Below are 57,671 nucleotides of genomic sequence, written 5' to 3' on the forward strand. Positions count from 1 at the left end.
TGGGCGCGATGGCGCAGAACCGACCTGAAGCCCTACGGAAAAGATGCAAACTTCACCGGCGAGTGCATCACCTGCCACATGCCCGTCCGCAGCAATGATTACGTCTACACGATGCCCATTCAGGGGCCTATCAAAGCGCAGGGAGGCCAGCAATGAGCGCACGCACAAATGCCGCGATTCTTTTCTGTACAACGCTGCTGGCAGGCATTCTCGGCTGCTCCAGTCAGAATCCACGCGTCGCCACAAAGCTCAATCAGGATGCCGCTCTGACAGCCGCGCTTCCCTTCAATCCCCTGCAGCAGAAAGTCATCACCTCCTGGATTGACAAGCAGAACTCCACCATGTCGACCCTCTACGGCAACGACATCGCCGTGCAATACGCGCGAACAAATTCACAGCATGATTACCCGACCGGCTCAGTCCTCTCGCTCGTCATCTGGAACCAGCAGGAAGACCCGCGCTGGTTTGGCGGAAACATCCCGGCTGCTCCCCAATCCGTCGAATTCGTCACGGTAAAGGCCGGCCAGTACCAGAAACCATCATTCTCTTACCAACAATTCGAAGGAACACCGCTGAAGCAGACCGCAGCCGTCGAAGGCCCTGCACCAAACAACCGCGCAGCCTGGCTTCTCGCACAGCGCGCCGCAGTCATGCCCTGAGAAGGAATTCTGTGCAACGGGCTTTAGCCCCTGAGGTTCAGTACTCGTTTCACGCTTTCAATCATCGGATGCGATATCCTTCTTAGTTTGGCTTATTTCGCAATCTCTGAAGGCAGATTCCATGTCCACAAAGCTCTACAAAAATCTGATCGGCGGTGAATGGGTCCCGGCAAAAACCGGCAAGACCTTCCTGAACATCAATCCCGCAAACAAGAACGACGTAGTCGGCGAATTCCAGTCCTCAGGCGCGGAAGACATCGATGCAGCCGTCAAGGCCGCCGAGCAGGCCTTCAAGACCTGGCGCCTCGTCCCTGCGCCGAAGCGCGCCGAAATCCTCTACCGCACCGGCCAGCTTCTCGAACAGCGCAAAGAGCAATACGCCAAGGACATGACCCGCGAAATGGGCAAGGTGCTCGCCGAAACGCGCGGCGACGTGCAGGAGGCCATCGACACCGCCTACTACATGGCCGGCGAAGGCCGCCGCCTCTTCGGCCAGACCACGCCCTCCGAGCTGCGGGATAAGTTCGCCATGTCCGTGCGCATGCCCGTCGGCGTCTGCGGCATGATCGCGCCCTGGAACTTCCCCATGGCCATCCCGTCGTGGAAGCTCTTCCCTGCCCTCGTCTGCGGCAACACCTGCGTCATCAAGCCGGCGGAAGACACGCCGCTCTCCACCTTCAACCTTGTGCAGACGCTCATCGAAGCCGGCCTGCCCAAAGGCGTCGTCAACATCGTCACCGGCTACGGCCCCGATGCAGGAGCGCCTCTGGTCGCGCATCCGGGCGTGCGCGCCATATCCTTTACCGGATCGAGCGAAGTAGGCCGCATCGTCGGCCAGACCGCAGCGGCAAACTTTAAACCGTGCTCGCTCGAAATGGGCGGCAAGAACGCCATGATCGTCCTCGACGACGCCAACCTCGACCTCGCGCTCGACGGCGCCGTCTGGGGAGCATTCGGCACCACCGGCCAGCGCTGCACCGCCACCAGCCGCATCATCCTGCACAAAAAAATCGCTGCCGAGTTCACGGAAAAACTGGTCGCGCGTGCCAAAGGGCTCAAGATCGGCGACGGCCTCGACGAATCCATTGAGATGGGCCCGCAGATCAACGAGCAGCAGATTGAGACATCGACAAAATACAGCGAGGTTGCGCAGAAGGAAGGTGCAAAGCTTTTGAGCGGCGGCAATCGACTCACCGAGGGCCCCTTCGCCAATGGGACATTCTTCGCGCCGACCGTTTTCTCCGCCGTCAGGCCCGAGATGCGCATCGCGCAGGAAGAAGTCTTCGGCCCGGTCATAAGCCTGATCGAAGCGGCAAGCTTCGACGAAGCCATCGAGATCGCCAACCGCATCCCGTACGGCCTGTCGACCGCGCTCTACTCGCGTGACGTCAACAAGGCATTCCGCGCCATGCGCGACCTCGAAGCCGGCATCACCTACATCAACGCACCGACCATCGGAGCTGAAGTCCACCTGCCCTTCGGCGGAGTGAAGCAGACCGGCAACGGCCACCGCGAAGGCGGCACCGGCGCACTCGATTTTTACACGACATGGAAGTCCGTCTACGTAGACTATTCAGACAAACTGCAACGCGCACAGATTGACTAGAGTTCGTTTTGTAATCTTTGAAGGGGCACGGCTTCAGCCGTGCCGTAAAAAGCAGCCAATATCGGGGCTTTAGCCCCTGAGGGAATAAGCAGCATCAATTGCTATCCTGTAGTCAGAGAATCTTGCAATGGAACCGCACATCGAGCAAAAACGTGAACAGATAGCTGAGCTCTGCCGCCAGTACCACGTCCGGCAGCTGGATATGTTTGGCTCAGGACTGCGCGATGACTTTGATCTGGAATACAGCGACCTTGATTTTCTTGTCGAATTCGAGCCATTGCCTTCAGGAACCTATGCAGACACGTACTTCGGTCTGATGGAAGCTTTGGCAAAGATCTTTGAGCGGCCAATAGATCTGGTCGTCGAATCTGCCATTCGCAATCCCTTCTTCCGCGAGAGTGTGGAGCGCAGCAAGGCCCTGCTCTATGCGGCTTGAGGTCGATAGCAAGAAAGAAGCTTCAATGGCTCCCCGTAGAGTGTTGTTCGGAAGAACCGGGTGGATGGATTACTATAACGGTCCTGAGCACGAGCGGCCAATCGGAGGAGGTTCGTTTACCAAAAGAGGCATTGGCTCCGAAGCATATAATTTCAAATACATTCACGACACAGATAGAAGGTTTCGGGGATATATCAGAGGCTCTGTAAAGGAAAAGTGTAACCTTCAACGAATACAACCAGGTTATATAGGAGACCAACTCGATGGAGTAACCGTAATCTTTTGTGCGACTGTTCCTCAAAAATATTGGGATCAACTCGGACGAGGAATGCGAATATACGGTTGGTATCGCGATGCTGTCGTGCATCGAATGGCATTGGAAGATTTGGAACACCCTCACCGCCTTTTCAATCTCGAAGCTGACTCACAAGAATCTGTTCTTCTGCCCATTCCAAAGCGAACCCTCCAAATTCCTGGCGGGAACGGTGGATTTGGTCAATTCAACATGACATACATGTTTGATCGCAAAGGTAATTTATTGGGATCAAACTGGATGGACGAAGCCATCGCATTTGTTGATAAATACAACAGTTCGAATCTTTTGAACTCTGCAGATGCTGCAACTACACGGGACATCACAGACCAAATTGCAGATTGTATCGAACGATATGAACCAAACTCGAAAATAAGAAAAACGATTGAAACCCATGCGATGCAACGTGCTGAACGATATTACACATCGCTTGGCTATGATGTAAGAAATGTGTCTTTGACTAAATCTTTTGATTTGCTTTGTACCAAGAATGGCAAGGACGTTTTAGTTGAAGTAAAGGGAACAAGGGGGCCTGGCAATGCCATCCTTTTAACTCAAAGAGAGTTCATGCTAGCCTCAGATCCTCGAAACAACACACAACTCTTTGTAGTACATTCCATCGAGCTCGATGATAACGGTAAGGTTGTTAATCGTGGCAAAAGCGTCATCTATACGCCTTGGTGCCCTGACGTGCAAAATTCTGTGCCTACCCATTATCTATGTAATCTGCTGGTTAGCTCTGGTAAACCTGTAACCGAGTAAAAGGAAATTAAATGATCATCGGAGTCCCAAAGGAAGTAAAAGACCACGAGAGCCGCGTGGGCATCACGCCGGCAGGCGTAAAAGCACTTGCCGAGGCCGGACACACCGTCCTGGTCGAGACCCGCGCCGGCGAGCTTTCTGCCTTCACTGACGACGAATACCAGTCCGCGGGCGCGGAGATCGTCGGCTCGGCCCACAACGTCTGGGGCAACGCCGACATGGTTGTCAAAGTCAAAGAGCCCATCGAAAAGGAATATGTCTTCTTCCGCGAAGGCCTCGTGCTCTTCACCTATCTGCATCTGGCTCCAGTACCCGATCTCACCGAGCAGCTTCTCACCAAGAAAGTCGTCGGCATCGCCTATGAGACCATCCGCGACAAAGCCGGAACGCTGCCGCTGCTCACGCCCATGTCAGAAGTCGCAGGCCGGATGTCTGTGCAGGTCGGCGCTTCGTATCTTGAAAAGGAAAAAGGCGGACGCGGCCTGCTGCTCGGCGGCGTGCCCGGCGTGCCTCCCGCCAATGTCTGCATCATTGGCGGAGGAATCGTAGGCACCAACGCCGCAAAGATCGCCGTCGGCATGGGAGCAAAAGTAACCATTGTTGATCTGAATCTCAACCGCCTGCGCGAGCTCGACGACATCTTCAACGGAAAGCTCTTCACCCTCGCATCCAACTCCTACAACATCACCCGCGCCGTGCAGGAGGCCGACCTCGTCATCGGCGGCGTTCTGATTCCCGGCGCAGCCGCGCCCAAGATCGTCACCAAAGCGATGGTCGCGAAAATGAAAAAAGGAGCGGTCATCGTCGATGTCGCCATCGACCAGGGCGGCTGCATTGAAACCGCAAAGCCCACGACGCACAGCAATCCCGCATACGAGGTCAACGGAGTGGTTCACTACTGCGTAACCAACATGCCCGCCGCAGTTCCTAACACATCCACGCTCGCGCTCACCAACGCAACTTTCCCCTACGTGATGCGGCTCGCCCAATCAGGAGCAAAGAACGCAATCCTCGCCGACGACGGCATTCGCGACGGCGTAAACACATTCGAAGGAACCCTCACCTGTGAGCCGGTCGCCATATCGCAGAAGAAAGAATGGAAGCCGGTCCGCGATCTGCTGTCGTAAACGGGCGCGGCACCTCGCCGCGCCTTCATTAGTCTTAAGCCCGCTCTGAGCCGTCCTATCTATAGGCAAAACCACATTGAGCCTATAATCTCTGCATCAGGCGAAGCGAATGAAGCCCAGGCGCGTCACCATCATTGTTCTCGGAGCCCTAGTACTTTTGCTGCTCCTGTTGTTTGCCGCGCTCAATGCATTTAACCTGAATGCCTTCGTCTATCCGCACAGCGTCGGCGCAATTTTTCTTTTCACTGCGCTGTCCGTCATCGCCTTCCTGCTCTTTCTCACTCTGCTCGTTCTGCTCTCGCGCAATATTCTCAAGATTTACGCCGACCGCCGCAGCCGCCTGCTTGGCTCGCGTCTGCGCTCGCGCATGCTCATCGGAGCGCTGCTGCTCTCCTTCGCGCCTGCCGCGTTCATGTTCTTCTTCAGCTTCGGATTGATGAACCGCTCCATCGACCGCTGGTTCTCGCAGCCCGTCGCGCAGCTGCGCGAGGACTCGACCCGCATCGCATTCGAGCTGTCGAACTACGTCACCCAGAACGCACGCGCCGAAGCCGAAGCTCTGGCGCGCTCTGAAGCCATCGCCCTGAACTACCAGGCTGAAAACAAGAACGCTCTGCTCGATGAAATCCGCACGCACCGCATCACCCTGCAGGGCGGCTTTGCCATCATCTATCGCGACGACGTACCCGTCGCCGAATATCAGATACCGAAAAGCTCCAGCCCCGCTACCGTGCGCGCATGGATGGACGAAGCCTCAGCCCAGAAACAGCCGGCAGAGCCGTTAACTGTCACCATCCGCAAAGCCGCGCAGCGCACCGATCAACCCGTACTGGCCGTTGGCGATGCTGAGTACGCACTGGGTATGGCCACCACCTCCGGCGGCGGAGTTATCGTCGTCGGACTGCCCATGCCTTCCGGCCTCAGCGCGACCGTTTCTGAAATTCGCGCCGGAACCGCGCAATACTGGGCTGTCTATCGCGAGCGCCGCAGCATCCGCAGCACCTACCTTCTGCTGTTGCTTCTGCTCACCGCTCTCACGTTTTTCGCCAGCAGCTGGCTCGCCTGGTATTTCTCAAAGCAGATCACACGCCCGCTTGAAAATCTCGCCGACGCCATGGACGGAATCGCCACCGGCCACTATGAGCAGCGTGTCACCGTCTCCGCGACCGAAGAGCTGGGCGAGCTGCTGCAATCCTTCAACCACATGGCCTCCGACCTCGAGCAGAGCCGCCTCATTGCCGAGCAGTCCACCACACAGCTTTTCGAAGCCAACGCCGCTCTCGAAGAGCGACGCCGCGAGCTTGAGATCATTCTTGAAACCATTCCCGGCGGCGTCGTTACGCTCGATGCCCAGCAGCGCATTACACAGGCCAACCAGTCCTTCGCCGACCTGCTGCCCCCAGGAGCGCCTCAATCCCTCAAAGGCCTGCTGCTCTCTGAGCTTCTCCCCGAAGAGATTTCGAGCGAACTTGCGCTGCTTGCCCGCCGCGCGCAGCGCATGGGCGTCGCCTCCACTGAGTTCGAGATGCGCAACCCTAAGGGCAAGCTCGATCTCTCCGCAACCATGGCCATGCTGCATCTCGGCCATGGCCGTCAAGGATCAGTTCTCGTCCTCGAAAACGTAACCGATTTCCTGCAGGCCCAGCGTCAGACTGCCTGGAAAGAAGTAGCGCAGCGTGTCGCGCACGAAATCAAGAATCCGCTCACGCCCATCGCGCTTTCCGCCGACCGCATCAAGCGGCATGTTGACCGCAATACTGCTGAGTCTCCGAAAATCATCCGCTCCTGCAGCGACATTATCCTTGGTTCCGTAGAAACACTGCGCCGTCTCGTCGATCAATTCGCCGCGCTCGCCGAATTCCCCACCGCGCAACCCAGGCCAGCCGGTCTCAACACCATTGTCGAAAACGCGCTGCATCTCTTTGAAGACCGCCTGCCTGGCATTCATCTCGATGTCCATCTCGCCGCAAATCTTCCGCCCGTCATGGCTGATGCGGAATCGATGAAGCGTGCGCTCGCCAACCTCATCGACAACGCCGCTGAGGCCATGCAGCAGAGCCGCATGCGCATTCTCACCATTGAAACCGGCCTCACTGACCATCATGAGATGGCGGAGATCGTTCTCTCCGACACAGGCCACGGACTCACCGAAGAAACGCGCGAGCGCCTCTTCCTGCCCTACTTCTCGACCAAGCAACGCGGCACCGGCCTCGGCCTTGCCATTGCGGCAAAAATTATTCAGGATCACCACGGTTCCATTCGCGCAGAGCAGAACTATCCGGCAGGCGCGCGGTTTATCATCGAACTGCCGCTGGCTGGATACGCAAACGGCAGCAGTGATATAACGCCGGCAGCAATCAACAAGACCGCTTCATGAAACACATCCTTATCGTCGATGACGAAGCAGATATTCGCAGGCTTCTAGAAGAGATCCTGCGCGAAGAAGACTATTCCGTAACCACCACCGGAATGGCAAGCGAAGCGCTCGTGCTGCTGCGCGACGTCAGCTATGACGTCATGCTGCTCGACATCTGGCTGCCCGACCGCGATGGCCTTGAAGTCCTGAACGAAATCCGCACGCTCAATGCCGACAATAAACCGGAAGTCATCATCATCTCCGGCCACGGCACCATTGAAGCCGCCGTGCGCGCTACCAAGCTCGGCGCATTCGACTTCCTGGAAAAACCGCTCTCGCTCGAACGCACGCTCATCGTCGTCAAGAACGCCATCGAAGCAAAACGCCTGCGCAGCGAAAACGAGGAGTTCAAGCGCCAGCTCTCCCTGCAGTCCGCCATCACCGGAGAAAGCGTCGCCGCAAAAGCCCTGCGCCAGCAGATCAAGCTCATGGCCCCCACCAACGGACGCGTGCTCATCTACGGCGAATCAGGCAGCGGAAAAGAATTGATCGCGCGCGCCATCCATGCCGAAAGCCTGCGGCGCGACCGCGTCTTCGTCGAGCTGAATTGCGCCGCTATTCCTGAGGACTTCATCGAAAGCGAGCTCTTCGGCTATCGCAACGGCGCCGTCGCCGGAGGCCCTGCCGAAAAACGCGGCACCTTCGAACGTGCCGACGGCGGCTCTCTCTTTCTCGATGAAGTCGGCGACATGAGCCTGAAGACCCAGGCCAAAGTTCTGCGCGCTCTCGATGAGCAGCGCTTCACGCCTGTAGGTGCAGCACACGCCATGAACGTGGACGTGCGCGTCATCGCCGCCACCAACAAGAACATCGAAGAAGAAATCGCCAAGGGCAATTTCCGCGAAGACCTCTTCTACCGCCTCAACGTCATTCCCTTCTACGTGCCGCCTCTGCGCGACCGCAAGGAAGACATTCCGCTCCTCACGCGCGAATTTCTGCGTGCCTTCGGCCGCGAATACGGACGCCCCCGCATCGACATCGCAGAAGACGCGCTCGATCTCCTCAAGCAGTACCACTGGCCCGGCAACGTCCGTGAGCTCAAAAACCTGATCGAGCGCATCGTCATCCTCAACCCGCACGCGCAACGCATCGAACGCAAGCACCTGCCCATGCTCGTACATCGCGGCACAAGTCGGCGCAGCGAAGACTTCAGCACGCTGCAGCAGGCCCGCGAAGCCTACGAGCGCGACTACATCCTGAAGAAGATCGACGAAAGCCACGGCAACATCAGCCGCGCCGCAGAAACCCTCGGCCTCGAACGCAGCCACCTCTACCGCAAAATGCGCTCGTTAGGCATCACCGTTCGCGAATGACTGGCCGTCAAGGCAGCCCATCCGCTCTTTGCGAATGCCATTTGTGTTCGTAATAAGTTGTCATCCTGAGCGGAGCGCAAAGCGCGCAGTCGAAGGACCCGCACCGGAACGGTGCGCTATAGCCTTGCGCAGCAAGGCCCGGCAAAAGCCTCGATAGCCACCACAAGGGTGCCCCAGAGCCTGCCCTGAGCGAAGCCGAAGGGTTCGCGGAGCTAACCTGGGGTAGTTGGCATGCATCGGTAGGCACGAAAAATGAAATAGCAATAGCTCAGCAAGAAAGCAGCGACCAAAGGGAGCGGCAAGGAAGCCGAATCACCAAGCAGAGGCAAGAATGGCGCACAAAGCGCGCGTCTACCTGGACGGTCAGTCCCGCCAGTTCAGGGAATCGACGAAGCCGCGCCGCTCGCGCCAGCCTTCTTCGACAATCACGTGCAGTTCCAGAAACACGCGCGTCCCCAGCAGCGACTCAATCTCCTTGCGCGCATTGGTGCCGATGCTCTTGAGCTTGGCTCCGCCCTTGCCGATCAGGATCGCCTTCTGCCCCGCGCGCTCGCAATAAATCGCGGCAGCAATGCGCGTCAGTGGCTTCTTGTCTTCGGGCTGCGGCTCTTCAAAGCGCTCAATGACTACCGCTGAAGCATACGGGACCTCTTCGCCCGTCTCCTGCAGAATGCGCTCGCGGATCAGCTCGGCAACCATAAACCGCTCCGGCTGATCTGTGTACTGGTCTTTGGGAAAATACCGTTCGCCTTCCGGCAGATACTCGACCAGCTTCGCAACCAGGCGGTCAAGCCCATCACCTTTGCGCGCCGAAATTGGAATCACCTCGGCAAAGGAATGGAGCGCGCTGAGCTGAGCAATCAGCGGCAGCAGCTTTTCTCGCAGAACGAGGTCGATCTTGTTGATGATGAGAAAGACCGGGCAATCCAGCTTGCGAATCATGTCGAAGGCAAACGTGTCTTCGCTCTTGCTGTCTTCGAGTTCCAGCCGCCGCGTTGCATCCACCATCAGCAGCACTACGTCGCGGGTCTCAAGCGCCCCATGCACCTCCTGCATCATGCGCTTGTCGAGCCATGAATGGGGCTTGTGCACACCCGGAGTGTCCACAAAAACAATCTGCGCTGCCGGATGCTTCCCTTTTCGCGCAGGCACTTCCACCACGCCATGAATCCGCGTGCGCGTTGTCTGCGGCTTGCTGGTGACGATGGCGACCTTCTCGCCAACGAGCTTGTTGATCAGTGTGGATTTGCCGGCATTCGGCCGGCCAAGAATCGAAACGAAGCCTGAGCGCAAGCTTACTTCCTTGCCTGCTTCGCACTGGCATCAGCAACGGCTGTGTCGAGCATCGCGTAAAGATTATTGAAGTCCTTCACCTCGGACGCACTCGCCGCGCCGTGCTTGTCCGTCACCACCCAGACTGTCGGCGTCTGATGCACTCCCAGCCTCACGCCGAGGTCGTAATCCGCTTTTATCGCTGCTGCGAACTTCCCCTGCGGATCGATGACAAACGGCAGCGCCACGCCATGGTCCTTGGCAAACTTGTCGGTAAAGTTGCGCAGGTCATCGGGAGTCTCGATGCTCGTCTGGGCAGCAAAGACCGCATCCCGGTAATCATCACCCAGTTTCGGCGACTTCGTATCGAACCACCGCGCATTCACCGCGGCCTGCGAGCTCCAGCGGTGATAGGCAATGGGAAAGTCATGCCGCACCCAGGGAATGCGGTACTTCGCCACAGCTGCCTTGATCAATGGGTTCTGGTGCGCGCAGCTCGGGCATTCAAGATCGGCAAACTCCACAATCGCCACCTTCGCGCCAGCCGGCGGCTTGAGCGCATCCTGAGGAGCCTGCGCGTGCGCAGAGGTTCCCATTACAAAAGCGGCAAGGACAAGGGTCACGATGGATCGCAGCATAAGCATATGTCTCACTCTTCATTCTATCCCGCGTCTATTAGACTGGTTGCAATCCGATGCGTTATATCATTGCCGTTCTTGCCCTTGCCGGAATCATCGTCGCCTCGCTGGCGCTGCACGTTCACTACTCCACCGACACACAACCCTGCGACATCAACGCGCACTGGGACTGCGGCATCGTCAATCACAGCCGCTATTCTGTCTTTCATGGAGTCCCGGTAGCGACCATAGGCATCGCCGGCTATGCAGTCATCGCTATCCTCGCCCTGGCGCGCCGCTACAAGCTTCTTCTCGCGGCAGCGCTCATAGCGCTGGGCTACTCGCTCTATCTCACCCGCATTGAGGCGCATATTCTTGAGGTGTGGTGTCTCTACTGCGTCATTTCGCAGAGCATCATCGCGCTCATTACGCTGTTTTCAATTATCGCCGCAGTGCTCCAGCGTCCTGTCAGGACGTAGCTGCTTCTTCCGGCTTGCGCGAAACCCGCAGCCTTTCGATCAGGCGGTCTGTTGAAGACAGCACCTCAAAGCGCAGTCCGTCTTCTTCCACCACTTCGCCCGCAAGCGGAATGCGTCCTGCCACCTCGCTCACCAGTCCGCCGACGGTCGTAGCCTCGTAGCCTTCCGGCATCTGCCATTCATTGCCGAACAGCTCTTCCATCTGCGCTACTTCCATGCCGCCGGGAATCAGCCACGATCCATCCGGTTCATGCTTCGGCCGCTCCAGTTCGTCATCGTCATGCTCATCCGCAATGGAACCGACAATCTCTTCCAGAAGGTCCTCAATCGTGACCACGCCCGCAACCCCGCCATACTCGTCGATCACGATGCGCATGTGCTGCTTTTCCTTCTGCATCTCGCGCAGCAGCTCATTGACCTTTTTCGTCTCCGGAACAAACACTGCAGCCCGCTGGATGCTGGCCACCGTTCGCGTCCGCGCCGCCTCATCGGTCACGCGCAGCAGATCATGAGCAAAGGCGATGCCGGTAACCTGATCGAGCGAGCCATCATAGACAGGCACGCGCGAAACCGGATGCTCCTCAATCAGCTTGAACAGCGCCTCGAGTGTCTCGCGACCCGCGATGGCGATCATCTCCGGACGCGGCGTCATCACCTCACGCACCACCTTATCGCCAAACTCCACCGCCGAGCGCACCAGCTCGCGATCGCCTTCTTCAATGATGCCCTCTTCCTCGCCCGCCTCAATCAGCGCTTCCACGGCTTCGGAATCCGTGCCTTCTTCCTCCTGCTTCGGCGCTTCGGCAAGCGCGGCTATCTGGGAAAGAAAGCCCAGAAAGAACGTTGCCGGTAGCACAAGATAAAACAGCAGCCTCAGGAACCAGCGAAAATAGGCAATCCAGATTCCGCGCGTACGCACGAACAGCACATAAGGCAGCAGCCGGTTGAAGAGAATGATCACCAGCACCACGCCCAGCACAGCCTGCGCAATCTCGCCCGCGCTCGCGTGGTCCGTAGCAGAGCTGCGCTCGAACAGCAGCATTCCAAAGATGAGCGTCAGGCAGGCAAGCGAAAGCTGTGACAACACGGCAGCAGAAACCGCAAGCTGGTCGCGGCTCAACCCCATCCGGCGCTCCACCAGGCCTTCCCAGGCATCGAGGTTGTCCTGAAATTCGCGAACAAGAAACTTGCCCATCTCCGAATAGAGACGGTCAACATAGGAAGCCAGCGTCAGCACCACAAGCAGAAAAACAATCAGGACTGCCGCAACAATAGTCATCATCGAACCCGGCTCCCAGTTCTACTTCTAGTTCTGCGGCTTCCAGTTCCGTGGTTTGTAGTTCGTTGCGTCGTCTTCTTCGCTGCCCTGCTTCTCGCCCCGCCTCTTTGGATCAGCCCTGCCGGCAGGTCAAGCTCCTTGCGCAGCACGCTTTCCTTGCGCGACATCTGTCCGGTATCAGCCTCGTGATCATATCCAGCCAGATGCAACAGTCCATGTAGCAACAGAACCTTCAGCTCCATCTGCAGAGAATGCCCTTGCTCTTCAGCCTGTCTCCTGGCTGTATCGAGCGAAATGGCAAGATCGCCCGCGAGCTTCGCGTCGGGATGCGAAGTGTCCGCCGGAAACGACAGCACGTCCGTAGCTTTGTCTTTTTTGCGGAAGTCGCGGTTCAGCACGCGAATGGAAGGATCGGTGGCCAGCAGTACGGAGACTTCCCCGTCGAGACCAACAGCAGTCTTCGCTTTCCGCAGAAAACTGCGGAGCTCGCGCATCTTGAGCGCAGTACGGTTGGAAGCAATATCGGCGTCGGGTTCGATCAGGATCATGCAAAACGAGGAGGACCAACTGATCCTCCTCAAGAAAATGGTACAGCAAATTACTGCGGTTTCCGCTCCGTACGCCCTTCATCTGTCTGCGGAATGCCCAGCGGCAGCTCCTGCTGCGAGCGCCCGAAGCTGTCATAAGCGCGGATAATGCGCTGCACCAGGTGATGGCGCACCACATCGCCGTCCTCGAAGTGAATGAAGCGGATGCCGTCCACACCCTCGAGCACATTCATCGCTTCCACCAGCCCCGATTTGCGCGGATTCGGCAGATCGATCTGCGTCACATCGCCCGTGATCACAGCCTTGGCATTATTTCCCAGGCGCGTCAGGAACATCTTCATTTGCTCCGAGGTCGTGTTCTGCGCCTCGTCCATGATGATGAACGCATCGTTCAGCGTGCGCCCGCGCATAAATGCAAGCGGAGCCACTTCAATCACGTTGCGCTCCAGCATCTTGTCCACGCGCTCCGGTTCGAGCAAGTCATAAAGCGCGTCATACAAAGGTCGCAGATATGGATCCACCTTCTCCTGCAAACTCCCGGGAAGGAATCCCAGCCGCTCGCCCGCTTCCACCGCCGGACGCACCAGCACAATCCTGCTCACCTTCTTCGCCAGCAGCGCCGACGCTGCCATCGCGACGGCGAGATATGTTTTGCCCGTGCCCGCAGGCCCGATGCCGAAGACCATGTCCGCCTGTTCAATGGCCTCGACATAATGCCGCTGATTCAGCGAGCGCGGCTGCACCATACGCTTGATGCCCGCCGAGCGCTGCTTGCCGCTCTCCACCAGTCCTCGCAGCGTCACCGCCGGATCAGCTACCACCAGGCGCAGCATTCCATTCAGCTCGCCGTTATGCAGATTGATCCCGTTGCGTCGCAGATGCTCGTAGTCGGAAAAGATGCGCTCCACGCGGACAAGGCTCTCCTGCGGGCCTTCCACCTGCACGGCATCCGATTTCAGATCGATGCGCACGTTCAGGCCATCTTCCATGAGTCTCAGGTTTTCATCGCGGGTCCCGAAAAGGGGCTCAAGATTGGGCGTGATTTCCAACGCTTTTTTCATCAAGCGGAGAAATAACCTCCTGTGCCGGCCACCGGAGCAGTCAGCATGTGTGGTTTGGATTGAGTGGCTTCAAGTACGGAGTACAAGGGAAGTGGCACCACACTTCTTAGATGCGGTAGCCGGAGCGTCGGATTGGCAGATAGCACCAAATTTCGCTCGTTAATGCGCTCAGAGTAGACCCGCTCCCGCTTCACGTCAATGCCAAATCCATGAAATGTTGGCAAAGCCGTACCGAGTTGATTCCCTGATTCCAAAGTTTGTCATCCTGAGCGGATAAATACAGGCTGTCATTCTGAGCGAAGGTTTCTGGAACAGAAACCGAAGTCGAAGAACCTGCTTTTTGCTTCGGTAGCCACAGCAAAGGGTGCCCCAGGTTCGCGAAGCTAACCTGGGTTTTTCTAGCCGCCTATTTAGCCGCCCCAACAGGTTGTGCCTTGGCCGCTAAATACGTTTCAAGCACGCTTTGAAATTTACTCAGCCACGCCGGATGCGCAGGCCACGCCGGTCCCGTCACCAGATTCTCGTCCACAATTGCTTCGGTCATCGGCAGATCGACATACTCCCCGCCCGCCAGCTTCACTTCCGGCGAGCACGCCGGATAAGCGCTCACCTTTCTGCCTCGAATCACGTCCGCAGCCGCCAGAATCTGCGCCGCATGGCAGATCGCGGCAATCGGCTTATCCGCATTCGCAAAGTGCCGCACAATGTCCAGCACCTTCGCGTTCAGCCGCAGATACTCCGGAGCGCGCCCGCCGGGAATCACCAGCCCGTCATAGTCTTCAACCTTCACATCGGCAAAAGTGGCATTCAAAGCAAAGTTATGCCCGCGCTTTTCTGAATACGTCTGGTCGCCCTCAAAGTCATGGATCGCCGTCCGCACCACTTGCCCCGCCTTCTTGTCCGGACAGACCGCATCCACCGTATGCCCCACCATCTGCAGCGCCTGGAACGGCACCATGATTTCGTAATCCTCAACGTAATCGCCCGCCAGCAGTAAGAGTTTCGCCGCACTCATTGCATGCTCCTTCAAAAAAATTATGTATTCTTATGACGTTCGAACAAATACGCACGTTCCGTCAATTTCTGTTGAAGCAGTCAAATTTTGTCATTCTGAGCGGAGCGTAGCGAAGTCGAAGAACCTGCAGTTTGCATCGGTAGCCACAAACGCGGGTGCCCCATGTTCGGCGCGAAGCGCCTAACGTGGGGTTGTTAAATAATCTTTTCCCAAACCAAGAACATCCAAACCCAACAGGAGTACAGCCCAAATGCCACAGACCCAAGCCATCTCCGCCACATCTGCCGGAACCTTCACCCTCGGAGGCGACCTCACCGTCCACCGTCTCGGCTATGGAGCCATGCGCATTACCGGCAAAGGCATCTGGGGACCTCCCACCGACAAGCCCGCCGCCCTTGCCACGCTGCGCCGCGCCGTCGAGCTCGGAGTCAACTTCATCGATACCGCCGACTCCTACGGCCCTAACGTCTCCGAAGAGCTCATCGCCGAAGCCCTCCACCCCTACCCGTCAGGGCTTGTCATCGCCACCAAGGGCGGATGGGAGCGTGTCGGTCCCGGCCAGTGGATTCACAATGCCAGCCCCAAACATCTCACCGCCGCTGTTGAAGGCAGCCTCCAGCGCCTGCGCCTCAGCCGCATCGACGTCTACCAGCTTCACGTCCCAGATCCGGCGGTCTCCTTCGACGCATCGATGGAGACGCTCGCCAGACTGCAATCCGAGGGCAAGATTCGCCACGTCGCGCTCTCCAACGTCACCCTCGAACACGTCGAGCGCGCCCGCAAGATCGTCCCCATCGTCTCCGTGCAGAACCGCTACAGCTTCGCCGACCGCGAGTGGGACTTCCTCCTCGACCACTGCGAGAAGAACGACATCGCCTTCCTGCCCTGGGCGCCGCTCGGCCAGAGCCTCAAAGCGCACGAAGTCCTCGAAAAGGTCGCAAAGGAGCTCGGCGTAACCACGCGGCAGCTCGCACTTGCCTGGCTGCTCAAGCGGTCAAAAGTCATGATCCCCATCCCCGGAACCTCATCGGTTGCGCATTTCGAAGAAAATATCGCCGCCGCCGGCCTTGAGCTCCCGCAGTCAAAATTCGAGGAGCTCTCCGCCGTCACTCCGCCCCCCGTAAGCCTCCGCGGCTAGGACTGGCCATCCAGGCATAGCCTGTCCTGAGTTTGTCGAAGGACGCCTCCGGCGCCTTTGGAGGGCGTTGAAAAGTTGTTGTTTTGAAGGGGCACGGCTTCAGCCGTGCCGCAAGAACCGGAAATTCAGCGCGGCTTTAGCCGCTGAGGGATTGCTTTTCAAATCAAGTGAACTTTTTTCAGCACCTCTTCGTTTAATGGTCGCCCTGGCCCCTAAGTGATAGGAAGGAGAAGTCCCCCCTTTGCGCAGCACTCGCACAAAGGGGGATGAAAGTCTTCAGTCTGCCGCAACTGCGTCCGGCTCTTCCTGAAACACCTGCTCGATCACACTGGCAGCTACATTCAGCCCGTGCGTCCGCGCAATCACCTTCTGGAAGTACCGCGCCTTGTCGCGATAGGCCGGATTCCCCAGCACCTTTCCAATCAGTTCCGAAAGCCGCTCCGTTGAAACTTCGGAGACGTCCACGAACTCGCCTGCGCCGTGATATGCGATCCTTGCCGCCACGCCAGGCTGGTCATATCCGATCGGGATCGCCACCATCGGCACGCCCTGCGTCAGAGACTCAAGCGCCGTGTTCACCCCGGCATGCGTAATGCACAGTGTCGCGCGCTTGAGCAGCGCAAGCTGCGGAGCAGACCGCACGACAATGGTGTTCGCCGGAATCTTCCCCAGCGTTTTCAGGTCGATGTTCTTGCCTACTGAAAGCACGACTTCCATCTCCGGAAATCTCTCCACCGCGCGAAGAATGCTTTCATACACAGGTGCCAGCCCATTCACCAGCGTTCCCAGCGAAGCGTAGATCAGCGGCTTGCCTGTCAGCTTCTCCCACATGAACGGAATCTCTTCTCTCCCGCCGTCATCATGGAACGGGCCGGCATAGTGAAACTGGGGCGGCAGCACAGGGATGGGAAAATCGAGCTCCCTGGGCGTCTGCGTAATGATTGCGAGATTCGAAACCGTCGCCGCCGGGTTCTCCCAATCCACCTCGAGCCCCACCTTCCGGGCATAGGCCTGCGCAACCGTCTGAGCATTCACGCTGATTTCTCCCAGCAGCTGCAGCCCCTGCAGATTTCTCGCCTGCGCTTCCGGCGTTGTCTCATGCGGCCACCCATAGAGGCATAACGGCGTCGCTCCGGAAAAATCAAAGTGCAGGATCGGATACACATGCACATAAGGGATCCCGAGCTTCATGGGCACCAGTTCAGCGAAGCGATAGGTAAAGTCGATCACCAGCGCTTCTATGCCTCTCTCCGCCAGCCGCGCAGGCAGCTGTTCCAGCGTGGGCTTGAGCAGCTGGGGCGCGAACTTCATTACCGTATGCCGAATGACGTCGAGGCCCTGCCGCTCCGCCACCTCCTGCCATATTTCAGCAGTCGAGCCAACCGGAAATTCGCGTTCACAAAAAGAAGCAAATTCCAGACCGGCAGCGCGCGCATGCGGCTCAATATCCGGAACTCCGAAATATACAACTTCATGTCCACGCGATTGCACCGCGCGTGCTAACGCAGTCATCGGGTTCAAATGTCCCGACAGGGGCAAACTCAAAAAACCAATCTTCACAGTTCTTTTTCCTCCAGTCTCATGAACCGTCTGTTTACAACCTCCAGCACGGTGACCGGAGACAGAAATGGTCCGCTGAAGAAACACCCGCAGCCGCGTTTCATTCCGTTAAGGCTGAGAAAAGACATCGGGTCAGAGCAGTCGGAATATTTTGACAACTTTGCAGATCGGGAATCGATAAATAGCCAAGACTAACCCTTTGATGGGGATGGAGGAACAATATGGGCGGTGTTTCACCTTTGCAAAACTCATCACCTTTGCAAAACATATCTGAGGCGCTGGAAGGAGGACCCGAGCTTGGACAGCAGTCGGAACAGTCAAAAGTCGGTTCCTACGGCCAGAGCCAGGATCCAATTGGATCTGCGCTTCAAGGTTTGGGCCAGGATCCGCTTGGCGGGATCGAGCAGCAACTTGGGAAGGAGCTGCTGCAGGCGCTTGAGCAGCAGGCGGCACAAAGTCAGGGCAACAATGGCGGCATAGGCGGTCAGGGCAACGGCGGACAGAGGGCGGCCAATATTGGCGCTGATATCGGATCTCAAAATGGTGGCGGCCAGTTGGGCGCTCAACTCGGGGCTACGGATGCTCGTCAATTAAGGCAGGAAGGATTCAATTCCCAGGAAGCCGGGCAGTTAGGCGGAGCTAAAGGACAGTATACCGCTGCTGTAAATCAGCTGGAGAAAGACGGTGTCCAGTTGGACAGCAAAGGCAATATTGATACGAATAGTTTAAAAAATGCTTTGGATCCCAATCTTCGGCAAGACATTCAGAATTTTTACCAGGCTAGAACCAATTTAGAGAATACCGATGCCCAGCAGCGGGAGCTTAGCGGCGAGGGCGCAGCTCAGGCACAGAAAGATGCGGGGTCGGACGAAAACGCACTCTGGAAGCAAAACACGCAAGTATCTTCTTGATGTATTCCCTCAGGCATTGAAGTTGTCCTTAAATCTTCGGGGCTCTTCAATGCTTTTCAGGGAGAGAGTCTTGTTCCCGCTGACACGAGCCGACGGAACGACGTCGGCCCCACAGTCGCAGGTGGAGCATTACTCCGCAGTAGTTGGATCAATCATCGTTCTCACTTCAGACACACGGTTCGCCGGAAACCCTCCCCGCGTAGCGTGCTCCCTGACTGCCTCTCCATCTGGAGCAATATAAATACAGTAGATCTTGTCATCCGTAACGTAGCTCTGGATCCACTGAATCTGTGGCCCCATGCTGTTCAGCACGCTGCACGACTTCTGCGAGATGGCTTTAAGCTCTGCCGGAGAAAGCTTCCCCGCGCCGGGAATCTCCCGCTCAATGACAAACTTGGGCATTCTTGCACTCCCTGGTTTTCTTGATTTTGCGGGGGATGGATGCCTATCTTACCTTTCGCAGCAGCATTTGTCATGAAAAGTGAAGGGCACTATGTCGGTTCCAAAATTTGCTTCCCATAAAGTAAGGTTTTCCCTCTGCGGACCTCCGCGTCCAAAACCGCGTCGAAGATGGTGAAGTTTTTGTTCTTTCTCTCTGTCTGTAAGCTTTGTCAAGCTCCCTGAGCCACTCAAAATCCCATAACTGGCACAATCCAAACGGAATACAATCCGAAGAAAGTTGGCATAATATTACGCCCAAAATTGCTAAACTAAATATAGGGAGTAAAGAAGAAGCCCGCCATGAGGCGGGCTTTCGTGCTTCTGTGCTCTCTGAGCGCTACAACTCCGTACCCTGTTTCCAGGGGTAACCAGAAAATAGATTACCCGCTAAATATATGAAAACACTGGAGTAGTGCACAAGCAATAGAAGAATCAATCACATAGCAGGGGGTACCCCCCTCATAAGTCATTGAAAACAAGTAAATCAACTGCTACATAGGGGGGAGGGGGGTACCCCCCTTCTGGGCCGGGTCCAGGGTAGCGAGGGCTTTCAGGGGATTCGCAGCCCTCGCTCAGGTTTACCGCCAGTAGCGGTAGTATCCGCCGGGTCCGTAATAATATCGGGGATATCCATAGTAGTAGGGGTACGGATAGCCGTAAGGATACGGTGCCGCCATGTATACGGGCCTGCGCATCAGCTGCGGCTGCTGCTGTTGAACTGAAGCCGCCAGGCGCTGCAATTCCTGCGTCGACACTGGATTGACCGTCACCGCGTTCGCCAGATGGAAGCTCAGCATCGCCTCCGGCGGAAGCACTACCTGTGGGCCCCGGGTTGCAGCGGAAGCCGCTATTCCGGTTACGCCGCCCGCTGCCGCGCCGATCGCCGCGCCTGGTCCGCCTCCTGCGATAGCGCCAATTACTGCACCGAGGGCAGCTCCGCCAACAGTGTTGCCCGCCGAATAGCCAGCCTTGTTAGGACCATCGGCTCTCCACGCATCGGTTGCCAGGGAGTAGGTCTGCCCGCCGAGCTGGAGCGTCGTGATCTGCAGCTGCAATCCGGACTTGCCGCCAAGGTCGCCCGACTTCTGAACATTCACAACCTGCCCGGTCACAACCGCGCCGCGCGGAATCGCCAGCACATTGCCCGAATAGATATCACCCGCCACCGTGCCCTGGAACATCGTGCCGATCTGTACCCTGCGGGTATCGAGCGGCTCGCTCGTCCGGACATTCAGCAGAGTCCCGGCCGGAATGGTCACAGGACCGCTCGGAGGCTGCTGGTAAACAGGCTGCTGCTGTTGATAAGGAGCCGGTTGCTGCTGCGGATAACCAGGCTGTTGCTGCTGCCCCTGGGGATAACCCTGAGCCTGGGGATAATTTTGGCCCTGCGGGTAGCCCTGCTGGGGATAGCCTTGAGTCTGGGGATAGCCCTGAGCTTGAGGGTAGCCTTGAGCCTGAGGATTGCCCTGCTGTGCCGCCTCGTCGTCCGGCGGCTGCGAAACGCCCTGGTTATACGCCGGAGGAGGAGGAACCTGCTCGTCAGGCTGCTGCTGGTTAGCCGCAGCCGGCGCCTGCTGCGCAGCGGCATTGCCGACCGTCAGATTATTGACAACCGAGCGCACGCCCTGCACTTTGGCGGCAATCTGCTCGGCAAGCTGCCTTGAGGCGCTGTCGTTCACCGTGCCGGAAAGCGTCACATTGCCGCGGATCGTCGCCGCCGTAACGTTCTGCCCTTGCAATTGCTGCGAATGCGAGATTTCATATGCCACATCGGCCTGGATATCAGCGTCCGTGCGGGCAGCCTGTGCCATGGCGCTAGGGACAGCAAATGAAGAACCGGCTGCGCCCAGAGAAAGAATCGTTCCGGCAACCAGTATTCGTGCACTTCCGCCTATGAATTTCATCATCACTACACCCTCTTCAACCGCGTAGCAGCATTGCTCCGCAAAGGAATAGACGCAAGCCGCTCTGACGAGTCATTTATAAAAACCCATTGCGGCGGAAAAAGTTACGGGCCGGCAAAAGCCGTCCCGTAAACCCCTAAAAGCTTGTCATCCTGAGCGGATGAAAATAGGTTGTCATCCTGAGGCGAAGCCGAAGGACCTGCTTTTCGCATCGGCAGGCACAAAGGTGACCCTTATCCCTTCAACTTCCGATATCTGGAAATAAGCGTACTCGTGGAGCTGTCATGCTTCCCGTCACTCTTGCCTTCCAGCTCGGGAATGATGTTCTTCGCCAGCACCTTGCCCAGTTCCACGCCCCACTGGTCAAAGGAATCGATCTGCCAGATCACACCCTGGGTAAAGACGCTGTGCTCATAGAGGGCCACCAGCTTACCCAGCGCCTCCGGCGTCAGCTTTTCGAGCAGGATGGTGTTCGACGGCCGGTTGCCCTCAAACACGCGGTGGGGCACCAGCCAGTCTGGAGTGCCCTCGGCCTTCACCTGTTCCGGCGTCTTGCCGAAAGCCAGCGCTTCACCCTGGGCAAAGACGTTGGCCATCAGCAGATCGTGATGGTTGCCCAGCGGATTGAGCGTCTTGGCAAAGCCGATAAAATCGCACGGAATCAGCCTCGTGCCCTGATGAATGAGCTGATAAAAGGAGTGCTGCCCGTTCGTCCCCGGCTCGCCCCAGAAGATCGGTCCGGTCTCATACTGCACGTGCTCGCCGCCGAGCGTGACGTGCTTGCCGTTGCTCTCCATCGTGAGCTGCTGCAGATATGCCGGGAAACGCTTCAGATACTGGTCATAGGGCAGGACCGCAACCGTCTGCGCGCCGAAGAAGTCGGCATACCAGACAGAAAGGAGGCCCATCAGCACCGGCAGGTTCTTCTCAAATGGAGCCGTACGGAAATGCTCGTCCATCTCATGAAAACCGGCAAGCAACTTCTTGAACCCGTCGGCGCCGACCGCGATCATCGTCGAAAGACCGATTGCCGAGTCCATCGAGTAACGGCCGCCAACCCAGTCCCAGAAGCCGAACATGTTCGCCGTATCGATGCCGAACTTCGATACCTCGGCGGCATTGGTCGAAACCGCAACGAAGTGCTTCGCCACGGCCTTGGGATCGCTGAGCTTCTTCAGGCTCCACTCGCGCGCTGTCTGCGCATTGGTCATGGTCTCAAGCGTGGTGAAGGTCTTCGACGAGATGATAAAGAGCGTCTCTTCCGGATCGAGATCGACTGTCGCTTCGGCAAAGTCCGTTCCGTCCACATTCGAGACAAAGCGGAAGACCATGTCGCGCTTGCTGTAATGGCGCAGCGCTTCATAAGCCATCACTGGGCCCAGGTCAGAGCCACCAATGCCGACATTGATCACATTCTTGATGCGCTTGCCCGTGTGGCCAAGCCACTCACCACTGCGCACACGCTCTGCAAAGGCAGCCATGCGGTCGAGAACCTCATGCACTTCCGGCACGACGTTCTTGCCGTCAACATTGATCGTCGCGCCCTTGGGAGCGCGCAGCGCGGTGTGCAGCACAGCACGGTTTTCTGTGATGTTGATTTTGTCGCCACGGAACATCGCGTCGATGTGCTCGCGCAGCCCGCTCTCTTCAGCCAGCTTCAACAACAGTTTCAGCGTTTCATCCGTAATACGGTGTTTCGAGTAGTCGAGATAGATGCCGGCAGCTTCCGCTGTCAGGCGCTCGCCGCGCTTCGCGTCATCGGCAAACAATGTGCGCAGATGCACGTCCTTGATCTGCTGGTAATGCGATTCCAGAGCCTTCCACGTAGAAAGCTGCGTCAGTGGAACAGACTTTACTTGAGTAGCCATGATGCTCCTTCCCTTCAGCGACTTAGATTCTCCCACGGTGCGCGCCGTCGCGCCCAGCTCGAAGAAATTTACGCTATGCCAGACTATTCATCGCAAATTCACGCGCCGCCTCAAGCAGCTTCGCAACCGATTCCTTCGAGCAGGACTCGGAGTAAATTCGCAGCAGCGGTTCCGTGCCCGAAGCACGCAACAAAAGCCATGTCTCTGCGGCCTTCGGCTTTGTTGCCGCTTCCGGATTCTTGAGGAAGAACTTGATACCATCGAGCGTTTCCACACGCTCGACCGGCATCCCGGCAAACTCCTTCATGCCGGCACGGGCTTTGGCGATGGTCGCGTTTTTCAAATCATCGTTGATGTGCAGGTCGATGCGGCCATATTGATGCTCGCCGTATTCCTCCTGCAGCCGCGCCACAAGCTGGCCAAGCGTGCGGCCTTCTTCGGCCATCACGTTCGCCAGCAGAAGTGCGTTAAGCAATCCATCACGCTCCGGCAGGTGCCGCTTGATGCCGATGCCGCCCGATTCCTCACCGCCGATCAGGATGTCCTTTTCGAGCATCAGATCGCAGACGTACTTGAAGCCGATGCCATGCTCATGCAGAGTGCGCCCGTAACGAGCCGCGATTCGGTCCAGCATCTTGGTGGTATTGAAGGCGCGTGTCACATCACCGGGCCACTTCTTGCGCTCCAGCAGCCACTGCAGCAGCACCGCGAAAATCTTATGCGGATCGACAAAGTTTCCGTTCTCATCGACAGCGCCTATGCGGTCCGCATCGCCATCCGTGGCCATGCCGGCATGGCATTTGTGTTCGACCACCGCGTCCTGCAATGCGCGGATGTGCGGCTCGATCGGCTCAGGATTGATCCCTGGAAACAGCGGATCGTGCTGAGCTCGAATCTCAACAAAATCGACACCGATCTTCGTGAAGATGCCTGCGAGCACGCCGCGCCCTGCGCCGTACATGCAGTCCACGGCAAACTTCAGTCCCGATTTGCTGATGAGATCAAGGTCTGCGAATTTCGAAATAGCCTCGATGTAAGGCGTCTGGAAATCCACTGTCTCGATCTTTGCCGGGCTGGACGCCTTCGGCAGCGGCTTTCCCAGATAACTCTCAATCTCGGCAATAATCGAGGGCTTGCCCGATCCGCCGTAGTAAGCCTTGTATTTCACACCGTTCCATTGATACGGATTGTGGCTCGACGTGATCATCACGCCGCCCGCAGCGTTGTGTGCGCGCACTCCGAAAGAAAGCGCCGGAGTCGGCGTAATACGATCGGCCAGCTTCACTTGAATTCCCGCTGAAGCAAGCACCTCGGCAACACTTTGCGCAAAAGCCTTCGAGTCGAAGCGCGTGTCATACCCGATGCAGGCGCCTTCGCCCGGATCTTTCTTCGCCAGCAGGTAATGCGCAATGGCTGCGGCTGCAGCGCGCACATTCTCAAAAGTAAAATCGTCGGCGATGACTCCACGCCATCCATCGGTTCCAAATTTAATGACGTTTGTATTTCCCATGCTTTGGATATCTTTCCAGAATCTAAATTAGCGAGGATACAGACTTTCGGCTGATCACTTCTGTTAGATCAGTTCCTTGCGCCCCTCGGCGGCAAGCTGCTTCACAATCTTGCCCACATCCTGCGAGTGATGGCGGCTGGTAATCAGAACAGCATCATCTGTCTCGACTACTACCAGGTCTTTCACGCCCACCAGCGCTACAAACTTCTTCGGGCTGAAGACATAATTTCCCTGAGCTTCGAGAGACAAACTGCCCGCGCTCTCCGCCACGTTCTCATGCTTGTCGACCGACTGCGCCAGCGCCAGCTGATGCTCATAAAGCGCCGCCCACGACCCAAGATCGTTCCATCCAAAGTTTGCCGGGAGGCAATAAAGATTGGAGTGGTGTTCGCCCTTTGCTGAGCGCGGCTCAAGCACCGCATAATCCACGCTGATGTTTTCGCACTTCGAATAGAGCCTTTCAAAAGTCTTGCGGAATTCAGGTGTCCCGTAAGCAGCGGCAATCTCTTCCAGGACTGGAGCCGTCTCAGAGAGATGCTCGCGAATCGCATTTGCCAGCGTGCGCGCGCTCCAGATAAAGATACCGCTGTTCCAGTGGTAGTTCCCGGCAGCGACAAACTCCTCAGCGCGCTCCTGATTCGGCTTCTCGGTGAAACGGCGCACCCGCAGTGAGCCGTCATCGAGCACATCGCCTGTCTCGATATATCCGTAACCTGTTTCCGGACGTGTTGGCGTCACTCCCAGCACCACCATATTCTCGCCGGCTGCTGCAATTTTGACGGCGTGTTCCAGAACAGAGAGAAATGCAGCTTCATCTCCGATCACATGGTCTGACGGAAAAATTCCCAGCACTGCATCAGGGTTTTGCTTCTCGATCAGAAACGCGGCCAGCCCTGCAGCCGGCGCAGTGTTGCGGGCAGCCGGCTCGCAGACAACGTGATCTTCCGGAATGATATCGAGCTGCTCGCAAATCGCAGGCGAAAGCAGATCGTTGGTGATCACCCAGAAATTATCGCGTTTTGCCAACGGCCCCAGACGATCTACAGTGCGCTGAATCATGGTGCGCTCGCCATCGAGCGCCAGCACCTGCTTGGCGCGCGCCTTACGACTGCGCGGCCAGAAGCGAGTGCCGCTTCCTCCCGCCAGAATGATCGGACGAAAATCGATTGCCTTTGACATGGCTCTCCATTGAGTCGAAATGTTTTAGGCAGATTGCGGAAGAATACGCATCACTTCTGTGACGCCTTGTGCTTTTATTGTCCAGTCTTTGGCGCCTGCCGGAATCACAGCGATCTGAAACCGCTCTACAACGAACGGTTCGAAACCTTTTCCTTCGATGGTCAAGGTGCCATCCGCAGCAAAGAGCACCTGGACAACATCGGCGAATGCATTTTCAGCCGAAGGAAGCTGCGTTGTCCAACGCTCGACACGGAAATACTTCTGATCGATCAGAACGGAATGCGCGTTGACATTCTTTGGAGCGATCTTCCCCGCTCCTGTTGCGACACGCATGGCTTCCATCGATTTATCAAGATGCAGCTCGCGCGGACGGCCGTAATCATACATGCGATACGTCAGGTCGCTTGTCTGCTGCGTTTCAAGCAGTACTGCGCCAGGCCAGACCGCATGTACTGTGCCTGCATCGACAAAAATCATGTCGCCTTTATGAACCGGCAGCAATGTAAGCAGCTCTTCCAGCCGCGATTCAATAATCGCAGTACGTACCTGCTCTGGCGTGGTCCCCGGCTTGATGCCAAGGGCAACCTCTGCTCCCGGATTAGCGTCGAGCGCATACCAGCACTCGGTCTTGCCGCGAGGCTCACCATACTTCTGCGCCATCGCATCGTCCGGATGCACCTGCACGCTGAGCTTTTCCTTGGGAAACAATATTTTGATAAGCAGCGGAAACTCCTCGCCTCCGCGGCCTTTGCCCAGCAGAGCTTCGCCGTTTGCTGAGGTAATGTCTTTGAGCGACTGGCCCTGCAAAGGCCCAGTCTCTGCCGCACACATCTCGCCTGTCAGCCACACTTCGCCGATAGGTTCACCCTCGGTTTTGAAATCAAACCAGGGTGAAAGATCATGAAATCCCCAGATGCGGGTCCGAAAATAAGGAGCAAGTCTGAATGGAGTTAAGGCTTGCATGTACTTCCAGTATGCCTGAAAATCACGCTGCAATACACACGCCCTCTTAACAGCAGCTACCATAAAGAAGATGGCTCGATATTTAGTGACCGGCTGCGCCGGATTTCTCGGCTCCTGGATCACCCAGGCGCTTGTAGATCGCGGAGAAGCAGTCCGCGGCTTCGACAACTTCGAAACCGGACGCAAAGAGAACCTCTCCGGCTTTCTTGACCGCATGGAATTTGTGCAAGGCGACCTGCGCGATGCAGACGCAGTTGCGCGCGCCTGCGAAGGCGTGGATTACATTTTTCATCAGGGCGCTTTGCCCTCTGTCCCGCGTTCGGTAAAAGATCCCCGCACCAGCCACACTGCAAATATTGACGGAACATTCAATCTTCTGGAAGGCGCACGTGCTGCCAGAGTAAAGCGCGTCGTCTATGCAGCGTCTTCCTCAGCCTATGGCAACCAGCCTGGCTTTCCACGCAGAGAAACCATGGTGCCCGTGCCCATCGCGCCATATCCGGTACAGAAGCTTGCCGGCGAGCTTTACATGCGCAGCTATTGGCAAGTGTATGGGCTTGAAACCGTGTGCCTGCGCTACTTCAACATCTTCGGGCCGCGCCAGGTTCCAGACTCGCCTTACAGCGGAGTGATGGCGAAGTTCACTCTCCAGATGCTGAAGGGCGAGCAACCGACGATCTTTGGCGACGGCGAGCAGGGTCGCGATTTTACTTACGTTGAGAACGCGATCTCAGCGAATCTCCTTGCAGTACAGGCTCCGGCAGAGAAAGTTGCAGGGCGAGTCTTCAACGTGGCCTGCGGCGAGCGACATACGCTGAACAAGACGTACAGAATTCTGGCCGAACTGACAGGCTTTACCAAGCCGCCGATCTACGGCCCCGAACGCACAGGCGACATTCAGAATTCTCTGGCCGATATCAGCGCGGCGCGCGAGGCCTTCGGCTATGAGCCGCTCATCAGCTTTGAAGAAGGCCTGCGCCGCACGGTCGAGTGGTATAAACAGCAAATGAAAGAGGCTGTCATCTCATGAGATTGTCATCCTGAGAGGTGAAGCGACGAAGGATCTGCTTTACTGCTTCAACAGCCGCAAAATATCCCCAGGTTAGCTTCGCGAACCCTTCGACAAGCTCAGGGCAGGCTCTGGGGCATCCGCTACTTCTCCTGCACTGCGTTCACAAGCTGCCGCAGCGGATCGAGGAATGTGAACCGCACCAGGCCAGAGGGCTTCTGTGCCGTATCAATTGCAGTCAGGCTGCTTTGTTTCCAGCCCGCAGGAGCCAAAGCTGTGCCAGAGAGAAACGCAACGGCTTCGCTGCCGATTTTTGCGAGCCCCGCAAATTGTTCTGCCCGCGTCGTTGCATCCTCAACCAATAGAGGAGAAGCTGCCACTTGCCGCTGTACTTTGGGCGAGACTCCTCGCCATCCGGAGAAAATCTGGCTGAGCTGCTGTTCACCTTCATGATGTGTAGAGTTGGCTAAAAACTCCCGTACCAACAGGTCAATGCGATGCTTCGATGCCGGGTCAGGCCTCACTGCGTCGACAAGATGATCGAGCGGCGTAAGCTGTGAGGTGTGCTGTCCCTGATAGCGTTCATGAAAGCTCACCGGCTCAAGCGCCGATGTAAAGATACGCAGCGCATCAATATCCGTTGTACCCGCCAAGGTACGCAGGCCGGCATCCTGCTGCGTGAGATGTGTCAGCCCGAATGCCTCCAGCCGTACAGATATCAGGTCCAGCCGGCGATACATGTCATCCACATCGCGCACATTCTCCGGCGACCAGAACCGCTCGGCTATCGCCGCTGTGCGCGGCCAGATGCGCGAATCGATGGTGCGCTCATAAAGCTGTTCGCCCCACATGCAGACTTCGCCGCCCAGAATCAGCTTGCGCTGCTCCGGAGTAAGGTCAGAGCTCGAAGGCAGCGGATCAGCCAGGTAGTGATCACCAGCAGTTTTCATCGCATCGAGATAGTAGGGAGCCGACAGAATTCCCTGATATCCCTGCCTTGATCCTTCGCTCAGCGACTGAATGCCACGCCATGACTGCACGACTACATCCTTGGGCAGCGCAGGATTGAGAATCTCGTCCCATCCCACCATGTGCTTGTGGTGCTTTTCGAGAATTTTCAGCAGGTGCTGGTTGAAGTATGCCTGCAGCGCAGCCGTGTCCTTCATATTGCGCTGCTGCATGAAGGCGACGATCTTCGGATTTCCCTTCCACTGCACGCCATTCGTTTCATCGCCGCCTATGTGCATGTAGGAGTCGGGAAAGATGATCGCCATCTCGCCGACAAAGCGGTCAATGAACTGATACGTACTGTCGCGTGTCGGGTCCATTGCGTCGTCAGCAACGCCGAATTCACGACGGATCTGATATGGTCCCGGCCCGCTTGAAATCTCCGGATAGCCAACGAACCAGCTCGTGCTGTGTCCCGGGATATCAAACTCGGGCACTACGCGAATGCCGCGTGCCCGCGCATATTCGACGACTTCCTTCGCCTGCTCCTGCGTGTAGAACAGGCCGTCTGAGCCCATTCCCGTAAGCTTTGGATAAACCTTGCTCTCGATGCGGAAACCCTGGTCGTCGCTCAGGTGCCAGTGGAAGACGTTGAGCTTCACTGCCGCCATGCCGTCGAGCGTGCGCTCGATCACGCTGACCGGCTCAAAGTGCCGCCCCACATCGATCATCAATCCACGCCACTGGAAACGCGGCGAATCCTGGATGCTGACTACCGGCAGAACATATCCGTTCTGGGCTGGCTGCGCCAGCTGCAGAAACGTCTCCATGCCGTGCAGCGCGCCTACGACTGTATTAGCTTGCAGCCTGGCTCCGCTTGCAGTTACGTCGAGTGAATACGACTCATCCTCATCGACAGATTGAATCGCCTGCCCTGCACCCTGAACATCGATAACCAGCGATGCGCCAGCCGCGTCTTTATGGATATCCTTGGCGATGGGAACGCCGCTTTGATATTCGAGGCGATGCAGCATGCGTCCGATACCGGCATCGAGCCGCGCATCACGAAAATGTGGAGCGGCAACCGTGAATGATGAAGTCAGCGCAAAGCTGCCCTGCTCCGCCGTCAGCTTCGCAGGCTGCGGCATCAGTGTATTGACGAAACCAGACTGGCTGGCCTGAGCTTTCAGTTGTGTTGAAGAGAACAGCATGACGCCACAAGCGAAGATAGAACAGATCGTAAGCCGCAAAAGATTTCCCCTGAAGATCGAGAGTTTCCGCGGCTTTAGAATAACAATCGAAATGCGAAACGTGCTGCTTTACTTTGTTTTCCTGTTATTTCCTGTTTTCTCTTACTCACAGGCCCCGCCGCTTCCGCCGCAGCAGTATGCCGATTTGGAAGACCTGAAGCTTGAGAACGGCTCGGTCATTCATGACTGCAAGATCGGCTACCGCACGGTGGGCACGCTGAATGCTCAGAAGTCGAACGCAGTTCTGTTTCCTACATGGTTTACGGGCCGAAGCAGCGACATCGCCATGCAAGCTGAAGCGCGACAATACATCGACAGCTCGAAATATTTCGTCATCGCAGTCGATGCCCTGGGGGATGGCGTTTCCTGCTCGCCATCGAACAGCACCACACAACATGGCGTCGACTTCCCGCAGTTCTCCATCCGTGACATGGTGTATTCCGAATACCGGCTGGTCACAGAGAAGCTCCATCTCCAGCACCTGCGCGCAGTCATGGGCGTGTCCATGGGTGGCATCCAGACCTTTCAATGGATGATCAGCTATCCAGACTTTATGGACAAAGCTGTCCCGGTCATTGGGACTCCACAACCTACTTCTTACGATCTGCTGCTCTGGAACACCGAGCTAAAGGCTCTTGAATCCGACCCGGCGTACAACGGAGGAAAATACACACAGACACCAACGCTGCCGATCGTCGTCCTGATTCACAATATGAATCTGTCGACGCCTTCCTTTCGAGCCAACCACACCACCCGCGAGGACTTTCAGCAATACTTCGAGGAACTGACGACGAACGGCGATCGCTTCTTCGATGCCAATGATTACCTGCGCCAGTTGCAGGCAATCATCGGCCACGACATTGCTCATGGAGGCTCACTCTACGATGCGGCCAAAAAGGTAAAGGCCCAGGCACTGATCATCAATGCAACGCAGGACCACATGGTGAATCCTCTGCCACCGCTTGGCTTTGCCAAGCTCATCCATGCACAAACACTGGTGCTCGAATCCGACTGCGGGCACATGGCTCCGGGATGCGAGATCAAGAGGGTTACGGCGGAGATTGAGCGGTTCTTAAGCCAGCCCTGAATTTAAGGGGCGACTAACGGTAGCGAAGAATGGCATGCCAAGCGTGCGTATGCCTGGACACCAGTCCTCAGACAAAATTGCCGCCGTCCTCTTCTACATGCGTGGGGCGGTCTTTCTTGCGAAAGACATCGTATCCAGCGCGCAGGCCGTTGAGAACGCCTGTGACCTGCCGGAGCGGAGTGGCGATGCCGTGCTGCAGGGAGGCTGTCGCCTGAGTGACGCCATTGAGAACTGTAGTCGCCATCTCATCGACACGCTCAGCCTGGGCGTGCGCCATTCCAGCTACGTCCTGGACAGTTCGGTTGATGTGCTCGGTCTGCGCGCGCAGAGTGCCGGTGGTTTCTACAAGGTGAGAAGTTGCCACCTTGATCTTTGGCGAAACATCTTCGAGCAGACTGCGCGCTACAGTAATCGCTGGCACCAGGTGTTTCTTCATCTCCTGGGACAGCTCTCGTGTCTCCTCCGCCGTCTTCCTGACGGCGAAGTACATTCCCAGCAGGACGAACGCCTGGATCAGGACGCCAATGGAAATGGCAGCAGTAAAAATAAAGAACATCACCTGCGGTATCTGCATAATACTTTCCGCTGACTACAGCAGTGGCGCTCCTCTCACAAACCTGTATTCAACTACTGCTCCCACGCCACGTGTTTTTAGTTTACAGCTGAGGCGCTTCTTGAGCGGCCGGGGCTTCGGCAGTCGTACTGGTTGTCGAACGATATGCCTGGCGTCCTGCATCGACAGCTGCCGAGACACGGTCTCCCTGTTCGTTGATGAACTGGCGGCCCTGACTCACCAGATCGCCCCATTGTGCTCTACCACGGTCGACATACTCCTTGCCGCGATCGACATATTCGCCAACCTGGGCCCTGCCGCGCTCCACATAGGTGTTGACCTGATCGGCTGCTTCCCGCGAACGCTGTTTCAGATACTCACCGCCGTCGCGGGCGCTGTTAGCCAGGTCGTCGCGTGTTTCCCTGCCCGATTTGGGAGCATAGAGGACTCCCAGCAGCGCTCCCAGGCCGAGGCCTGCGAGGAACCAGCTAAAGCCATTGGATTGTTTTTCATCCGACATAAAATATCTCCCTTCACCTAGAAACCGGATGTTATCAGAAACCAGAACCTTTCAAGGTATACAAGCGTCAATATTCTGTAGATGCTATCACCACATTTTCAGCTGCCATTTCGAAGGACTAAGATAGTGTTGCGTGCTGGTAATAGGAGATCACGTATGAGAAATACACATTTCACTCAAGCCCGCGGCCTGCAATTGGCCGTGCTGGCAACTTCTCTGCTTCTTGGCGCCGGCTGCAACCGGCAACCGGCTTCACAGCCCGCTGCGCGCACGGATCAACAGATCGCGAGCGATGTACAGGCGAAGATATCCGCCGAAGGCGCACTGAACGGACAGGCCATTCAAGTCAACGTCGTCAACGGCGTGACTACGCTTTCCGGAACAGCAAATGATGACGCATCGCGTGCTCTTGCCGGAAATGATGCCGGCAGCGTGGATGGCGTCAAGACTGTCGTCAACAACCTCACCGTAACACCTCCGCAGCAGGCGGCAGCAACTCCTCCTGCGCCGGCACCTGCTCCACCTCCGACTCGGCCTGCTCCTGAGCGCAAGCGCAAGCAGCATGAAGAGAAACAGGTAGCTCAGGCTGCTCCTATAGAGCAGCCGCAACCAACGCCTGCTCCTCAGCCTGCAGCGCCGCCTCCGGCACCGGCACCTCCTCCTCCCCCTCCGGCGCCTGTGGCCAAGACGGTCACCATTCCTGCGGGCACGGTTATTCCAGTACGGATTACCGAACCGCTCAGCAGCCAGAATGCCACGCCAAACCAGGTCTTCCACGGCACGCTTTCCAGTGACCTGATCGCTGACGGCATGGTGGCTGTTCCACATGGAGCAGCGGTGACGGGGCGAGTCGTCGATGCGAAGGACGCTGCACACTTCTCCGGGAGCTCGCTGCTTTCGATTGAGCTGACACAAATCAGCACTCGGACCCGGCAGATTCCTATTGTGACGGATGCTTACTCGAAGCAAGGACAGGGGCGCGGTAAGAATACCGCTGTGAAGGCCGGGGGCGGGGCTGCCCTGGGGGCGATTATCGGAGCGCTGGCCGGCGGCGGACGTGGCGCTGCCATTGGCGCGGCAGCCGGTGGAGCGACGGGAACGGGCGTGAACGCGGTCACACGCGGGCAGCAGGTACAGATTCAGCCGGAAACGCTAGTCAACTTCAAGCTGCAATCGCCGATCACGGTGACCACCTCCCACCAGGTGGGTGCTGCTCCGCGATCCTTCGACGACCCGAATGCTAATCCCGAGCTGCAGCAGCGTCCGCAGTAGTTCAAAGGGGAGGGGTTCCCCCTCCCCCTGGGGTGTTAAGTCTTTGAAAACACATGGCTTCTGTTTTAAATGCGGTAAAGTATTGAAAACAGGAGGGTTCCATGTAAAGTCCTGATTTCAGAAAGAAAAGCCCGCTTTTGGCGGGCTTTTTCTTTCTCAATTCTTTACCTATTTTCAGGATAACAAATTCGGCTAAATAGTATGCCAAATTTCTTTGGCCTGTATTTGGTTTGGATTGTGGTTGTTATGGGAGTCTAAATGATTTAGAGGGCTTGACAAGAAAACGCTTCTTGTTTGGGCTTACTAGTTGAATCAACATCCCGCCTTGCCCTGCAAGGCCTCGCACCCTTTCGGGTGCGGTCCTTCGACTTCGCTCAGGATGACATATCACGGGAAGTAAAGCTATCTACCCTCCGCTCAGGATGACAACATTCATCACCTGAGCGCTGCGCCTTGTCTTAGTCGAGCTTTTCCGGATGGAGGGCTATGTTCTTTTCGCCGGCTGCTTTCTTTTCCCAGTACTTTTTGACCCAGGCTTCGAAGCTTTTGCCGGCGGCTGTGTCGCGTCCGGTAAAGGCTACAGCTGCAATCTCAGAGTAAGGGATAGTCAGCTTGGTGCGCTCGTTGGCGGGGATGACGCGGACGGCTGAGTCAGCCAGCGTCTTGCCTGTCTGGCGGTCGAAGACGTAGCTGTCGATCTTGCGTCCGTCTTTCAGAGTGACGGTGACGTCACCGCGGTAGTCGAAGGCCTTCTCGAAAGCCTGGCGGACCTCTTCGTCGGAGGCGAGATCGGGAACCCATCCTTCGAGGTTCTCCCGCTCGCGGCCCTCGGCGATTTCTAGCTCGTCGGGATTGTGGGCCGATGCCGTCTCGATGACGTTGATCTTCGTCTCGATCTGCACCGTTTCTATTTGAACCAGCGGGTTGAAGCCATGCACCGGCTTGACCGGCTCATTGAGCAGATCGAGCGCGCCCTTGTCTTCGTACTTGTCGAAAAAGGTGGCGATGGCGGTGTCGAGCAGTCCCCGGAGGGAGCCGAAGGTGTAGTAAACGCCTGAGGCTTCGTATCCGGAATGGACCATGCAGTTGGCGCACTTCGGGTTGCCGGATTCGGTTCCGTAGTTCGACCAGTCGGTGGTCTCGATCAATTCCTTAAAGGTGTCGGCATAGCCATCCTGCAGGAGGTAGCAGGGCTTTTGCCAGCCGAAGACGCTGTAGGCGGGCATGCCCCAGGGCGTGCAGGTAAACTCGCGCTTGCCCATCAGGAATTCCATGTACATGGGCGAGGCATTGAACTTCCAGGTCTTCTTCCGGTTCGACAAGATGGAGCGGAAGAGGCGGCGCGAACGGGCGCGTCCGAGGAAGTGTTTCTGGTCGGGCGCCTTCTCGTAGGTGTAGCCCGGAGCCACCATCATGCCCTCGACACCGACTTCCATGAGCTCGTCGAAGAAGGCGCGAACGGAATTCGGGTCGGCTCCGTCGAAGAGCGTGGTGTTGGTGGTGACGCGGAAGCCGGCGGCCACTGCAGCCTTGATGCCTTCAAGCGCAGCGTCGTATCCGCCTTCGCGGCAGACGGAGAAGTCGTGGTGCTCGCGCTGGCCGTCGAGATGGACGGAGAACGAGAGGTATTTGCTCGGCTTGAAAAGGTGAAGCTTTTCTTTAAGAAGAAGCGCGTTCGTGCACATATACACGTACTTCTTGCGCGCTACGAGGCCTTCGACGATCTTGTCGATCTGGGGGTGCAGGAGGGGTTCACCGCCCGGGATGGAGACCATGGGCGTGCCCGCTTCTTCGACTGCGCGGAAGCACTCTTCCGGCGTCAAGTCCTGCTTGAGGACGTGGGCCGGGTATTGAATCTTGCCGCATCCGGCGCAGGCCAGGTTACAGCGGAAGAGCGGCTCCAGCATGGTGACCAGCGGGAAGCGCTTGCGGCCCTTGAACTTCTGTTTGAGGACGTATGTGGCAACCGTCCATGCCTGGGAAATTGGTACAGCCAATTTTCCTCCTTGCGAAAAACCCGGGCCTGAAGGCCCTTCTTATGGGTTTTCTATTCATCTGTGTAAAAGAGGTATGCTGGAAAGTTCGCTTTGTGTGAAAGGCACTCCCTCGGCGGCTGAAGCCGCGCTAACTTCATGCCCTTACGGCACGACTAAAGTCGTGCCCCTTCAAAACAATGACTTTTTCAGCATCCTCCAAAGCCCAGTGCTTCTACTCTTAATCTGTGCGCCGTCTTTGACGGCGACCGTTTCCCAACTACCCCACTTCGACTTCGCTCAGGGCGGGCTTGAATGGGCCACCCTTCGAATTTCAAATGCTACTGCAGGTCCCTCCGCTACGTTGCTTCGCAACTCCGGTCGGGATGACAAAACTTATGTGTTACTCGCTGCGCTCCATGGCGCGCTTGTAATTTGTGAGCGCGAGCAGCGGGAAGTAGTTCCGGTACTGGTGGTAGGCGAGGTAAAAGACCCGCGGGAAACCTGTTCCGGTGTAGATTGCCTGACGCTCGCGACCATCGTGGATGCTCTCATCCCAGCTGCCGTCGGTCTGCTGGTGCTCGATCAGCCAGCGAACGCCCTTGGCTACGCTGTCGCTGCGCGTGTCGCCTGCGGCGAGAAGACCAAGGATCGCCCAGGCAGTCTGCGAGGGCGTGCTGATGCCGATACCGCGGGTGTTGGGATCGTCGTAGCTGCCGCAGCTTTCGCCCCATCCGCCGTCTGCGTTCTGGATCATGCGGATCCACTCGGCGGCCTGCTGAATCTGCGGCTCATGGTTCCAGACGCCGATGGCTTCAAGGCCGCGCAGCACGAGGAACGTGCCGTAGATGTAATTCACGCCCCAGCGGCCGAACCAGCTTCCATCCGGTTCCTGCTCGTCGTAAATAAACTTGATGGCCTTCTCGATGCGCTTGTCTTTGCGCGTGTACCCGTAGGTGGCGAGCATCTCCAGAATGCGCCCGGTGATGTCGACGGTCGGCGGATCGAGCATCGCGTTGTGATCGGCAAACGGAATGTACTGGAAGATCATCTTCGTGTTGTCTTTGTCGAAGCTGGCCCAGCCGCCATTCCGGCACTGCATGGAGAAGATCCAGTCGATGGCGCGCTTGCAGACGTCGTACTGGTAGCGCTCGCGCGGGTTATCGACCTTGTTGAGAGCGAGCAGCACCTGCGCCGTGTCGTCCACGTCGGGGTAAAACTCGTTATTGAACTCGAAGTACCAGCCGCCCGGCTCGGCGTGGTGAACTTTCTTTGCCCAGTCGCCTTTGTGCCGGACTTCTTTCGAGAGCAGCCAGTCGGCGGCGGTGAGCATGCGCGCGTCGTTACGCGGAACGCCAGCCTCGCCAAGCGCGAAAACGGCCTGGGCCGTGTCCCACACAGGAGACATGCAGGGCTGCATGCGGAAGGTCGGCTCAGGGTAATCAGCTGTGCCGTTGGGCTCGTCGATGCCGAGCTTCTCAAATTCGTCCATAGCGCGGATGACCTGCGGATCATCGAGCGAGTAGCCGAGGCAACGCAGGGCGATGACAGCGTTGAGCATCGCGGGATAGATGGCGCCGAGACCGTCGGACATCTCAAAGCGCTCGAGCATCCATTTCTCGGCCTTCTTGAGCGCGATCTTGCGCAGCGGACGGATATGGATTCTCTCGGCCCAATGCGCGATGCGGTCCAGAAACAAGAAGAAATTGCGCCAGCTGACCCAGTTTTTGCGGTCCCAGCGAAGGTGGAGCTTCGCGTTTTCGCGGCCGCCGACAAAGAGCTCGTCGATTCCCTGCTCCGGGGGAATCTTCTTGAACGGCTTCTTTGCGTAAGCGATGGACAACGGCACAAGAATGGCGCGCGACCACGAAGAAATTTCGTAGATATTGAAGTAGAACCAGTTGGGAAAGAGGACGATCTCAGGCGGCACCGCGGGCACCGCGTCGTACTCATACTGGCCGAGCGCGCAGAGGTAAATCTTGGTGAAGGTATTGCACTCGACGACACCACCATGGATGAGAATCCATTCGCGGGCCTTGGCGAGGATCGGCTCGTCGGGCGTCATGCCCATGAGCTTGCAGGCGAAGTAGCACTTGACCGAGAGGCTGATGTTCCCCGGGCCGCCGGGATAGATGCTCCAGCTGCCGTCATCGTTCTGGTATCGAAGCATTTCCGTCAGCGCGCGCTGAAGACGCGCCTCGTCACCGGTTCCCAGAAAGCGATGGGCGAAGATGTAATCGGCCTCGAGCATCGAATCGGCTTCGAGCTCGCCGCACCAGAAGCCATCGGGGGCCTGGGTAGAGAAAATGTAATCGCGGGAATGCTCTATGGCGGCCTGGACGGCTTCCAGGGCAGCATCGATTCTGCCGAATCGGGGAACGCCCTGAGGAGTGCCGTATTGTGCCGATCCAGTGGATGTACTCATCTTGTCGCTAAAAACTTTGCCCTTAGATACACCTTAATTCCGGGTATCGCAATAAAAATGTCATTCTGAACGCAAAAAGAACCTGCCCTGGCTCAGAATGGAATCAAAGTCGCCAACTTGCCTTCATTTATACCGATGCCTGCACAGGCGCGGGCGCAGCAGCAATCGCCTGCACGATTTCCGGCGGGAGACCAAAACGAACATTCTCCGGCATCACTTCTACTTCTTCGACGCTTGTAAAACCCTTTTGACGCAAATAATTTACGACGTCCTCGACCAGAACCTCGGGCGCGGAAGCCCCTGCCGTGATGGCGACGGTCGATACATTCTCGATCCACTCAGGGTGGATAGCTGCCGAGTTATCAATCAGATAGCCCTCGGTGCCCAGGTTGCGCGAAACCTCGACCAGACGGTTCGAGTTGGAGCTGTTGTTTGAGCCGACGACCAGCACCAGGTCAGCGTTGTGGGCGACGTTTTTTACCGCGGTCTGGCGGTTCTCAGTCGCGTAGCAGATGTCCTGCGAGTGTGGGCCGGCGATTTTGGGAAACTTTGTTTTGAGCGCGTGGATGATGTCGCGCGCCTCGTCGAGCGAAAGCGTGGTCTGCGTGAGATAGGCGACGCGCTCAGGGTCGGGAACCTGGAGAGCCTCGACTTCTTCGACACTCGAGACAATCTGCGTCACATCGGGAGCTTCGCCGGAGGTTCCTTCAATTTCATCGTGGTCGCGATGGCCGACCAGCACCAGCGAATATCCCTGCTTGGCGAACTTGACTGCCTCGACGTGCACCTTGGTGACCAGGGGGCAGGTGGCGTCGATGACTTTCAATTTGCGCAGCTTGCTCTGCTCGCGCACCGCGGGCGAGACGCCGTGGGCGCTGTAGATGACACGCATGCCTTCGGGAACCTGGTCGATTTCATCGACGAAGATGGCGCCCTTCTCCGCCAGATCATTCACAACGAAACGGTTGTGGACGATTTCCTTGCGGACGTAGATAGGCGCGCCGAAGGTCTCGAGCGCGATCTTTACGATGTCGATGGCGCGGACTACACCGGCGCAGAAGCCACGCGGCTTCAGCAGCAGGACGCGCTTCTCTGGTGGTGTGGAAAGGGTGTCAATACTGGTCGATGTCACATTTATCAGTATACCGTGGCAGGGGGCGAGGCGATAGGGAGATGGACGTGCTCAGAACGGCACTCTTTATGCCTCATTCCATGGGTTTACGACCGGCACACCGCAATCTTCAAAATGGCAGGTATTGCGGGTGGCTACGGCGGCCCCATGGGAGCGGCGATGGCCGCAATCTGCGCATCGAATTCGCTGATTGCCCTGCTGCTTCTCCTGCGCCAGGCAGCTATTCTGGCGAAGTGCAGCGCGGCTTCGTCATCGAAAGGGAGCACGCGTCCGGCAAAGGTGCCCTTGAAGACCGACTCTGCGGCTTTTGCTATGGCTACCCGCTTCTTTCCCTCTGGCTTGATTTCAATGCCATAGTAGATTTCCGCCCGGCTGATCGCGGTTGTATACAGCTGGCGAAGCGGCTGCGCACTGAACCAGGCAGCGACTTTGGCGTCGGGAGTAACACGCATGACTTCTGAAATGACGTTGGTATCGACAATGATCATTTGTCGTATTCGGGCCCGCTGAAGTCTGGAGGCTCCCGCAGCGGCGCCCGCGTGTACGCCTGCAACTCCACGCCCTTCAAACCCGCCTCGGCAAGATGGCGGCGAATTGACTGATAGGCGTTCTCTTCTTCCTGCGGCTTTTGCTCCACGGCGGAAATCAGAATCTCCCGCGCTTCCTCTTCCATGGAATGGCCATGCAGGGCTGCGCGCACGCGGAGCTTCGCTTTTACCTTTTCGTCCAGTTTGCGGATGGTGATGCTGGCCATGCAATCAATGCTAGCACTGCCGGCAGTGCTTCCAATCGGATCCAAGGAAAGCAAACAGCCGCATTTCTTTCTGGAAATGCGGCTGCCTGGCTTGAGTGAATGTTGCTGGCTACTGCGTGACTGTGATCGAAATCGCAGTTGAGGTGGAAGTGTTGTAGTTTCCATCACCGGCGTACTTGGCTGTGATGCTGGCTGTTCCTGTTCCGCCTGTACCGCCGCCGCCGGTGCCACCAGTCCCGCCGCTTCCGCTTCCGCCACTGTTATTGTTGCTGCTGCCTCCGCAGCCTATGGCAACGGAGAGGGTGACGGCGAAGACAACCAGCGTCACAAAACTGCGCCAGCTGCGGCGCCGTGCCGGAATTGCCAGGAAGAAGACGCAGGCCAGCGCTGCGGCACCTCCTGAGAGTCCCCACGGGAAGGCGGGACGGGCGAGTCCGGCTTTTTTGATGGCTCCCAGCTGGCTGCCGGTAAGCGAGAAGGAAGCTGTCGACTCGACCAGGCCGGTGGTCGAGCTGTATCCCTGCGTCAGCGTAGCAGCGGTGCCGATCGGAGTAGAGCCGTTATAGAGCTGCACTGTTCCCGATGGCGGTGCGCCGATGCTGTCTGCGGTAATCGAAACCGAGATGGTCACGCTCGCCGTAGTGCCGACGCTGGCAACGCTCGAAGCAGCCGCCGCAGTGGTGTTCGCCTTTACAACGGTGAAGCTCTGCGCGGCGCTGGTGCTGGTTTTGAAGCTGGCATCACCGCTATAGGATGCAGCGATGCTGTGCGTGCCCACGGAAAAGCTCTGCGCCGGGATCTGGTAATTGGAGTAGGTAGCCGCCCCATTGCTGGCAACGGCTGCGCTGCCCAGTGTGTTACCGCTATCGGTGAAATTCACTGTTCCTGTGGGGACGCCATCAGGATTGATGTTCCCGTTGGAATCAGTCGGCGAAGCATTGCCGTAGGGCTGGGCAACTGCAAAGTTGAACAGGCCGTATGGAACGCTGCTGGCAGACCCGGTGTAGTTGTTGGCCGTGGAAGCGTCATAGACGTTGATGCTGAGCGCGGTGGTGCTGCTCTCAGGAGTGATATTGACGGTAACGCCGGGCGAGGACGTGCTGGAGGCATAGGTGCTGTTTCCTCCATAACGCGCGCTGACCGTGTAAGTACCGCCGGGAAGCTGGTTGGACGTGCCGCTCGCCGAGCCATTGGACAGCGTAAGAAAATACTGCCCGGTCGAGGTCATGGCGAGTCCGCCATTCTGTGATGCGCCACCGCTGCTCGTGTTGTTGGTGTTGTTGTTGACGATGGCGACATCGCCGGTGGCTGCCGACGGGCTCACGCTGGTGGCGAAGGTCAAGGAGGTGCCGTGCGGCACGCTGACCGCTGCCGTTGAACCATTGATGGTCAGGCTGGTGCTGGTGGAAGTGAATTTGGCATTGCCCCAGTTGGCGATGAGCTGCGAAACATCTACGCTGCCCAGGCCAGTCGCGGCATCGTAGTTTGCACCAGCGTTATAACCAGTCAGGAAGCTGTTGCTGCCGCAGTTGGCAGCCGTTCCGCCCGAGCAATATACGGAGTTATTGCCTGTGGTTACGTCATGGAAAATTGTCGAGTACAGCGACGACCGGGCTGCGAGATTGTAGAGGACATAGTCTGCCTGCCCGAGTCGCGCACCACCCTGCGACTGTGCCACCAGTGCAAGCATTCCCGCGAATGCGGGAGCGGCAGCCGAGGTTCCACCAACGCCGGAAAAGGTTGTGCTGCTTGTGAATTGCCCGCCTGTCTGCTGGCAATCAGTAGACGCAGTGCTTGATCCGTTCGAAACATTGTCAGAGCAGAGCACCCAGAGCGCGCCGTAGGCGCCGTCAGCGGCAAGGAGCGAAACGTCAGGGACGGTGCGGAAACTGCTGCTTACGCTACCTGGGACGACTCCGCTCTGAAACGAAGGCTGGGAGTAGCCGGTGCTTGCGCCAGTGCAATTTCCATTGGCGTCAACTGTTCCGGTGGTGCACACGGCCGCGCTGCTGATGCCGCCACCGGCGCCGACGATATTTGTATTGCCCTGGCTGTCTTTAAAGGCCGTATTGGCCGAGAGGCTGCCATCGTTCGTGGCAGGAGAATCGTTCCAGGGATTTTCCGGAATGTACTTGAGCGCTGTCCGGTAGTAATTCGAAGCGCTGTTTGTGGTGCTGACGTATGTACTGAAGGAACTGACGAGCGTGTTGTAGTCTGTTCCACCGACAGCAATGTTGTAAGGAGTGGAGGCGAGGCCACTAATGGCGAGGCCATTCGTCGCCACGGTCTCTGTATTCGGATCGTCGCAGCCTGCTGAGCCGCTGTCACCTGTGGAAGCAGTGACGGTGATGCCCTGCGCTGCGGCCTGCTCCCACGCATTCAGAATCTGCAGGTTGCCGCTTGCTCCCTGAGAGGCCTCGCAGGCACCGAAGCTGACATTCAGGATGCTTACTGCGTTGTCATCAAGCGCGCGATAGATGGCGAGGAAGAGTCCTTGCTGAAGATCGGTATCGGCAGCGGTATAGAAATTGATGTTCGCGCCGGGAGCAATGCCGCCGGACACTTCAAGATCAAGCAGGGCTTCTGTTGCGTCGCCATTGATGCCGGGGTCGTTGCCATCGATGATGACTGTGGGCTGATTCGTGTAGCTAGACGGCAAAAAGCCTGCGCGGTAGGCAGCAATATCACTCATCGTGACATTCGAGTCGCCGACAACGCCAATCGTTACTCCTGTGCCGTCATAGCTTTTGCCGCCCACCAGCGATGAAGCCGACGAAGAATAATTTGCATTCAGTGTTGAGTTGGGCGTGTCATAGATAGTCGCAGCGTCGGCCGGATCGACATACAGATAGTTATTTCCTGCACTGTCAGACAGCGTGAGATCAGGCTTGATCTTCTTGGTGTCAGGATCGAAATGCGCAGTGGATTTTCTGGCTGCGCCGGCCTTGGGACGGAAATCATTCAACGAGGCGATACCGCCGACTACTGGGGCAAGCGCCGCAGGGATCTGCGGATCCGTCGCGTTGGCAAAGTGCGATTCACCGTTCACGTTATAGCGATGAATCGAAGTATGGAAGGCCTGCTGAATCTGGACCACGTTTCCTGAGAAGATAACGGCGTTGCGCGCCTGCGGCACTTTATCGACGGTGAACCCCTGCGACTGGAGCCACGCTGTTACGGTGTTCAAATCCGTGTCGCTGATGCCGTACTGCTTGCCGAATTGCACGGGCGTGAGCCACTTGCGGAAATTGGGAGATGCGGGGTTCTGCACATCGCTCAGGAACTGCTTGAGCGAAGCTTCCTGTGCGTCGCTGCGCTTGAGCACCAGCATGATGCGCCCGGTGGACATGGAGCCAGGCGCCGCTCCCTGATCAAACCGCGCCTGCGCCAGAGGATGCACGTTGTGCTGCAGAGTCGTGCGCACATCCTGGTTGATGGGTTGGGTGATGCGGTTGGGAATAACGGTTTCCGGCTGGTTCTGCGCGAAGCCCTGAACGGCAGTGAAGGCGAACAGCCCGGCAGCGGCTAGCGCGGCCAGACGAGAGACGATGCGTGGCTGTGGGTATCTAGGGGACATGGCCATCCTGTGAAACTGCGTTGGGTTGGATTGGGAAACTTGTCAGGAAAAGAGACAGCAGGGAAGGCGCGTTCTGCGACGCGCTGTAAATTCAGCTCGGTTGTATGACAATGCATGGTCACTGTCAAGCAAGGCCTCTGTGCGATAGGTTAGACCACAAATAATAAAAATTAGTTGCGGTGGCTATGCTCTTTTTTATGTACATCAAATAGTGATTGCACACACTGAAGCGTGACAAATCCTTACAAAATATATCTTTTTTGCCTTAAAGCGGATATCTGCCGGCATCGATGGAGCGCTTTGCGAGAGCGCGGCCGATCTGAATGGTATCCGCAGGCTCATGTTTAGCGAGGCGGCGCAGGATCGCAAGTTGTGTGCGCAGCATATCGCCCTCAGCAACTGCGGCGATCACGCGGCGCGCAGCCTGCTCGATAACGGACATGGCGTGCGCGGCGTAGTATTGCGTGGCTAAAATCCCCAGGTTAGCGCCCTCCGGTCGCGAACCCGGGGCACCCTTTCTTGCGCGGAGGAGAGATGATTCGAGCGCGTAGATTTCGATGAGCATGTCGGCGAGATCGGCCATGATCTCCTGCTGATCGGCAAGCGCGTTCATGTATTTCTGGCTGGCGGCTCCGGCAGCAAAAAGCGCGAGCTTCTTCGCATTGGCGAGAATGCCGGCTTCGCGCGCGAGTGCGTCTTCCTCACCTTCATTGAAGTTTGGCGCAGGCGGAGACATGACCTCGTCCATAAGCTGCTTGATGGCGGGTAGCAGGGGGAGCTGTCCGGTCATGGCGCGCTTCATGAGGAAGCCGGTGATGATGAGGCGGTTGATTTCGTTGGTGCCTTCAAAGATGCGGTTAATACGCGAGTCGCGATACGCGCGCTCGGCGGGATACTCTTCGACATATCCATAGCCGGCGTAGATCTGGACGACGTGATCGACGACGGCGTCGAGCATCTCCGAGCCCCAGACTTTAAGGATCGAGCATTCGACGGCGTACTCCTCGATCTTCTTCTGGATTTCGCGGGAGTTGTGCGCCTGCTCTTCGGGGATGGATGCGAGCGCGGCGTCAATCATGCCGACGGTGCGGTAGGTCATTGCTTCGCCAACATAGATGCGCGCGGTAGCGTCGGCAATCTTCTGCTGGATGAGTCCGAAATCGGAAATCGATTTGCCAAAGGCCTTGCGTTCCTTTGCGTACTTGATTCCGTTGGCGAGCGAAGTGCGCGCTCCGCCGAGGCAGGCTGCTCCCAGCTTGAAGCGGCCGATGTTGAGGATGTTGAAGGCGATGTGATGGCCCTTGCCTGCTTCGCCGAGAAGATTTTCGGCGGGCACCTTGCAATCGGAGAGTATTAACGGACATGTAGACGAGCCGCGAATGCCGAGCTTGTGCTCTTCGGCGCCTACTGTAAAGCCCGGCGTTTCGCGCTCAATGAGGAACGCGGACATCTTTGTGTTCTTCGGGTCCGGGTCTTTCGGGTCGATGATCTTTGCGAAGACTGTGAACAGGTCGGCAAAGCCCGCGTTGGTGATCCACATCTTTTCCCCGTTCAGGATGTAGTGCGTGCCGTCATCGGAGAGCTCGGCGCGCGCGCGGATATTCATGGCATCGGAACCGGACGTTGCTTCGGAAAGCGCATAGGCGGCGATCCATTCTCCGGTAGCCAGTTTCGGCAGATATTTTTCTTTTTGAGAATCTGTTCCATACCAGACGATAGGCAGCGTACCGATGCCCACATGGGCGCTGAAGGCAACGGAAAAGCTTGCCACCATCGACATGCGGTCGGCGATGATTGCGGAAGTAACCTTGTCCATGGCAAGGCCGCCGTACTGCTCGGGGACATCGACGGCCATAAGGCCGAGATCGCCAGCTTTGCGGAGCAGGCTGCGCGTCACATCGAAGTGCTTGGCTTCGATCTCGTCTGTGGCAGGGACAACTTCATTTGCTGCGAACTGCGCTGCCGTCTCGGCGATCTGGCGCTGCTCGTCGGAGAAGTCTTCGGGCGTAAAGATGTCTGAGGGCTGACGTTCTTCAAGCAGAAAGCTGCCGCCGATGACGGCTTTGGCAGGCGCTGCGGTGGAAGCTGTAGCCATGTACGGTGCTCCTGTTTTCAGTCAACGGAACATGCTACGCCTGTTTGTTGAAGATTGGTGTGCTTCCTTCCCTCAACTTTTGCGGAGGATGTAGCGCCGTGCCTTAAGGTATAACTGTTATACTACTTCTGTGCGCGTCCATTTTGACCGGCAGAAGAGCAGGCGGCTCAGGGCGAATCCCAAGCGCGGTATCGGATTCGAAGAGGCGCAGGAAATATTTGCTCAGCCGTACTATCTCGACCAGCGCTCGGATATTCCGGAGCAGTACAGGGCCATTGGCTGGGTAGGAGACCGGCTTTATTCGGTCATCTTCGAGGTGCGGGAAGACAGCGACGGAGAGTATTACCATCTCGTGACCCTCTGGAAGGCGACAAGACAGGAGCAGGAACTTTATGAAGAAAATTCTTAAAGGCAAAAAAGCGGTTTCAGCGGAGACCATCGCCCGCCTTGCGGATAAAGGCGAGGATGTATCGCGCTTTTTTACCAACAAGGGCCGCATGATGGGGGCGATTCAGCGAGTCAATGTGGACTTTACGGCTCCGATGCTGGAGGAACTCGATACGGCCGCGAAAGAGATGAACATCAGCAGGCAGGCTGTGATCAAGACGCTTATTCGGCAAGCACTGGATCAGCATTATATGGCGGTGCATCGGCGGGGGTGACTTGTACGATCTCACTTATTTCGCAAAGAAGAGGGACTCCTAAAACTCCAAATTTTACTCATCAGAATAAATAGCGCTGACGATTAAACACACAATGCCTAAGAAGAGCGGCGAGGCCAGCATGAAAATCAACCCAAGTGACGGCCCACCTCTTTGCTCTGTTCCGGTCTTCATAAAAAGACCACCGAGGCTAACGCCAAACAAGACTATCGTTATCGTTGGACCCAAAAGAGCCCAAACTTTAGCACCACGCCATCGTTTAAAGATTCCATAGCCTCCAGTGCCAAGACGATTATCAGGAACAGTCCAACTACCGCTATTGCCCCCAACATTTCAAGTATGAAAAAAGTCCAAGGGACAAGGCTGATTGCAGTAGCAACATACACGGCAAGTGAAATAGACTCGGCGCGCGTGATGGGCCTTTCCGAACCTTGAATTAATTCAAACATTCAAATACTCCGGCGGCGCCCATGCCGCCGCCTACGCACATCGTTACTAATCCATAGTGGAGGTTGCGGCGTTTCATTTCGTGGAGCAGCGTCGCTGTGAGTTTCGCTCCTGTACAACCAAGTGGATGGCCCAGGGCAATGGCCCCTCCGTTGACGTTGACTTTGGCGGGGTTGAGTCCTGCCTGCTGGATTACGGCGAGGGACTGTGCGGCGAAGGCCTCGTTCAGTTCGATCAGGTCGATTTGATCCAGATTTAATCCGGCGAGCTTCAGCGCTTTGGGGATGGCGAAGACCGGGCCGAGGCCCATTTCTTCCGGCAGGCATCCGGCGGTGGCGAAGCTGACGAAACGGGCTATTGGTTTGATGTTGAGTGACTGTGCTCGTTCTGCTGACATGATGACTGCGGCAGCGGCTCCGTCTGAGGTCTGCGAGGAGTTCCCGGCTGTGACTGTGCCCTTTGCGTGAAAAGCCGGCTTGAGCTTGGCCAGCGCTTCGGCTGAAGTATCAGCACGCGGGCCTTCGTCGGTCTTGAATTCGGCGGTTTTTACTTCGGGCTTGGCCGGGTTCTTCGCAGGCGTGGAATATGTAACCGTGACAGGCACAATTTCTTCCGCGAACTTTCCCGATTGGATGGCGTTGAGCGCATTCTGATGGCTGCTCAGAGAAAAGGCGTCGGCCTGCTCGCGGGTAATGCCATATTTTGCGGCGACACGTTCGGCGGTTAGGCCCATGGAGAGGTAGCTGTCTGCGTAGTGGTCGATGAGCCAGGGGTTTGCGCTCACCTTGTTGCCGCCCATGGGCACCATGCTCATGGATTCTGCCCCGCCGGCAAGCATGACGTCGGCAGAGCCAGAGCGGATGCGGTCAGCGGCGATGGCGATCGACTGCAGTCCCGAAGAGCAGAAACGGTTGATAGTCATGGCCGAGGTTTCGACCGGCAATCCGGCGCGCAGGCTGGCGATGCGGGCGACGTTCATTCCCTGCTCGGCTTCGGGCATGGCACAGCCGAGGATCACGTCTTCCACTTCTTTGGGATCGAGCGCAGGGACCTTGTCCAGCGCGCCTTTGAGAGTGACGGCGGCCAGATCATCGGGGCGCGTAAAAGCCAGCGTGCCCTTCGGGGCCTTTCCTACAGCGGTGCGGACTGCGCTTACGATGACTGCGTCTCTCATTGATTCACCTCAGTTGTTTCCCTCAAGGGTCAGCCAGCTTCCGTTGCGGTAATAGCGGACGGTAGAGGACCGCTCCACATAATCGTCTTCTATGCCGTCGTGGTCAAATGGGCCGTGCTGGTGCACTCCGGGGGTGTGCATCATGCCCTCGGGCGGAATGGCGCTGATGCCCCAGGCTGAGCCCATCATGCTTGAGGGCGTTTCTGCTCCCATGCGTTCCGTGCTGGTGTGCGTGACCAGCGTGAAGGGTTTCTCGGGAGAGCTTTGAAGAAATGCGAGCAGGTCGATCGATCCATCATGTGCGCAAAGCACAGCCCAGTCATTGCTTCCCTTCTTTTCGAAGGATCCGTGGATGACATTTTCGGGATGTCGCGCTTCGAAGGTCTGCGGGATCAGGCAATGCAGCGCGTTCAATTGTGTTGCGATGTTTTGCGGGAGATTTGGAAAAGAAGTAACGGGCAGCAGGCGGATTCTGTAGTCGCGTGTTCCCTCCGCTATTTGCAGCTGGCCGGTCTGGGTTTGTTCGGTGCCGGGATTTGCAGTTTGGCCATGCGCCAGGGTAACCAGCAAGCCAGCAATACAGGCTTTTGTGGCTAGTCCGGGAAAAAGCAGGTTCTTCGACTGCGCACCTTTGGTGCTTCGCTCAGAATGACAACTTGTATTTATCCGCTCAGGATTACAAATTATTTTCAATTTGCGGCGACGGTTTGACTTACGCATCACAATCAGTTTCGCAGAGGCTTGCCGGTTTTAAGGGTAAAGGCAATGCGCTCCTGTGTCTTGCGCTCGCCGCAGAGGGAGAGAAATGCTTCGCGTTCAAGATCGAGCAGGTACTGTTCGCTTACGAGAGTTCCAGGCGTGACGCTTCCTCCGCACATAATACGCACAAGGTGGTGCGCGATCTTTACGTCGTGGTCGCTGATGTATTCGGCCTGCCGCATCAGGTGCACGCCGAGTTTGAGTGTCGCGGCGACCTGATCGCCGGGAATGGGGACCTGTGTGCGCGGCGCTGGTGCTGCGTAGCCGGATTCGGCGAGATAAACGGCTGTTTCGCGCGCGTCGAGCAGCAGGCGCTCGCGGTTGGGCGTGATCTTGTCTGAGGATTTCAGCAGATCAAGGCCGCGGGCTTCTGCAGCCGATGTCGAAACCTTGGCCATGGCGACAGTCTCAAAGCGCTGCTTCAGGGCTTCCTGCAGTTCTCCGGAGAAGGCGAATTTCAGCGGCACATCGGCGGGGTTGATGCCTGCTTCGGAAGCTGCAGCATCGACGGCGTGCAGCACCATCTCCTTGGTGCCGCCGCCTGCGGGAATCAGACCTACGCCGGTTTCGACCAGGCCCATGTAGAGCTCGGCGTGAGGCTGGCGCGCGGCTCCGTGGAGCGAAATCTCTACGCCTCCGCCGAGGCAGAGATTAAATGGCGAGACCACAACCGGGCGCGGGCAGAATTTGATTGATGAGGTCATGTGCTGGAAGGCGCGGACGGCGAGATCGACCTCGTCCCATTCACCTTCCTGCATGACGAGGAGCAACTGCATCAGGTTTGCGCCTACGGAAAAATCCGACGCATCGCCGCTGATGACGAATCCGCGAAAATTGCGGACAGGCTCGCTGTCGGGATGAAGTGTCTGCGTGATGAGAGAAACAATGTCGTCGCCGATGGCGTTCTTCTTCGAATGCAGCTCGATGCAGGCGATGCCTTCTCCGATATCGACCAGCGATGCGCCTGCGTTCTTGCGGATGACTCCGTTTGTGCGTTTGAAGACTGCAACGCTGGCCACGCCTGCCGACTCCATAGCCTTGTAGTCGCGTGCAGAGGAATCGAAATACGCACGGCCAGTTTGTGTCTCGCTGTACCAGCTTGTTTTCCCTGATGCGAGCAGAGCTTCCGCCTGCGGGCTTATGTGCTCGTCCCGAGCTCGCAGGCGCTCGCAGCTCTGCGACACGCCGATGGCGTCCCACATTTCGAATGGGCCGAGCTCCCAGTTGAAGCCGGTGCGCATGGCGCGATCGATTGCGGCAAGATCGTCGGCTATTTCGGGCAGGCAATCGGCAGCGTAGTTCCAGATACGCGTCAGCAGCGTCCATTGAAAAAGACTGGCCTTGTCCTTGCCGGGGCCGGAGCCGATGAGCAGCTGCAACCGCTCCGGGAGAGCTTCGGCATTCTTCGCCATTTCGAGCGATGGAAATTTGGGGCGCTTCGTCGGTCCGTAGTCGAGTGTCTTCCAGTCAAGCACCTGGCGGTTGTTCTTAGGGTCGGGCGCATCGGGAATCTTTTTGTAAAAGCCCTGTCCGGATTTGTCGCCGAGCCATTTGCGCTCCAGCATAGTTTCAATAAATGCGGGCACTCTGGTTGCCACTGCATCTTCGGCTTTTGTGCTCGAAAAATTTCTTGCTACATGCGCCAGCACGTCGATGCCGACCATGTCCGCGAGACGAAATGTCCCGGTGCGCGGCCAGCCGATGCTCGATCCGGTCAGGGCATCCACATCTTCAATGGTGAGATCCATCTGCTGCATCAACTCGACAGCGGTCAGCATGGCGAAGACGCCGATACGGTTGGCGATGAAATTCGGTGTATCGTGCGCGTAGACGATGGCCTTGCCCAGGCGGCGGTCAGCGAACCCGGCGATGGCTGCCACTGCGTCAGCGTCGGAGTCCGGAGTGCAGATGATCTCAAGCAGCCGCATGTAGCGCGGCGGATTGAAGAAGTGCGTGCCGAACCAGCGGCGGCGGAAGTCAGCGGGCATTCTTGACGCAATGGAAGCAACAGGCAGTCCGCTGGTGTTGGTGGTGACGATGGCATCAGGGCGCAGATGCAGCGCGATTTTTTCCAGCAGCGCCTGCTTGATGTCTAAGTTCTCGGTGACGGCTTCGATGACCCAGTCACAACCTTTCAACTGCGCGAGGTCATCTTCAAAGTTTCCCGGCGTGATGAGGGCGGCATTCGCAGCATCGTAAAACGATGCCGGTTTTGCCTTGAGAAGCGCCTGCACGGCCTGCCTGGCGATTGCGCTGCGATCTACAGTTCCGGATGGGGCTCCGGGTGGAACGATATCGAGCAGAAGAACAGGGACTCCGGCATTGGCCAGGTGCGCGGCGATGCGCGAGCCCATGGTGCCTGCGCCAAGCACGGCGCAGCGGCGAATGAGAGGAGTGGTCGCTGTCGCGGCAGGCGAGGCGGCAAGAGTGGTGCTCATAGGAGAAAAACTCCTTGCGTTTGCGGGCGCAGAATACTAAGGCGCTCTGCGCTGGGTCAAGTTTGACACGCTGACGGCGCACAGTTAGCGTCAAAATAGTTCAGAAACAGAATTTTTTCTGTTTGGTTTTGAGGTCGCATGAGATTCCCTTCTGCTGTGCGTCTGCTCGTCCTGCTGTGCTGCGCTACCCTGGCCGTCCGGGCGCAGGATCTTTCCAGCTTTGAGAAACGCGTCACTAGCAAAGTTCTTCCCAACGGGCTTACGCTGATCGTCTGCGAACGGCCCGAAGCGCCGGTCTTCTCCTATTTCACAATTGTCGATGCGGGTGACGCTAACGATCCCGGCGAAGAGTCGGGGCTGGCTCATATGTTCGAGCACCTTGCCTTCAAGGGCACCAGGGACATCGGCACAACTGACTATGCCGCGGAGAAAGTGGCGCTCGATAAAGTGGAGCAGGCTTATGCCGCCTATGACGACGAATACCGCAAGCGAGTGGGCCGCGATGAGCAGAAACTGAAGCAGCTGCATGCTGCCTTTGAGCAGGCGCAGGCTGAGGCACAGAAGTATGTCGTTCCCAACCAGTTTACCGAGCTTGCCGAGGCCAACGGCGCAGTGGGACTGAATGCGCAGACCAGCCTCGACGAGACGCAGTATTTCTGGAGCATGCCGTCGAATCGCCTGCAGTTGTGGGCGTATATGGAGAGCGACCGCATCGCCAATCCAGTGCCGCGCGAGTTCTACAAAGAACGCGACGTGGTGATGGAGGAGCGGCGCATGCGCGTTGATTCGAACCCGATCGGGCGCCTGGCGGAGCAGTTCCTTGCAGCCGCTTATGTTGCGCATCCTTACCGCCGTCCGGGAGTGGGGTGGGAGAGCGAACTGAGCCAGATCACGGCAACGCAGGCTGAAGCTTTCCACAAAAAGTACTATGTGCCGTCGAACATCGTGATTGCGGTGGTAGGCGATGTGAAGGCTGAGGAAGCGATGCCTGTCCTCGAGAAGTATTTCGGCGCGATTCCAGCGGGACCAAAGCCTCCGGAGATGACAACCGTTGAGCCGCCGCAAACTGCGGAGAAACAGGTTGTCATCAAGGAGCAGACGCAGCCGCTTTACCTTGAGGGCTATCATAAGCCGGACTATCGCGATCCCGACGACGCAGTCTATGACGCGATTCAGGACATCTTCACGAATGGCCGCACCTCGCGGCTGTACCGTAGCCTGGTGCGCGACCAGCAGATCGCGGCTGCGGCAGAAGGCTTCAGCGGATTTCCGGGAGATAAATATCCCGGCCTTTTCGCCTTCTTTGCTGTGCCCAACCCCGGGCATACTCCGAAGGAAATGCAGGCCGCCATTCATAAGGAAATCGACAAATTGAAAACTTCTGACGTGAGCGATGAAGAGCTGGCCATGTTCAAGACACGCGCGCGGGCCGATATCCTGCGCGGTCTGGCAAATAACCAGGGACTGGCTGAAGACCTTGCCACTTATCAATTGCGATACGGCGACTGGCGCGAATTGTTCAATCAATTGAAGAAAATTGACGTCGTAAGCAAGGCTGACATTCGCCGCGTAGCCAACAAGATATTCACGGAAAACAACAGGACATCCGCGATGGTGGAATTCGAAGCACCCAAGGCTCAGGACTCCCGGCAAGCACAGGGAGGTGGGCAGTGATTTCAACACTTCAGCGGCTAAAGCCGCGTGGATTCCGTCAACTCGATGTGAGGGCTAAAGCCCTCACCTACCCGGTGCTTTTCCTCGCCCTGGTGTTTGCTTCCCCATTTACTCACGCGCAACAGGCGCAACCGTGGAAGCAGATTCCTGTCCCTCCGCTGCATGTATTTCACCCGCAGCAGCCGAAGCGGATTGAGCTGAAAAACGGCCTTGTGATTCTTCTTCAGGAAGATCACGAGCTTCCTTTTATCAGCGGCTTCATTGAAATGCGCGGAGGATCGCGCGACGAGCCTGCTGGAAAAACCGGCCTCATTGACCTTTACGGCGATGCGTGGCGCACCAGCGGAACCGCGAACAAAGATGGCGACCAGCTCGATGATCTGCTGGAAGCGAAAGCGGCGAAGGTGGAAACCGGAGGCGATGTTGATTCGACCTCTGTTTCCTGGTCGTGCCTCAAGCAGGATGAGAACCAGGTCTTCGGTATCGCAGTCGATCTGCTGGAGCACCCTGCTTTTAAACAGGAAAAGCTGCTGCTGGCCAAGCAGCAGGCGGCAGCGGAGATTGTCCGGCGCAATGATGATGCCGGCGGCATCGCGGAACGCGAAGCCACGAAGCTTGTCTATGGAGCGTCGAGCCCGTATGCCCGGCAGGCAGAAATTGCGACTCTCAAGGCCGTCACGCTCGATGATCTGAAGCAGTGGCACGATAAGACGATCGTGCCCAACAATATGATCATCGGCGTTGAAGGCGACTTCGATTCCACGGCCATGGAGAAGACGCTGCGCGATACTTTTGAAAATCTTCCACGCGGTGCGGCATGGCCCAAGCCTCAGGGAGAATTTTCCGGGCCTAAGCCGGGCGTTTACGTTGTCAATAAGGACGATGTGAACCAGAGCAACATCTACATTGTCGGGCTGGGCACGCTTCGGAATAATCCGGACTTTTATGCTCTTTCCGTCATGAATGAAATTTTCTCCGGGGGCTTTGGCTCTCGGCTTTTCCAGAATGTGCGCACGAAACAGGGCCTTGCATACTCCGTGGGTGGAGGCTACGGGGCCTCTTATGACCATCCCGGCATGTTTCGCGTGATCGCCGCGACCAAGAGCCCGAGCACGGTAAAAGCAACGCAATCGATGCTCACGGAAATCGGCGATCTCAAAGTGAAGCCGTTTACCGAAGACGAGCTGAAGCGCGCCAAAGACCAGGTGCTCAATTCTTTCATCTTTAATTACGACACGAAAGAGAAGGTGCTGGCTGCGGCGGCAAAGCTTGAGTTCTATGGTTATCCAGCAGATTTTCTCGAAAAATATCATGACAGTGTCGAGCGCGTGACTACGGCCGATGTTGAGCGTGTGGCAAAGAAATATATCGATCCAGGCAAGCTGGCTGTGCTGGTGGTGGGCAATCAGCAGGAATTTGGAACGCCGCTTACGGAGCTGGGCAAAGGCGCACCGCAGCCGATTGACATCACCATTCCCGGAGTTCCGAAGCAGGGTCCCGGCCAGCCGGGCGGCAGCGAAGGAGAGCAGTAAATGCGGTTGGGCATTGTCATTATGGCCGCCGGCAAGGGCACGCGGCTCAAATCAAAACGCGCGAAGGTCCTGCACCAGATTGGCGGAAAACCGCTGGTTGAGCACGTGATTCATGCAGCGACACAGATTGTGTCTCCGCAGGATGTATTTGTTGTTGTCGGCCATCAAGCTGGAGCAGTGCAGTCCGAGGTCGGGCGTCTTGGTGTGAACTTTGTGACTCAGTCCGAACAACGCGGGACAGGGCATGCGATTCAGACGGCTCGCACGGCAGTGCAGGGATATGACCACATCCTCGTGCTCTCGGGCGATGTTCCTTTGCTGCAGCCGGAGACAATTGCGCGTCTGCGTGATTTCCATATCGCCGAGCGTGCAGCGATGACGATTCTTACCGCTGCTCCTGACAATCCCCTGGGTTATGGCCGCGTGATCCGCAGATCTCCGGGCTCGGCCGAAGTAGCCGTCATTGTGGAACAGAAAGCGCTCACGCCGGAGCAGGAAAAAGTGCGCGAGATCAACTCCGGCATCTATGCCTTCGCCACGAAATCGCTCTTCGAACACATCAATGAGCTGACTACGAACAATGCGCACGGCGAATACTACCTGACGGACATGGCCCATGTGCTGGTCAGCGAAGGCGAGCGCGTGGTGGCTCTCGAAGCGGCATCTGCCACTGAGGTGCTGGGCGCGAACACGCTGGCTGAGATGGCCGCGCTCGACGCGGAGATGCGCCTGGCAACCGCTCGCAGGCTGATGGCGAACGGCGTAACCATCTACCGCCCCGAGACCACGGTCATCGACTCAGATGTGAAGGTAGGTGCGGACACGATCATCGAGCCATTTGTGCAGTTGCTCGGAGGTACGCATATTGGCGAGAACTGCCGCATTCGTTCGTATTCCGTCATCGAACAGTCGACCATTGGAAATCACGTTCTCGTGCAGAACGGATGCATCATCAATCAATCTGTGGTTCACGCAAGCGCAGTGCTCGGGCCATATGCCCGCCTCCGTCCGGGCAGTGAGATCGGCGAAGAAGCGCACATCGGCAACTTCGTAGAAACAAAAAAAGCGCGCATCGGCAAAGGGTCGAAGGCCAACCACCTGAGCTATCTGGGCGACACGGAGATCGGCAGCGGAGTGAATATCGGAGCGGGAGCCATCACATGCAACTACGACGGCGTGAACAAGCACCGCACCTTGATTGAAGACGGAGTATTTGTAGGCAGTGATTCCACTCTGGTCGCGCCGATTGTCATCGGGCGCGGGTCATATATTGCCGCCGGGTCCTGCATTACAGAAGATGTTCCGGAAGAGGCGCTGGCCCTGGGACGCGCCCGGCAGACGACAAAACCGGGATGGGCAGCGACCCGCCGTCGCGCAAAAGAGGTTGGAAAGACAGGCTAGGCCGCGGCCAGAATATTGCGCAGGCGAATTCTCGCGGAAAACAGGGTCCGGTTTACCTGTGCCTGCGGCATGCCGGTAAGCGCAGAAATTTCACCGGGGGCATAACCCTCTACATCCCGGAAAAGGAAGAGCAGACGTTCAGCTGGCGGCAACTGCTGGAGGGCTTCTTCCAGATCAGTGCGGCCCACGTTGCGGGTACGAATTTCCATTGAGGTTTGGAGGGGGGCTGCTGTCTCAGCTGTAGAAAAGGAGAAGCGCGCGTTCAACTGGCGCATCAGGGAGCTATCAATGGCCTGGCCGTCAGGCTTCGATACTGCTGTGAACGCATCTATGAAGCTCTCTTTGACAATTTCTTCCGCTGCCAGTTCGTTCCCCGTCATATAGAAAGCTACGGAGAAGATACGATGACGGTGACTATCATAAATATCCTGCTGGACCTGCTCGATCGACCGCTTTTCAGCTTTTACGGCGACGATTTTCTGAGGTAGCCCGGGCAAATTAAGAGTCACGAACGTCCTTTCCAGGCGGAGCTGCAACCGGCAAAAATATTCCGTGCGGAATTAGATGCTGTCTCAACAGAGTGAAGTTGTCAGCTATAGCCAGAACAAAAAGTAAACAGACATATTACGAGAGATGGTGCTTTCTCCAGAAAATATGCACAATACATCTGGAACCCTAATCGCTTTTCAATTAGAGTTTTTAGGATCAAACTCCAACAAGATCTTAATAACAGGATAGCAGCAGATCATTTTTTTAGGGGAAGTCTGGCTCTTCAGCGTCAGTTCAACAGGCACAACGCTGTTAGTTAGAAGGATTCATGGCTTCGGAAAGAATACTGGTCATTGACGACGAGCACAGTTTAAGGAGTGCAATCGTTGCTGTATTGGAAGCTGACCAATATCAGTCGATTTTTGCATGTGATACGCAACAAGCCATCGAGCATCTGCAAAACAATCCTCCCTATGATTTAGTGCTTTTCGATATCGTTGCCAGGGGTCCAGGCGGGATTGATCTGCTGGACTGGATTCGTCATGCATATCAGCATACGCAGGTGATTGTCATTACAGCCGTGAATGATGCGGGCGTGGCGATGTCGGCTCTGCGCAAAGGCGCGTACGATTACCTGTTGAAGCCCCTGGATCCAGAGAAGCTGCTGAGCACCGCCCGGCAGGCGCTCGAACACCATCGCCTGGCACAGCAGAATTCCTCTTATCAATCCACACTCGAACAGCTGGTGGCAGACCGCACGGAGATGCTGCACCAGGCCATGGCCGACCTCGAGCGCTCGTATGACATCACTCTCGAGGCCCTGGGCGACGCCCTAGATCTGAAAGACGCCGAAACTGAGGGGCATTCAAAGCGCGTTACCGCCTATACCGTTGCGCTGGCGCGCGCCATGGGGCTTTCCCCTGCCGAGATCCGCGTCGTGGCGCGCGGAGCCTTTCTACACGACATCGGCAAAATGGCGATTCCGGACGCCATCCTTCTAAAACCGGGAAGGCTCAACCCCGATGAACAGACGCTCATGCGCGAACACTGCATGCGCGGCTATCAAATTCTTTCGAAGATTCCATTCCTGCGCGAGGCGGCAGAAATTGTTTACACCCATCAAGAGCACTTTGATGGAAGCGGCTATCCGCGCGGCCTCAAGGGAGAAGACATTCCGCTCGGCGCACGCATCTTCTCTGTCGCAGACACTCTTGACGCCATCACTTCGAACCGGCCGTATCGCAAGGCCGATAGCTTTGAAGCAGCCCGGAAGGAGATCCGGCGCTGCTCGGGAACACAGTTCGATCCCAAGGTCGTTGATGTTTACCTCAGTATGCCGGATCGCCTGTGGATCGATCTTCGTGCGGAAATCAGCCACCACGCTCGCTTTGCGCCGCTTTCACTCTAAGCCACCCCGGATGGTGAATTGCGAATCGTAAGAGAGGGGGAGATTAATTATGGCATTGCTGAATCCCGCAGAGATTGAAGAAAAACTCAAGCACGCAAAAGGCTGGTTGCAGCAAGGCAAGGAAATTGTGCGTGAATTTGCCTTCGAGAACTTTGTGAAAGCCATGCAGTTCGTCAATATTGTGGCTGAAGAGGCCGAGGCGGCCGGGCATCATCCGGACATCGATATACGGTACAACAAGGTGAGGCTGGCGCTTTCCTCACATGATGCCGGAGGACTCACTGAACGGGATTTTCAATTGGCCTCCACTATTGACCAAATTCCTACGAAAAATTGAAGGCGACGTTCAATAAATTGCATCTTCATCGATCTGATCCGGTTTTTGAGACTTTTCCACAGCCTCCGCTCTCATTTTTATAAGGGTGCGCCGGTTCCAGAGGGCAATTGCCAATCCCCCGAACGCCGCTGATCCCAAAAGGAGCAGGCCTGCCTGGAGACGCCGCGATGCCGGCGATTGTTTTTCCGGATTATCTTTAGAATCATCAAATTGTGGGGTATTCTTCATTTGGGAAACCAAGTCGTGTCAAAGATTGATTCTGTGTCTAATGCGTCTACAGGAACGCAACTTCCCAAAATATTTTGTGTTTTGTCGTATAGATGCTTGCATAGATGAGAAGCATCCGCTAGACTACAGGAAATTGAATAAAAATTACGC

Annotated in this window: 49 protein-coding genes and 1 pseudogene (1 of these 50 cut by a window edge); 21 read left to right on the forward strand and 29 right to left on the reverse strand. The window is 57.0% G+C overall.

The features are described from left to right. The 8 genes from AC5S16_RS04980 to AC5S16_RS05015 form a co-directional block, all read left to right on the forward strand. A protein-coding gene (locus tag AC5S16_RS04980) for a heme-binding domain-containing protein (protein ID WP_493928927.1) crosses the window boundary here: on the forward strand, positions 1–156 show its 3' end. The gene continues 816 nt to the left of window position 1, outside the view; the window shows 156 of its 972 coding nt (coding positions 817–972); the start codon falls outside the window, past its left edge; it ends in the stop codon at positions 154–156. Next, positions 153–659, forward strand: coding sequence for a cytochrome P460 family protein (locus AC5S16_RS04985; protein WP_493928928.1), 507 nt, complete (start codon positions 153–155; stop codon positions 657–659). Before AC5S16_RS04980 ends, AC5S16_RS04985 begins: the two co-directional genes overlap by 4 nt. Positions 660–780: 121 nt before the next feature. Beyond that, positions 781–2,265, forward strand: coding sequence for an aldehyde dehydrogenase family protein (locus AC5S16_RS04990; RefSeq protein ID WP_493928929.1), 1,485 nt, complete (start codon positions 781–783; stop codon positions 2,263–2,265). Between the two features lie 127 nt (positions 2,266–2,392). Beyond that, positions 2,393–2,701, forward strand: a complete 309-nt coding sequence (locus AC5S16_RS04995; protein WP_493928930.1) for a nucleotidyltransferase family protein — start codon at positions 2,393–2,395, stop codon at positions 2,699–2,701. Positions 2,702–2,765: 64 nt separating this feature from the next. After that, entirely contained in the window at positions 2,766–3,776 is a 1,011-nt protein-coding gene (locus tag AC5S16_RS05000; RefSeq protein ID WP_493928931.1) for a protein NO VEIN domain-containing protein, read from the forward strand. An 11-nt stretch (positions 3,777–3,787) separates the two neighbouring features. Next, the gene (gene ald, locus AC5S16_RS05005) at positions 3,788–4,903 is read left to right on the forward strand and encodes an alanine dehydrogenase (RefSeq protein WP_493928932.1); all 1,116 of its coding nucleotides are present in this window, start codon (positions 3,788–3,790) and stop codon (positions 4,901–4,903) included. 109 nt (positions 4,904–5,012) lie between these two features. Beyond that, a complete protein-coding gene (locus AC5S16_RS05010; protein WP_493928933.1) occupies positions 5,013–7,280 on the forward strand; it encodes a sensor histidine kinase in 2,268 nt (755 codons plus the stop codon). After that, positions 7,277–8,632: a sigma-54-dependent transcriptional regulator gene (locus tag AC5S16_RS05015; RefSeq protein WP_493928934.1), complete on the forward strand. Its 1,356-nt coding sequence runs from the start codon at positions 7,277–7,279 to the stop codon at positions 8,630–8,632. Before AC5S16_RS05010 ends, AC5S16_RS05015 begins: the two co-directional genes overlap by 4 nt. 363 nt (positions 8,633–8,995) lie before the next feature. Here the strand turns inward: AC5S16_RS05015 and era are convergent, their stop codons facing one another. Together era and AC5S16_RS05025 are read right to left on the reverse strand one after the other, a co-directional pair. Next, on the reverse strand, positions 8,996–9,925 hold the full coding sequence (gene era, locus AC5S16_RS05020; RefSeq protein WP_493928935.1) for a GTPase Era: 930 nt from the start codon (positions 9,923–9,925) through the stop codon (positions 8,996–8,998). Positions 9,926–9,927: 2 nt separating this feature from the next. Further along, complete coding sequence (locus AC5S16_RS05025) at positions 9,928–10,542, reverse strand: DsbA family protein (RefSeq protein ID WP_493928936.1); 615 nt, start codon at positions 10,540–10,542, stop codon at positions 9,928–9,930. Between the two features lie 56 nt (positions 10,543–10,598). Between AC5S16_RS05025 and AC5S16_RS05030 the strand changes: the two genes are divergently transcribed. Beyond that, on the forward strand, positions 10,599–11,000 hold the full coding sequence (locus AC5S16_RS05030) for a vitamin K epoxide reductase family protein (RefSeq protein WP_493928937.1): 402 nt from the start codon (positions 10,599–10,601) through the stop codon (positions 10,998–11,000). Here AC5S16_RS05030 and AC5S16_RS05035 read toward each other — a convergent pair. The 4 genes from AC5S16_RS05035 to AC5S16_RS05050 all read right to left on the reverse strand — a co-directional run bounded on the left by AC5S16_RS05035 (position 10,990) and on the right by AC5S16_RS05050 (position 14,903). After that, positions 10,990–12,282, reverse strand: a complete 1,293-nt coding sequence (locus AC5S16_RS05035) for a hemolysin family protein (RefSeq protein WP_493928938.1) — start codon at positions 12,280–12,282, stop codon at positions 10,990–10,992. The genes AC5S16_RS05030 and AC5S16_RS05035 overlap by 11 nt on opposite strands. Then, entirely contained in the window at positions 12,279–12,827 is a 549-nt protein-coding gene (ybeY, locus tag AC5S16_RS05040) for an rRNA maturation RNase YbeY (protein WP_493928939.1), read from the reverse strand. Before ybeY ends, AC5S16_RS05035 begins: the two co-directional genes overlap by 4 nt. Before the next feature lie 50 nt (positions 12,828–12,877). Continuing rightward, positions 12,878–13,891: a PhoH family protein gene (locus AC5S16_RS05045; protein WP_493928940.1), complete on the reverse strand. Its 1,014-nt coding sequence runs from the start codon at positions 13,889–13,891 to the stop codon at positions 12,878–12,880. Positions 13,892–14,294: 403 nt separating this feature from the next. Then, the gene (locus AC5S16_RS05050) at positions 14,295–14,903 is read right to left on the reverse strand and encodes a DJ-1/PfpI family protein (protein WP_493928941.1); all 609 of its coding nucleotides are present in this window, start codon (positions 14,901–14,903) and stop codon (positions 14,295–14,297) included. A gap of 250 nt (positions 14,904–15,153) precedes the next feature. On the opposite strand from AC5S16_RS05050, the gene AC5S16_RS05055 reads away from it, so the two are divergent. After that, on the forward strand, positions 15,154–16,041 hold the full coding sequence (locus AC5S16_RS05055) for an aldo/keto reductase (RefSeq protein WP_493928942.1): 888 nt from the start codon (positions 15,154–15,156) through the stop codon (positions 16,039–16,041). A gap of 276 nt (positions 16,042–16,317) precedes the next feature. Here AC5S16_RS05055 and AC5S16_RS05060 read toward each other — a convergent pair whose 3' ends face one another. After that, on the reverse strand, positions 16,318–17,553 hold the full coding sequence (locus tag AC5S16_RS05060; protein WP_493928943.1) for a nucleotide disphospho-sugar-binding domain-containing protein: 1,236 nt from the start codon (positions 17,551–17,553) through the stop codon (positions 16,318–16,320). Positions 17,554–17,822: 269 nt separating this feature from the next. On the opposite strand from AC5S16_RS05060, the gene AC5S16_RS05065 reads away from it, so the two are divergent. Continuing rightward, positions 17,823–18,512: a hypothetical protein gene (locus AC5S16_RS05065; RefSeq protein WP_493928944.1), complete on the forward strand. Its 690-nt coding sequence runs from the start codon at positions 17,823–17,825 to the stop codon at positions 18,510–18,512. 129 nt (positions 18,513–18,641) lie between these two features. Here the strand turns inward: AC5S16_RS05065 and AC5S16_RS05070 are convergent, their stop codons facing one another. The 6 genes from AC5S16_RS05070 to AC5S16_RS05095 all read right to left on the reverse strand — a co-directional run bounded on the left by AC5S16_RS05070 (position 18,642) and on the right by AC5S16_RS05095 (position 26,410). Then, positions 18,642–18,914, reverse strand: a complete 273-nt coding sequence (locus tag AC5S16_RS05070) for a DUF4242 domain-containing protein (protein WP_493928945.1) — start codon at positions 18,912–18,914, stop codon at positions 18,642–18,644. Positions 18,915–19,531: 617 nt separating this feature from the next. Next, entirely contained in the window at positions 19,532–20,860 is a 1,329-nt protein-coding gene (locus tag AC5S16_RS05075; RefSeq protein WP_493928946.1) for a BON domain-containing protein, read from the reverse strand. A gap of 230 nt (positions 20,861–21,090) precedes the next feature. Then, positions 21,091–22,725, reverse strand: coding sequence for a glucose-6-phosphate isomerase (gene pgi / locus AC5S16_RS05080; protein ID WP_493928947.1), 1,635 nt, complete (start codon positions 22,723–22,725; stop codon positions 21,091–21,093). A 73-nt stretch (positions 22,726–22,798) separates the two neighbouring features. Then, the gene (locus tag AC5S16_RS05085; RefSeq protein WP_493928948.1) at positions 22,799–24,235 is read right to left on the reverse strand and encodes a phosphoglucomutase/phosphomannomutase family protein; all 1,437 of its coding nucleotides are present in this window, start codon (positions 24,233–24,235) and stop codon (positions 22,799–22,801) included. Between the two features lie 63 nt (positions 24,236–24,298). Continuing rightward, positions 24,299–25,414, reverse strand: coding sequence for a mannose-1-phosphate guanylyltransferase (locus AC5S16_RS05090; protein ID WP_493928949.1), 1,116 nt, complete (start codon positions 25,412–25,414; stop codon positions 24,299–24,301). 24 nt (positions 25,415–25,438) lie between these two features. Continuing rightward, positions 25,439–26,410 (reverse strand): type I phosphomannose isomerase catalytic subunit, encoded by a 972-nt coding sequence (locus AC5S16_RS05095; RefSeq protein WP_493928950.1) that lies wholly within the window; start codon positions 26,408–26,410, stop codon positions 25,439–25,441. Between the two features lie 37 nt (positions 26,411–26,447). On the opposite strand from AC5S16_RS05095, the gene AC5S16_RS05100 reads away from it, so the two are divergent. After that, positions 26,448–27,407, forward strand: a complete 960-nt coding sequence (locus tag AC5S16_RS05100) for an SDR family oxidoreductase (protein WP_493928951.1) — start codon at positions 26,448–26,450, stop codon at positions 27,405–27,407. A 122-nt stretch (positions 27,408–27,529) separates the two neighbouring features. Here the strand turns inward: AC5S16_RS05100 and AC5S16_RS05105 are convergent, their stop codons facing one another. Next, on the reverse strand, positions 27,530–29,545 hold the full coding sequence (locus AC5S16_RS05105) for a beta-N-acetylhexosaminidase (protein WP_493928952.1): 2,016 nt from the start codon (positions 29,543–29,545) through the stop codon (positions 27,530–27,532). On the opposite strand from AC5S16_RS05105, the gene AC5S16_RS05110 reads away from it, so the two are divergent. Further along, positions 29,544–30,671 (forward strand): alpha/beta fold hydrolase, encoded by a 1,128-nt coding sequence (locus tag AC5S16_RS05110; protein WP_493928953.1) that lies wholly within the window; start codon positions 29,544–29,546, stop codon positions 30,669–30,671. The two genes, AC5S16_RS05105 and AC5S16_RS05110, sit on opposite strands and share 2 nt — an antisense overlap. A gap of 67 nt (positions 30,672–30,738) precedes the next feature. Here AC5S16_RS05110 and AC5S16_RS05115 read toward each other — a convergent pair whose 3' ends face one another. Then, on the reverse strand, positions 30,739–31,245 hold the full coding sequence (locus AC5S16_RS05115) for a methyl-accepting chemotaxis protein (protein ID WP_493928954.1): 507 nt from the start codon (positions 31,243–31,245) through the stop codon (positions 30,739–30,741). Positions 31,246–31,327: 82 nt separating this feature from the next. Next, a complete protein-coding gene (locus tag AC5S16_RS05120) occupies positions 31,328–31,744 on the reverse strand; it encodes a YtxH domain-containing protein (protein WP_493928955.1) in 417 nt (138 codons plus the stop codon). A 156-nt stretch (positions 31,745–31,900) separates the two neighbouring features. Here AC5S16_RS05120 and AC5S16_RS05125 point away from each other — a divergent pair, with 156 nt between their 5' ends. Further along, a complete protein-coding gene (locus AC5S16_RS05125) occupies positions 31,901–33,016 on the forward strand; it encodes a BON domain-containing protein (RefSeq protein ID WP_493928956.1) in 1,116 nt (371 codons plus the stop codon). A 902-nt stretch (positions 33,017–33,918) separates the two neighbouring features. Here the strand turns inward: AC5S16_RS05125 and hpnH are convergent. From hpnH to AC5S16_RS05160, 7 genes and pseudogenes are all read right to left on the reverse strand, one after another. Next, a pseudogene (hpnH, locus tag AC5S16_RS05130) lies at positions 33,919–35,013 on the reverse strand (adenosyl-hopene transferase HpnH); the annotation flags it as partial. Between the two features lie 379 nt (positions 35,014–35,392). Beyond that, on the reverse strand, positions 35,393–37,414 hold the full coding sequence (gene shc, locus AC5S16_RS05135; protein ID WP_493928957.1) for a squalene--hopene cyclase: 2,022 nt from the start codon (positions 37,412–37,414) through the stop codon (positions 35,393–35,395). A 127-nt stretch (positions 37,415–37,541) separates the two neighbouring features. Next, on the reverse strand, positions 37,542–38,546 hold the full coding sequence (locus tag AC5S16_RS05140; protein ID WP_493928958.1) for a 4-hydroxy-3-methylbut-2-enyl diphosphate reductase: 1,005 nt from the start codon (positions 38,544–38,546) through the stop codon (positions 37,542–37,544). Positions 38,547–38,680: 134 nt separating this feature from the next. Beyond that, entirely contained in the window at positions 38,681–39,034 is a 354-nt protein-coding gene (locus AC5S16_RS05145) for a type II toxin-antitoxin system VapC family toxin (protein ID WP_493928959.1), read from the reverse strand. Next, positions 39,031–39,300 carry a FitA-like ribbon-helix-helix domain-containing protein gene (locus AC5S16_RS05150; RefSeq protein ID WP_493928960.1) on the reverse strand — a complete coding sequence of 90 codons (270 nt, stop codon included), beginning with the start codon at positions 39,298–39,300 and terminating at the stop codon, positions 39,031–39,033. The genes AC5S16_RS05145 and AC5S16_RS05150 overlap by 4 nt, the downstream gene beginning before the upstream one ends. A 109-nt stretch (positions 39,301–39,409) precedes the next feature. Beyond that, a complete protein-coding gene (locus AC5S16_RS05155; protein WP_493928961.1) occupies positions 39,410–42,877 on the reverse strand; it encodes a protease pro-enzyme activation domain-containing protein in 3,468 nt (1,155 codons plus the stop codon). 265 nt (positions 42,878–43,142) lie between these two features. Continuing rightward, positions 43,143–44,972, reverse strand: a complete 1,830-nt coding sequence (locus tag AC5S16_RS05160; protein ID WP_493928962.1) for an acyl-CoA dehydrogenase FadE — start codon at positions 44,970–44,972, stop codon at positions 43,143–43,145. A 130-nt stretch (positions 44,973–45,102) separates the two neighbouring features. On the opposite strand from AC5S16_RS05160, the gene AC5S16_RS05165 reads away from it, so the two are divergent. Both AC5S16_RS05165 and AC5S16_RS05170 read left to right on the forward strand, forming a co-directional pair. Further along, entirely contained in the window at positions 45,103–45,381 is a 279-nt protein-coding gene (locus AC5S16_RS05165; RefSeq protein WP_493928963.1) for a BrnT family toxin, read from the forward strand. Further along, on the forward strand, positions 45,365–45,634 hold the full coding sequence (locus AC5S16_RS05170) for a hypothetical protein (protein WP_493928964.1): 270 nt from the start codon (positions 45,365–45,367) through the stop codon (positions 45,632–45,634). The genes AC5S16_RS05165 and AC5S16_RS05170 overlap by 17 nt, the downstream gene beginning before the upstream one ends. Before the next feature lie 212 nt (positions 45,635–45,846). Here AC5S16_RS05170 and AC5S16_RS05175 read toward each other — a convergent pair whose 3' ends face one another. From AC5S16_RS05175 to AC5S16_RS05190, 4 genes are all read right to left on the reverse strand, one after another. Continuing rightward, positions 45,847–46,083, reverse strand: coding sequence for a hypothetical protein (locus AC5S16_RS05175; protein ID WP_493928965.1), 237 nt, complete (start codon positions 46,081–46,083; stop codon positions 45,847–45,849). After that, complete coding sequence (locus AC5S16_RS05180; RefSeq protein WP_493928966.1) at positions 46,071–47,255, reverse strand: acetyl-CoA C-acyltransferase; 1,185 nt, start codon at positions 47,253–47,255, stop codon at positions 46,071–46,073. Before AC5S16_RS05180 ends, AC5S16_RS05175 begins: the two co-directional genes overlap by 13 nt. 9 nt (positions 47,256–47,264) lie before the next feature. After that, complete coding sequence (locus AC5S16_RS05185; RefSeq protein ID WP_493928967.1) at positions 47,265–47,825, reverse strand: hypothetical protein; 561 nt, start codon at positions 47,823–47,825, stop codon at positions 47,265–47,267. A 155-nt stretch (positions 47,826–47,980) separates the two neighbouring features. Further along, positions 47,981–50,452, reverse strand: a complete 2,472-nt coding sequence (locus AC5S16_RS05190; RefSeq protein ID WP_493928968.1) for a 3-hydroxyacyl-CoA dehydrogenase/enoyl-CoA hydratase family protein — start codon at positions 50,450–50,452, stop codon at positions 47,981–47,983. A 138-nt stretch (positions 50,453–50,590) separates the two neighbouring features. Between AC5S16_RS05190 and AC5S16_RS05195 the strand changes: the two genes are divergently transcribed. From AC5S16_RS05195 to glmU, 3 genes are read left to right on the forward strand one after another with little or no spacing between them, the layout of a single operon-like run. Next, positions 50,591–52,126 carry a M16 family metallopeptidase gene (locus AC5S16_RS05195; protein ID WP_493928969.1) on the forward strand — a complete coding sequence of 512 codons (1,536 nt, stop codon included), beginning with the start codon at positions 50,591–50,593 and terminating at the stop codon, positions 52,124–52,126. Further along, complete coding sequence (locus tag AC5S16_RS05200) at positions 52,123–53,658, forward strand: M16 family metallopeptidase (RefSeq protein ID WP_493928970.1); 1,536 nt, start codon at positions 52,123–52,125, stop codon at positions 53,656–53,658. Before AC5S16_RS05195 ends, AC5S16_RS05200 begins: the two co-directional genes overlap by 4 nt. Then, positions 53,659–55,059, forward strand: coding sequence for a bifunctional UDP-N-acetylglucosamine diphosphorylase/glucosamine-1-phosphate N-acetyltransferase GlmU (gene glmU / locus AC5S16_RS05205; RefSeq protein WP_493928971.1), 1,401 nt, complete (start codon positions 53,659–53,661; stop codon positions 55,057–55,059). On the opposite strand, the gene AC5S16_RS05210 is transcribed toward glmU, so the two are convergent. After that, positions 55,056–55,595, reverse strand: coding sequence for an RNA polymerase sigma factor (locus AC5S16_RS05210; protein WP_493928972.1), 540 nt, complete (start codon positions 55,593–55,595; stop codon positions 55,056–55,058). The genes glmU and AC5S16_RS05210 overlap by 4 nt on opposite strands. 281 nt (positions 55,596–55,876) lie before the next feature. Here AC5S16_RS05210 and AC5S16_RS05215 point away from each other — a divergent pair, with 281 nt between their 5' ends. Both AC5S16_RS05215 and AC5S16_RS05220 read left to right on the forward strand, forming a co-directional pair. Then, positions 55,877–56,956 (forward strand): HD domain-containing phosphohydrolase, encoded by a 1,080-nt coding sequence (locus tag AC5S16_RS05215; RefSeq protein WP_493928973.1) that lies wholly within the window; start codon positions 55,877–55,879, stop codon positions 56,954–56,956. Between the two features lie 49 nt (positions 56,957–57,005). Further along, positions 57,006–57,293, forward strand: coding sequence for a 4a-hydroxytetrahydrobiopterin dehydratase (locus AC5S16_RS05220; RefSeq protein WP_493928974.1), 288 nt, complete (start codon positions 57,006–57,008; stop codon positions 57,291–57,293). 9 nt (positions 57,294–57,302) lie between these two features. On the opposite strand, the gene AC5S16_RS05225 is transcribed toward AC5S16_RS05220, so the two are convergent. After that, the gene (locus AC5S16_RS05225; protein WP_493928975.1) at positions 57,303–57,521 is read right to left on the reverse strand and encodes a hypothetical protein; all 219 of its coding nucleotides are present in this window, start codon (positions 57,519–57,521) and stop codon (positions 57,303–57,305) included. Positions 57,522–57,671 lie beyond the last annotated feature (150 nt).

This window comes from Acidobacterium sp. FHG110202_01, assembly GCF_059115305.1.

Coding starts and splice junctions, on each gene's coding strand:
- AC5S16_RS04985 (WP_493928928.1), top strand. CDS start 153: ATGAGCGCACGCACAAATGCCGCGATTCTTTTCTGTACAACGCTGCTG.
- AC5S16_RS04990 (WP_493928929.1), top strand. CDS start 781: ATGTCCACAAAGCTCTACAAAAATCTGATCGGCGGTGAATGGGTCCCG.
- AC5S16_RS04995 (WP_493928930.1), top strand. CDS start 2,393: ATGGAACCGCACATCGAGCAAAAACGTGAACAGATAGCTGAGCTCTGC.
- AC5S16_RS05000 (WP_493928931.1), top strand. CDS start 2,766: ATGGATTACTATAACGGTCCTGAGCACGAGCGGCCAATCGGAGGAGGT.
- ald (WP_493928932.1), top strand. CDS start 3,788: ATGATCATCGGAGTCCCAAAGGAAGTAAAAGACCACGAGAGCCGCGTG.
- AC5S16_RS05010 (WP_493928933.1), top strand. CDS start 5,013: ATGAAGCCCAGGCGCGTCACCATCATTGTTCTCGGAGCCCTAGTACTT.
- AC5S16_RS05015 (WP_493928934.1), top strand. CDS start 7,277: ATGAAACACATCCTTATCGTCGATGACGAAGCAGATATTCGCAGGCTT.
- AC5S16_RS05025 (WP_493928936.1), bottom strand. CDS start 10,542: ATGCTGCGATCCATCGTGACCCTTGTCCTTGCCGCTTTTGTAATGGGA.
- AC5S16_RS05030 (WP_493928937.1), top strand. CDS start 10,599: ATGCGTTATATCATTGCCGTTCTTGCCCTTGCCGGAATCATCGTCGCC.
- AC5S16_RS05035 (WP_493928938.1), bottom strand. CDS start 12,282: ATGATGACTATTGTTGCGGCAGTCCTGATTGTTTTTCTGCTTGTGGTG.
- ybeY (WP_493928939.1), bottom strand. CDS start 12,827: ATGATCCTGATCGAACCCGACGCCGATATTGCTTCCAACCGTACTGCG.
- AC5S16_RS05050 (WP_493928941.1), bottom strand. CDS start 14,903: ATGAGTGCGGCGAAACTCTTACTGCTGGCGGGCGATTACGTTGAGGAT.
- AC5S16_RS05055 (WP_493928942.1), top strand. CDS start 15,154: ATGCCACAGACCCAAGCCATCTCCGCCACATCTGCCGGAACCTTCACC.
- AC5S16_RS05060 (WP_493928943.1), bottom strand. CDS start 17,553: ATGACTGCGTTAGCACGCGCGGTGCAATCGCGTGGACATGAAGTTGTA.
- AC5S16_RS05065 (WP_493928944.1), top strand. CDS start 17,823: ATGGGCGGTGTTTCACCTTTGCAAAACTCATCACCTTTGCAAAACATA.
- AC5S16_RS05070 (WP_493928945.1), bottom strand. CDS start 18,914: ATGCCCAAGTTTGTCATTGAGCGGGAGATTCCCGGCGCGGGGAAGCTT.
- AC5S16_RS05075 (WP_493928946.1), bottom strand. CDS start 20,860: ATGATGAAATTCATAGGCGGAAGTGCACGAATACTGGTTGCCGGAACG.
- pgi (WP_493928947.1), bottom strand. CDS start 22,725: ATGGCTACTCAAGTAAAGTCTGTTCCACTGACGCAGCTTTCTACGTGG.
- AC5S16_RS05085 (WP_493928948.1), bottom strand. CDS start 24,235: ATGGGAAATACAAACGTCATTAAATTTGGAACCGATGGATGGCGTGGA.
- AC5S16_RS05090 (WP_493928949.1), bottom strand. CDS start 25,414: ATGTCAAAGGCAATCGATTTTCGTCCGATCATTCTGGCGGGAGGAAGC.
- AC5S16_RS05100 (WP_493928951.1), top strand. CDS start 26,448: ATGGCTCGATATTTAGTGACCGGCTGCGCCGGATTTCTCGGCTCCTGG.
- AC5S16_RS05110 (WP_493928953.1), top strand. CDS start 29,544: ATGACGCCACAAGCGAAGATAGAACAGATCGTAAGCCGCAAAAGATTT.
- AC5S16_RS05105 (WP_493928952.1), bottom strand. CDS start 29,545: ATGCTGTTCTCTTCAACACAACTGAAAGCTCAGGCCAGCCAGTCTGGT.
- AC5S16_RS05115 (WP_493928954.1), bottom strand. CDS start 31,245: ATGCAGATACCGCAGGTGATGTTCTTTATTTTTACTGCTGCCATTTCC.
- AC5S16_RS05120 (WP_493928955.1), bottom strand. CDS start 31,744: ATGTCGGATGAAAAACAATCCAATGGCTTTAGCTGGTTCCTCGCAGGC.
- AC5S16_RS05125 (WP_493928956.1), top strand. CDS start 31,901: ATGAGAAATACACATTTCACTCAAGCCCGCGGCCTGCAATTGGCCGTG.
- shc (WP_493928957.1), bottom strand. CDS start 37,414: ATGAGTACATCCACTGGATCGGCACAATACGGCACTCCTCAGGGCGTT.
- AC5S16_RS05145 (WP_493928959.1), bottom strand. CDS start 39,034: ATGATCATTGTCGATACCAACGTCATTTCAGAAGTCATGCGTGTTACT.
- AC5S16_RS05150 (WP_493928960.1), bottom strand. CDS start 39,300: ATGGCCAGCATCACCATCCGCAAACTGGACGAAAAGGTAAAAGCGAAG.
- AC5S16_RS05155 (WP_493928961.1), bottom strand. CDS start 42,877: ATGTCCCCTAGATACCCACAGCCACGCATCGTCTCTCGTCTGGCCGCG.
- AC5S16_RS05160 (WP_493928962.1), bottom strand. CDS start 44,972: ATGGCTACAGCTTCCACCGCAGCGCCTGCCAAAGCCGTCATCGGCGGC.
- AC5S16_RS05170 (WP_493928964.1), top strand. CDS start 45,365: ATGAAGAAAATTCTTAAAGGCAAAAAAGCGGTTTCAGCGGAGACCATC.
- AC5S16_RS05175 (WP_493928965.1), bottom strand. CDS start 46,083: ATGTTTGAATTAATTCAAGGTTCGGAAAGGCCCATCACGCGCGCCGAG.
- AC5S16_RS05180 (WP_493928966.1), bottom strand. CDS start 47,255: ATGAGAGACGCAGTCATCGTAAGCGCAGTCCGCACCGCTGTAGGAAAG.
- AC5S16_RS05190 (WP_493928968.1), bottom strand. CDS start 50,452: ATGAGCACCACTCTTGCCGCCTCGCCTGCCGCGACAGCGACCACTCCT.
- AC5S16_RS05195 (WP_493928969.1), top strand. CDS start 50,591: ATGAGATTCCCTTCTGCTGTGCGTCTGCTCGTCCTGCTGTGCTGCGCT.
- glmU (WP_493928971.1), top strand. CDS start 53,659: ATGCGGTTGGGCATTGTCATTATGGCCGCCGGCAAGGGCACGCGGCTC.
- AC5S16_RS05215 (WP_493928973.1), top strand. CDS start 55,877: ATGGCTTCGGAAAGAATACTGGTCATTGACGACGAGCACAGTTTAAGG.
- AC5S16_RS05220 (WP_493928974.1), top strand. CDS start 57,006: ATGGCATTGCTGAATCCCGCAGAGATTGAAGAAAAACTCAAGCACGCA.
- AC5S16_RS05225 (WP_493928975.1), bottom strand. CDS start 57,521: ATGAAGAATACCCCACAATTTGATGATTCTAAAGATAATCCGGAAAAA.